Source organism: Micromonospora palythoicola, assembly GCF_036689795.1.
GTDB classification, from domain to species: Bacteria; Actinomycetota; Actinomycetes; order Mycobacteriales; family Micromonosporaceae; genus Micromonospora; species Micromonospora palythoicola.
On record NZ_JBAGKI010000036.1, the window covers coordinates 1 to 54,014 of the forward strand.

Sequence of the window (54,014 nt, forward strand, 5' to 3'; positions counted from 1 at the left end):
GGCCCCGCCTGCTTCCGGCGTCAGTACACCCGGGAGCCGATGAAGTCGTCCCGCCCGTACCCCACGGGCTGGGCGAACGACCGCGACTCGAACGACCACTGCTGCCGGGAACTGCTGGAGCAGGTGGCCAGCCGCAGTCGGGGCGTACCGAACAGCGGGTTGTCGAAGGCCAGACAGAGGTTGGTGGCACCGGCGGCGCGGATCTGGTTGCCGGAGATGGTGAACCGCTGGTTGGTGCCGCCGTGGCAGTCGTAGACGTTAACCGCCGTGCCCGACCGCAGCGAACCACCGGCCACGTCCAGGCAGCGGTCGTGGGAGAGCTCGGAGTGCAGCGACTGCCGGGTCGGGTCGTACCAGAAGCCCTGGTTACGTCCGCCATGGCAGCGGTACGACTGCTGGGCCGTGCCGTTGCGTGAGTCGTACCCCTTGCCGTCCACGCAGGTGCCGGTGGCGGCGTTGCGCAGCTGCCGGAACTCCATCAGGCCGGCATAGAGCTGGCCGTTGCCGGTGCTGGCCGGGTCGACGCAGGTGCCCTGCTGCTGGCCGGAGGCGTAGAACTGGGTGATGCACTGGGCGAACATGCCGTGTCCCCGGTAGTTCGGGTGGAACGACTGGCGGGCCGCGTTCTCGTCCCAGATCCCCACCTCGATGTAGAGCCCGCGTACCGAGGTGTTGTCGGTGCAGACCTCGTGGCCGTGGAAGAGGCGGCTGGCGTCGAGGTAGCGGGTGCCGGTGTTGGCCGCCGCCGCCCGCAGCGCCGATTCGAACAGCGGCACCGCCTTGTTCCGGGCGAACGCGGCGTCGGCGAGGTACAGCAGGCAGCCGCCGGAGTACCAGCCGGGGAAGTTCGGGTTGTCCTCCACGTCCGGACTGGCCGGGCTGGAGTACGACATGAACACCAGCTCGTAGTCGGAGCTGAGGTAGCCGGCGTTCGTCATGGTCCGGCGGATGTCGGTGAGCGCCTCCTCGACGGCCCGGCGGCTGCCGTCGGTGCGTACCGTCCACTGGTCGGTGTAGGTGGGCCAGCACGGGCCCTGGAAGAGGACGCGGCGGATGGCGCAGTCGGTGGCGACCGGGCCGAACTGGATCGTGCCGTCGCCGTTGGCGCCGGCCACCACCCAGATCAACTTGATGTGCGTGTTGCGCGCCTTGATCGCCAGGTGGTCGCCCTGGTTCAGCTCGTTGTGCTGGGTCGGCCCACCGGCGATCAGGTTCCACGGAGTGGCGCCGGAGCAGGCGATGTTGTAGCGCTCGTCGGCGGCGATACCGGTGCGGAAGACCGCCTGGTCGTACGAGCGGTCGCACCAGTTGCCCGGCTGGTGGGTGCCGGGCACGTAGTTGCCGACCCCCTCACCCGAGATCTGGCTGTCACCCATGGTGATCAGTGCGGTGCGGCGCTGGTCGATCGGCCGGATGCCGGGGTCGCCGTAGAGCGCGGTGGCCTCGGCGGCGCGGATGGTTTCGAGGTGGGCGGGGAGCGGCTGGACGGCGGGACGGTCGGCCGCGGCGGCGGGTGAGGCCGTGGCCAGCATCGGCAGGACGAGAGCGGTGGCGAGGACGGCGACCTCGGCAAGGCGCCGTCGAGGTGTCCGTTCACGCCTGGCGTGGGTACCAGACATCGACGCACTCCTTTCGGTCCGATCGCGGGACGTCGATCGGGTTACCGGACGGTAACGCGTGCGATGCAGGTATGTGAATACGTCTCAGAATACTTGCGTGCTGCGGCGAACCGGGCCAATGGTCCTTTACCGGCCCGGACCGCTCGGCGTGCCGCGTCGACCGGTCACCGCTGCTCCGGCAGGGCATAGCCGACGTAGCTGCGGAACTCCAGCCGCCAACCGGCGGGCACCAGGTCGGCGCAGAGTTTCCGGCTGCCGACACAGAGGATCGCGTCGACCGAGGCCGGATCGGCCGGTGGCCGGTCGTCAAGCACCGACTGGAGCGCCAGCAGCTCGGGCGGGGTGCCGTCCGCGTCGCGGAGCAGCAGCCACCAGGGGTACTCCCAGTCGTCGTTGCGCTGGGACAGCCCGATCCGGCGCGCGTCGGCGGCCCGGACCGCGTCGGCCGCCCACCGGTACTCCTCCGCCCACAGCGGACGCCGGACGAACCGGCTCTCCCAGTCGGAGGTGGTGAAGACCGAGCCCGCACCGACCAGCCGGCGCGGAAAGCCGTACGACACCGCCAACACCCCGGCCAGTGCACAGGTGGCCAGCACCGTCACCGCGAGCCCGGCGGCGACGGATCGCCGACCGCCGGTGCCCGCCGGATCACCGCCGCGCACGCCGGACGCGACCCGACCCGAGCGGCGGAAGAGGGCGTCGAGCCAGAGACCGGCCAGCGGCACCGAAGCCGCCAGAGCGTAGAGGATCAGCCGGTTCCCCCACGGCTGCCACTTGATCATCGCGGTGTGCAGGACCACGGCGACGACCACCACCAGGGCGTACCCGCGCAGCGCCCCCGCCGCGCCCGGACTGACCCGGGCCGGCCGGCGCAGCGCCGCCACCGCGCCGATCAGTGCCAGCACACCGGCCAGCGGGAAGGCCACCCGGTCCTCGTCGGGATACCAGGACGCGACCGGGAAGATCTCCCGACCGAACGTGATCGCCCGGTCCTGCGGGTCGACCCCGATCAGTCCCGCCACCCCGATGATCGCCTCGGCGGACACCTCACGCAGCGGAGCCAGCGGAGTGTCCAGCGCGGTGTGTCCGATCCGGAGCGCGTTCACCAGCACCGACGGTGGGTCGTGGCGTTCCATCGGCACCGACTCGCGCAGCCGCTCCGGCCCCAACGGATGGCCGAACTCGACGTACACCCGGCCCAGGAAGGGGCCGACCAGCGCGGCGGCGACCAGCAGGACCAGCACCGAGGCACCGGCGGTACGGGCGATCCCGGCGACCGGGGCCCGGCGGTGCGTGGTCGACCTGTCGAGGTACGCCAGGCGTAGCTGGCCCACTCCCCAGAGCACCAGCAGCGGACCGACCGCGAGCAGCCCGCTGGTCTTGGTGACCGCGGTCAGCCCGGTGGCCGCTCCGAGCGCGAGCAGGTCACCCAGGTGCGCGCGTCGACACAGCCCGTCCAGCGCGAGGGTGCCGGCGCAGAGCACCCAGGCGGCGCAGACCAGGTCGGTCTGGGTGCTGGTCGCCTGCAGGGTGACCATCGGCGTGGTGGCCAGCACGAACACGGTGAGCAACTGCGCCCGCCGGCCGCCACCGAGCTGCGCGGTCACCCGGGCGACCGCGAGCAGGCAGACCAGGCCGGCGGCCCACTGCACCAGGTGATGCAGCGCGTCACCGCCGGTCAGCAGCCGCAGGTGCAGCAGCAGGTACTCGGCGCCCGGCGGAATGGTGACCTGCCGGTGGATCGCGGTCGCCCAGAACGTCAGGTCGCCCTGGGCAACCCACCGTTCCACCTTGGGCAGGTGGTACGTCTGCGAGTCGTAGTTGTTCGGCGCGGCCAGCAGGGCGATCAGCAGTTCGACCAGGACCAGCCCGCCGACCGTACCGGCGAGCAGCCGTTCCCCACGGCTGGTCGTACGCCAGAGATCGCCGGCGGCGCTGCGCCAGCCGCCGGTCGTGGCGGCACCCGGGCTGGTGTCCGGATCGGTCGGCGCCGGACGGTCCGGACCCACGGTGACCGTGCCGACCGTCGCCGTGGCCCCCGACGCCGCGCCGGCACCCGCCGCGCCGGATCGGGCAACGCCCGCCAGCGTCGGTGGCGTGCCACCACCGACGGTCACGGTGCCCCGGGGCCCGGCCGCGTCCCGCTCGCGGCTGCGGTTGTCGACCCGCCGTCGCCACACCGCCGCCACCGCCGCCACGATGAGGAAGCTCAGCCACGTCAGGGCGAAGGCGGGCGCGGTGAGCAGCCGCAACGCACCGAGTACCTCGACGGTCGCCACCGCGAAGGTGCCGACGACAAGGGTCGCCCGGAGCGCCGCGAGCCGTCGGGGAGCCACGACGCCCAGGCGTCGTGGCCGTAGGGCCACGCCGAGTAGACCGAGCGCGGCGACGGGAACCAGGACGAACGGGAAGCCGGCGGCCGACATGGCCGGAAGTAAACACCATCAGCCTGGACGCCCGAGCGTGGATCGCCGTCGGTGGTCGTCGCCACCTGGCTGACCTGCCGGGCTAGGCTATGGCCGACACATTGCCCGCCCTCGTGGAGATTCCCGTGAAGCTGTCGATCCTCATGCCGGTCTACAACGAGGAAGAACGCATAGCGGATGCCCTCAAGCAGGCGCTGGCGGTGGAGTATCCGTGCGAGATCGAGCTGCTGGTGGTCGACGACGGCAGCCGCGACGGCACCGGGGAGATCCTCGGGCGCGCCGACGACGCCCGGCTGCGGGTCATCACCCACCAGCGCAACGCGGGCAAGGGCGCGGCCATCCGCACGGCGGTGGCCAACGCCGACGGCGAGTACATGGTCATCCTCGATGCCGACCTGGAGTACGACCCACAGGACATCCCCAAGCTGCTGGCCCCGGTGCTGGACGGCCGGGCGACGGTGGTCTACGGCAACCGCACCTTCGGCAGCCACAGCGCCTACAGCTTCTGGTACGTGATGGGCAACAAGGGCGTCACCATGGCGGCGAACGTGCTGTTCAACTCCTACATCGGCGACCTGGAGACCTGCTTCAAGCTGATGCCGGTCGCGCTCTACCGCTCGCTGGACGTGCGTTCCCGTGGATTCGGCATGGAGGCCGAGGTGACCGGCAAGCTGCTGCGGCGCCGCATCCGACCGTACGAGGTGCCGATCAGCTACCGGGCCCGGGGACGCGAGGAAGGCAAGAAGATCACCTGGCGGGACGGTGTCGAGGCGCTCTGGATCCTCGGCCGCGAGCGCACCCGTCGCAAGCCCGGCACCACATCCCGCTGAGCGTCCTGCCGACTGCGCGGCGAGGCGGGTGCCGGTCGCAACATGCCGGGCCGTACGTCGTCCGGGTGGACCGCGACACGCCGCGACCGGGCAGTGCTCAGACCAACGCCGGTGACAGGAAATCGGTGATCGAGCGGCGCAGCCCGGCCGCGTCGAGCCCGTGCCACCGGGCGTGATCCGCCGCCGAACCGTAGCGGCGCAACTCCTCGCGCCGAACCCCGAGCGCCGACAGCCGGTGCGGTCGGTCGGCCAGCGCGGCCGAGATCAGCCGGGCCGAGGTGCCCGCCAGGTACGGCTCGACAAGGACCACCGCGCTGTCCGCGAGCGCCCGTAGTCCGGCGGTGTCGAACGGGCGGGGCCGGTGGGTGTACGCCACGGTCACCGGCAGGTCCGCGGTCGCGTCGAGGGCCGCGTCCACCGTGGGACCGACCGCCACCAGCAGCGCCGCCCCCGGCCCGGCGTCCCGGAGCACCCGCAGGTCGCCCGCCTCCGGGTACGCCTGCGCGTTGCTCTGGGTGGAGAGCCGCACGTATGCCGAGCCCTGGCCGCAGACCACGGCGCGCAGCAGCCCGGGTACCTCGTCCCGATGCCCGGGCACGTGCACCGTCCAGTCGTGCAGGGTGTCGATCAGGGCGACGTCCGCCGGGCCGAGATGGGTGCGCCCGGCTGCCGCCCGGTCGTACGACGCCCCGACGCTCACCAGCACCGCGCCGACCCCCTGGTGGTCGAGATCCAGCTTGATCTGCTCGTACGCCCGCTCCACGAGGAACGGTGCGTAGCTGTGCACGATGGGGCGCAGCCCGGTCAGTGCCAGGCCGCCCGCCACTCCCAGCATGAGCTGCTCCCGGATGCCGACGTTCACCACCCGGTCGGGATGCCGGGCGGCGGCCGGAGCGAACGCCGCGGCGGAGATGTCGGCCAGCACGACGACCGTGCGAGGGTCGTCCAGGAACGCGGTCGTGGTGGCCACGAAGGTGTCCCGCACGGTCACTCACCGTCCCCGACGAGCGCGACGACGAGGTGTGGCCGGTGACCGTGGTGTCCGGTCAGTGCCGGGTGGAGGGCGTCCCGGTCCCGTCCGTCCACCGTGGCGGCGGTCCAGCCGTTGGCGGTGAACCGGGTGGCCACTCCGCCCGGCCAGCCGTGGGTGGCGGAGAAGTTGTCGACCACGATCGCGGTCAGGTTGCCCAGCCCGACCGCTCCGGCGTACGCGATCGCCTCGTGATTCGAGCCCTCGTCCAACTCGGCGTCGCCGAGCAGCACGTAGACCCGGGGGGCGAGCCGGCCCTGGGCGCGTAGCCCGAGTGCGGTGCCGACACCCAGCCCCAGACCGTGCCCGAGCGAGCCGGAGCCGATCTCCACGCCGGGGATCAGGGTGCGGTCCGGGTGGTCACCGAGCCGACTCGACGGCCCGCCCTGGTCGTCGAGCCAGTCCGGCGGAATGAAGCCCTTCGCGGCGAGCAGGGCGTAGTAGCCGGCCACCGCGTGGCCCTTGGAGAGCAGGAAGCGGTCACGGTCAGGGTCGTCGACGGTCGCCGGGCTGATCCGTAGCACCCGGTCGTAGAGCACCTGGAGCACGTCGAGGGTCGACAGGACGTTCGCACCGAACTCCCGGCCGGCGCGAACGCGCTCCAGCAGCGGGGCGAACCGGTCGCGTCCGTCGATCGGGGCGGCGGCCTCGGCGACCCGGGCCGTGGTGGCGGATGTGGTCATACGGATAGCCTGCAAGTTGAAGCGGGGTTCAACTCAAGGCGACGTGATGCAGGAAGCATTGACCATCGGCCAACTCTCCGCCCGCAGTGGGGTGGCGCAGTCCGCGCTGCGCTACTACGAGCGGTTGGGGCTCATCCGGGCCGAACGGACCAGCGGCAACCAGCGCCGCTACCACCGTGGCGAGCTGCGCCGGGTGGCGTTCATTCGGATCGCCCAGCAGGTCGGCATCTCGCTCGAGGAGATCCGGGCCGCGCTCGACTCGCTGCCCGCCGGCCGTACCCCCACCGCCGAGGACTGGGCCAAGCTCTCCACCGCCTGGCGGGCCAGGCTCGACGAGAAGATCCGGCTGATGAGCCGGCTCCGCGACGACCTGGACGCCTGCATCGGCTGTGGCTGTCTCTCGCTGCGGCGCTGCACCCTCTACAACCCCGAGGACAACCTGGCCGGCGAGGGCCCCGGGGCCCGCCTCGTGCTACCCGGCTAGTCTCCCGCCCGGCTGCCCGGCTGCCCGGCTGCCCGGCTGCCCGGCTGCCGGCACGTGATCCGGCTCAGCCGACGGTGAGCAGGACCTTGCCGACGTGCTCGTTGGACTCGACGAGCCGATGCGCCTGCGCCGCCTCGGTGATCGGCAGTCGCCGGTCGATCACCGGCCGCACCCGGCCCGCCTCGACCAGCGGCCAGACCTGTTCGCGTACCCCGCGTACGATCGCCGCCTTCTGCTCAAGCGGCCGCGAGCGCAGCGCGGTGGCCGCGACGGTGCCGCGCTTGGCCAACAGCGCACCCAGATCCAACCCACCCTTGCGACCGCCCTGCATGCCGATCACCACCAGCCGTCCGTCGGCGGCCAGGGCGGCGACATTCCGACCCAGGTACGACGCGCCCATGATGTCCAGGACGACATCCGCCCCCCGGCCGTCGGTGACCCGCCGGACCTCCTCGACGAAGTCCTGCTCCCGGTAGTCGACAAGCAGGTCGGCGCCCAGCGCACGCAGCCGCTCGTGCTTGCTGGCCCGCGCGGTCGCCACCACCCTCGCACCGAGCGCGGCACCGAGCTGGATCGCGAACGTGCCGATGCCACTGCCGCCGCCGTGCACCAGCAGCGTCTCGCCGGCGGCCAGACGGGCCACCCGCACCACGTTCGACCAGACCGTGCAGGCCACCTCCGGCAACGAGGCGGCGTCGACCAGGTCGACGCCGGCCGGCACCGGCAGCAGCTGCCCGGCCGGCACCGCCACCCGTTCGGCGTACCCGCCGCCGGCCAGCAGCGCGCAGACCTGATCGCCCACCCGCACGCTGGCCACCCCGGGACCGGTCGCGCTCACCACCCCCGAGCATTCCAGCCCGGGGTACGCGGGCGCGCCCGGCGGGGGCGGGTAGTGCCCCTGCCGCTGCAACAGGTCGGCCCGATTCACCGCGGTCGCCCGTACGTCCACGACCACCTCACCCGGACCCGGCTGCGGGTCCGGCACCTCGCTCCAGGTGAGTACGTCGGGTCCGCCAGGCTCGGCAATGGTGATCGCTCGCATGGGCCCAGTCTTACCCGATCCCGGGCCGGCTCCACGTCGCGCCCCGAGCGACCACGCAACGTCAGTGCTCACGGCGCACCGGGTAGCTCGACCGTTCGCCGGCGTACGCGGCGTGGCAGACTAGGCACGGCCGCGCACCGCGTGGTCCGGGAGGGTTCGCCTAGTGGCCGATGGCGCTGGTCTTGAAAACCGGTAAGGCAGCGATGTCTTCGTGGGTTCGAATCCCACACCCTCCGCACTGAGCACATGTTTCCGTCCTTGCTGTCCCCTTCAGGACAGCCGCAATGGCGGGTGTCTGCGACCATGCGCGCGTGACTATTGGTGCCAACCGGATCCGCGGATACCTCGCAGCCGCAACGTTGGTGCTGTGCAGCCTCGGCGTCACGGTGTGGGTGGCGGTGAAGGGCGGGTCCGCTCAACCACTCGACGGAGTGACGAGCGCCTTCCTCGCGGTACTGTCCGGTCTGTTCCAGATCCTGGGTGCCACCGCTGCGGCCCGAGCGGGGAAGGTCGACCCGGGGCACGCGCGGAGCGCGGTCACCCGGCTGACCCGGATCGGTCTCCGCGCTCAGCAGGCCGAACAGTGGGCGAACATGACCAAGGACTCGGGCAGCACGGTGAAGAGCCGAGAGGCGCTGGGACAGATCGGTCTGCTGCTGTCGTACGTGCAGGAAGACGCGAGCGACATGATCGATGAATGGCGCCACTTCCACCCAGGGGAACTGGGGAAGATCCGCAGCGTGGAACTCGTTTCTCCGGATCGGTCGGCGGAGGTGCGGCGTGGTTGACCGGCTTGAGGGTCGAGTTCGTGAGGTGCTGGGGAATCAGAGCTTCCGGTTGGACATAGGCGCCCGGCACGGGGTCGAGGTGGGTATGCGGTTCGCGATTATCGACAACCGGCAGGTCCACTCCGCACTGCTGAAGATCGTGAGCGTTGAGCCGAGTGAGTCGGTCGGCCGGGCGTTCACCGAGTTCGCGTCCAAGGACGATCTCGCGAGAGCCGTGGGAGCCCCGGGCTGGACCGGCGGTTCGGCCGTGGGAGCCGTCACGGGCTCAGTGATCGGCTCGGTGCTGCTGCCGGGACTGGGTGGGGTGCTGGGTGCGGTCGTCGGCGGTGTCGTGGCGGGAGAGGCCAGGAGGCGACGGTTCTCGTCGTTCGCCCCGGGCGACCCCGTCATCCAGCTCCTCGACGTCGAAGACAGCGAGGACATCCGGACCAAGGGCTGATCTGCGGCTGGTCTCACCGCTCCGGAGGGCGTTTGCGCTGTTCCTCGCGGATCTTCTCGTCGGCGAGCCGGTCCAGTGCCCGGCGGCGTTCGTCGTTGAGGGCCGCCTCGTCACGTCGGCGTACGGCATCGATGACGGCGGTGATGAAGTCACGCCAGACCCCGGCCAAGAGACTCCTTCGCTAGTTGTTGCAGGGTGACAACCGCCGTGAGGCGCTCTCGGTTACGGCGGACTTGAGGCCGGTTCTGTCGAATGTCAGCGCGGCACAGGGTATGAAAGGGGCGCAGAACACCACTTCCACCGGAAGGACCTGTGTCGATGACCCTGGAACGTCCCATCGCTCCGGACCCGTACGAGCTGCTGCCGACCGTCGCCTCCTTCACGCTGACAAGTGACGATGTACAGAACGGTGAGCCGATGGACGCCGCTCACGCGCACGGCAGCACCGGTGGCGACAATGTCTCGCCGCAGCTGGCCTGGTCGGGTTTCCCGGCCGAGACCAAGGGTTTCGTGGTGACCTGTTTCGACCCCGACGCACCGACCGGCAGCGGCTTCTGGCACTGGGTGCTGGTGAACCTGCCGGCCGACGTGACGGAACTGCCACGTGGCGCGGCCGAGAAGGATCTGAAGGGCGCGTTCACCGTACGCAACGACTACGGGGAGCACGGTTTCGGTGGTGCCGCGCCGCCGCCCGGTGACCGTCCGCACCGGTACGTCTTCGCGGTGCACGCCCTCGACGTCGAACGCCTCGACGTCACCCCGGAGGCGACCCCCGCCTACGTCGGCTTCAACCTCGCCTTCCACACCCTGGCCCGGGCCACCATCCGCCCCACCTACCAGATTCCCGGCTGACCCGACCCGTCCTCGCTCGATCATGAGGTTGGCGGCGACTTCGATCTTCGAAAGTGCCGCCGACCTCATGGTCGACGGGATGGGTTCGGTCCCGAGCGGAGGTCAGGAGGGGGTGCGGGCCACGGCGAAGACGGACTGGCCGAAGGGGGGACGGACGAGCTGCTCGGCAGCCTTGGTGGCGGGGAGGACCAGGGTGTCGTAGACCTTCACCATCGGGCCCTCCTTCGGCATCAGGCGGAAGACCTTGGTGGCCATGAAGTAGCCGATCAGGCCGAGCGCGTTCGCGTAGTGGATCTTCTCCACCCGCAGGCCCGCCTCGGTCATCGCGCTGGCCAGGGTCTTCTTCGTGTACCGCCGGACGTGGCCGGTGGCGATGTCCGCCGGGCTCATCGCGAACTGGAACGCGGGCACGATGATGACCACCGCGCCACCGGGCCGGACCAGTTGACCCATGCTGCGCAGCGCGCCGACGTGGTCCTCGATGTGCTCAAGCACGTTGTAGGAGACCGCGGCGCTGTATTCGCCCCGCTCCGCGTTGGGCAGCAGCATCTGGCGAACCTCGATCGAGGGTCGGTCCGCGAGGCGCTCCTTGAGGGCGACAAGCCGGTCCGGGTCGGCCTCGGTGGCGGTGAACCGGGGGAAGCTCTCGCTCCACTCCAGGGCGTAGTCGCCCAGGCCGCTACCGATCTCGATGGGGTGATCGCCCAGGTAGGGCACGGCCAGCTCGACGAACCAGCGCCGGTGGTTGACCGCCGTGGCGAGGCCCTCCAGGACCTCGGACTGCACGCGCTGATCCCCAGTGATTTCTGCCATGCGTCGCTTCCTCACGATACGACTCGACCCGCGTCGGGACCGACTGAGTGAACCATCCGCTCGGACGGCGGGAATATCGGGGCCCGCGATGGCCGATTAACGGTAGGGGTGGCTGCACGATCGGTGGTGGCCAGCGAACCTTGCCGATACTACGCCAGTGCCTTGAAGCCCGCACGCTGGCCACTTAGGCCGACTACGCTGTGAATTGTTATGACTACTCCCGATTCGGCGCGACAGGTGCCGCGGTCCGAGGCGGGAGGGGCGACGCGCCGGCCGGAACGGCCGAGTGGCGGGGCGGGTTCGGGGCGGTGGAGGGACACCGCGGCGGTGGCGAGCTTCGCGGTACTCGGCCTCTGGGTCACCGCACGGATGTGGCTGAATCCGCACGACGGCATTCGCGACAACCCTACCGATATGGCGCAATTCGAGTGGATGTTCGCGCATGGTGCCCGGGTCGTCACGGAATTCGCCTACCCGTTTTCGTCGGACCGGATGAATGTGCCGGAATCGGTCAATCTGATGGCGAATACGTCGGTTCTGTCCGTCTCGTTGCCGATGACGCCGATAACGCTGCTGTTCGGCACCCGGGCCGCGTTCCTGGTATTCCTCACCCTCGGCCTGATCGCCACCGCCACCGCCTGGTACTTCCTGCTCTCCCGCGTGGTGCTGCCCGGCGCCCGCGGGCCGGCCTGGCTGGGTGCGACGTTCTGCGCGTACGCGCCAGCGATGGTCTCGCACGCCAACGCGCATCCGAACATCGTGTCGCAGTACGTGGTACCGCTGATCATCTGGCGGACCCTGCGGCTCGGTGACTCCGGGCGTTGGTTGCGCAACGGCCTGCTGCTGGCCCTGGTGATCGTCTGGCAGGCGTTCCTGAACCTGGAGATCCTGCTGATGACCGCGATCGGTGTCGCCGTGGTGGTCGTCGCGATGGTGATCGGCCGGTCCGAGCTGCGGGTCCGGGTCCGTCCGTTCGCCGCGGGCATCGGGGTGGCCGCCGTCGTCTCCGCCGTGCTGCTGGCCTATCCGCTGTACGTGCAGTTCTTCGGTCCCGGCGCCTACCACGGGCTGTCCTGGGTGATCCGGGGCTACTCCACGGACCTGGCCTCGTTCTTCGCCTACTCCCGCGAGTCACTGGCCGGTGACGCCCGCAGCGCCGCCGGACTGGCCAAGAACCCCACCGAGGAGAACGCCTTCTTCGGTTGGCCGCTGGTGATCCTCGTGACGGCACTCGTGTGGTGGCTGCGGCGCAACGTCGTGGTGCTCGGCCTGGCCGCGCTCGGGCTGCTCTTCGCGGTGCTGTCGCTCGGCCGGGAGATCCGCTTCGACCGGCGCGGAACCGGCGTACCCGGGCCGTGGGCGCTGCTGGAGGAACTGCCGGTGCTGCACTCGGTGGTGCCGACCCGCTGGGCGCTGGCCATCACCCCGATCATCGGACTGATCCTGGCGTACGGTGCGGAGCGCGTCCGCGACCTGGCGTCCCGGTACCCGGACCGTCGGTCGCAGATCCGGCTCGCCACAGTGACCGGGCTGGCGATGGCGTTGGTGCCGGTGCTGCCCACTCCGCTGCCGACAAAACGGCTCGAACCGGTCCCCGCGTTCGTCAGCTCCGGTGCCTGGCGTCCCTACCTGGCCGGCGGGCGCAGCGTGGTGACGTTGCCGTTGCCCGACACCGAGTACGCCGAACCGCTGCGCTGGTCCGCCCGCACCCGGCAGGAGATGCCGATCGCCCGTGGCTACTTCCTCGGCCCGGACACCCGGCCGGGGCGGAACCGGGTCGCCCTGTTCTCCGCGCCCCCGCGCCCTACCAGCAGCTTCTTCGACACCATCCGTCGTTCTGGCGAGGTGCCGCCGATCAGCGAGCGGACGCGTCGGATGGCGGTGGAGGACCTGCGGTACTGGCGGGCCGGGGTGGTGATCCTCGGGTCGCACGAGCACGCCGACGCGCTGCGAACCGGGATGACCGAACTGACCGGAATCGAGCCCGAGCACACCGGCGGCGTCTGGCTCTGGGACGTGCGCCCGCTGACGGAGTGAGCGGCGGGACCAGCTCAGCTGCGGATGCAGCAGCCCTGGCAGACCTTCGGCTGGGGCAGGGTGAACGCCAGGCAGCAGGTGCGGCGCTGCACGATCGGTTCACCGTTCGGCCCGGGCACCAGCTCCACCAGGTCGGCCAGGTCGAGTGCGTCGAGCAGTGTGTCGATCGCCTCGACCGTGGAACCGGGCACGTTGTCAGCGGCACGCAGCAGCCCGTGGGCGATACCGGACGCCACCGAGCCGAGGAGGGTGCGGGCGCCGATCCGCACCCTGCCCTGGATCGCGGAGACCACGGGCGACAGGTGCCCGTCCAGGAGGGTGGCGCGCAGTGCGGTGAGCAGCTCCCGCTCGTCGGCCACCACCCGGACCTGGGGCAGCCCGGCGAGCGCCAGCGGATCGTTCGGCAGTACCGCGACCGGGATCGACTCGCGTAGTCCCACGGTCACCAGGGCGCGCCGGTCGGCGAAGTGGATCAGTGCCTCGGTGTGGTCGAGCAACGGCACCCGGCGGGCGGCTGCCCAACCGAGCACCACCGGCAGCGCGGCCCAGTAGCTGTACGCCTTCCAGGCGAGCGCGGCGGAGGCGTGCGGGGTGCCACCCCAGAGCCGGACGGCCGAGTCGAGCAGTTCCGGCAGTCGGGTACCGGTGAGGGTGGTCGCCGGGGCCCAACCGGCCTCGTCGACGACCAGTAGGCCCGGGGCCAGCCCAGGAAGATCGTCGGTGCCGAACATGGCCCGCAGGGTTCCGGTGACCGGCGCCAGGGGCGTGGTGGCCGGATCCTGGCGGGGCAGCACCGCTGTCACCTGATCCACCCCCCACTCGATCCGAAGCGTCCATGAGCCTACTAAGGCTAGCCTAACCACACTTCTGGGCGCAGGGGAACCCGACGGTGGGATTGGGTGGGCGACCCGGGTCACGGGGGGCCGGTGGGCGCTACGGACGGTGTCGGCGTGGAAACTGCGGGCAGTATCGGTAGGAATCTCACATCAGTCAAGGTTCTTGTCGACTAGGTGCCAGATGAGTGTGCGGCCGGCGACTCAACGTGAAACTTGGTACTCCCGGCCACGAGGAAGCTGATGACGACCTCACCGCTCGATCGGGCTGCCGACTCCTTCGCCGCCGAACTCGCCCGGCACCGGACGGAACGGGGGCTGTCCAAGAAACAGCTCGCCACCCTGATGGGCTTCGACCCCTCGTACGTCAGTCACGTCGAGGGACGCCGGCACCGGCCCACGGAGGACTTCGCCCGGCGTGCCGAGGCCGTCCTGGAGGCCAGCGGCGCGATCTGGCAGCGCTTCCGGGAGTACGACGACCTTCGCCACGCCCGCGGCGAACGCAACCATCGGGAAGCCGGCCTGCCCGGCCAGTGGATGCCGCCCGGCACCGGACTGATCGTCGAACGCGAGACGGCCGTCCTCACCCACACCGAGGACGCCTATCGCTGCGTCATCCGCCGTGAGCTGTACAACGCCGGTGTCGAGCCGGTCACCCGCTACCTGATCCGCGTCGCCGTGGACCGCTACCCGAGCGATCCGGGCCGCTCCAACCGCCACCACCGGGAACACCCGCTCAGCTTCGCCGAACTGCAACTGTCCGCCTGCCGCGAGGAGTTCGGCGAGCGGGAGACCATGCACTGGCGCGCAAAGCACGACCGGGACGCGTTCAAGGAGATCTGGCTGCTCTTCGAGAACGGCGAGCGCCGGTTTCCGCTCTACCCCGGTCGCCGCGCCACCATCGAGTACGCCTACACCGTCGGGCAGGACAAGTGGGGGCCGTGGTTCCAGCGGGCGGTCCGCGTACCGACCCGGCATCTCGCCGTACGCCTGGACCTGCCGGTCGCACTGGATCCTCAGGTCTGGGGCGCGGAAACCTCGCTCTCGGCGGAGGAGGGCCCGCTGCGCACGGCGGTGACCCGTCGCGACGAGGGCGGGCGGGCGATCTTCGACTGGGCGACCGACGAGCCGCCGCTGAACGCCCGGTACCGGTTGCAGTGGCGGTTCCGGGCCCAACCGGAGCCCGAGGCGGACGGCGGGCGCGTCCGACCGTCGGACCGGATGCGCGGGCTCGGCATCGTGCAGCGCGGCGCCGACCTGCTGCGCCAGCCGGCCCGTCCGTTCGACCTGCCGCGCGAGGAACCGGTCGCCCGGGAGATCGTCGACCGGCTGGTCACCGCGCTGGCCCGGCTGGACGAACTGCACCCCTTCACCAAGGGAGTGGGCATCGCCGCCCCGCAGCTCGACCTCGACCGGGCCGCCGCTGTGGTCCGCCCGCCGGACCGCACCGCCGAGCCGGTCGTGCTGCTCAACCCCCGGGTGGTCGACGCGGCACCACACACCGACGAGCAGTACGAGGGGTGCCTCTCCTTCTTCGACCATCGCGGACTGGTGCCCCGACCGCTGCGGCTGGACGTCGAACACGCACAGTTCGACGGCGGTCGGGTCATCACGTCCTTCGAGTTCGGCATGGCCCGGCTGGTCGCGCACGAGATCGACCACCTGGAAGGTCGGCTCTACGTCGACCGGATGGCACCCGGGGTGCCGCTGGTGCCGATCGAGGAGTACCGCGAATCCGGCCACCCGTGGCGCTACTGATCCCGGCGGGACGGCCCCCGCTGACCGGTCTCACGGGGCGCGACCCCGCCCGCCCGGGTGGGAACGACGGCCGGACGGGCGAGGTGGCGCGGGGCGGTGCCGGTCCGCCCGATCGGGGGACCGGGGCGCGTGCCCCAGGGGGCAGGGGCACGCGCCCCGGCTCGGGGGGAGCAAAGTTCTACAGGGTGCCGAACGTGTCGTACCGGGTCCGCTGCGGCGGTACGTCGTCGGCGGCGAGCACCCGGAGCGTGGCACGCACCATCGGCGCCGAACCGGAGACGAAGCAGTCGTGCGTCGTCCACGGCCCGTACCGGGCCACCACGTCGGAGATCTCGCCCTGCTCGCCGTCGAAGTCCGGGTCGTCGCTGCACGCCGGAGTCACCGAGAGCCACGGATGGGCGGCGACCAGATCCCGCAGCCGGTCCAGGCCGTACAGGTCCGACTCGGTCCGGGCACCGTAGAAGACGTGCACCCAGCGAGCCCGGTTGTAACCGGCCAACTCCTCCACCAGCGCCTTGATCGGAGCCAGTCCGACGCCACCGGCGACGCAGAGGATGTCCCGCTCGGACGAGCGGTCGACCGTCATCGAGCCCATCGGCGCGGCCACCCGCAGCAGGTCGCCCGGCCCGGTACGACGGACCAACGCGCCGGAGACCCAACCGGCGGCGTCGGCCGGCGTCCGGACGTGGAACTCCAGCACGTTGTCGTCGTTCGGCGCGTTGGCGATCGAGTACGTCCGCCACACTCGGGGATGGTGGCGCGGCACCTCCACGCTGACGTACTGCCCCGCCTTCCAGGACAGCGGATGCTGTAACGCCCGGCAGGTGAGGACGGCCGTGTCCGGGCCGTGCCGCTCATGGGTCAGCACCTCGGCGTGCCAGAACGGTGGGTCGTCGTCCGCCGCCGCCCCGGCGAGCATCTTCTCGGCGATCGCCGCGTACGCGTCCCGCCACGCCTGGTCGTACTCCAGGTTCCAGCCGTCACCGGCGATGCTGCGCAACGCGTCCAGCAGCGCCACGCCCATCGTGTCGTAGTGGGCCGCCTCGACGTGGTACTTGCGGTGGTCCCGGCCGAGCGCGCGGAGGAACTCGTCGAAGCCCTCCGGGTCGTCCACCGTGTGGATCGCCGCGATGATCGCTTCGAGCAGTCGGTCGCCCTGGCCGGTCATCTGGACCGGGAAGAGCTTGCGCAGCTCCGGGTCGAGGAGGAAGAGCCGGGCGTAGAAGTGACCGCTCAGCCGGACCCGGTCCTCCTCGACCAGGGTCCAGCTCTCCTTCAGCAGCCGCGCGAAGTTGTCCACCTGGGCGCTCCTTCTTCTGACGGCGGATCGGGCCCAGACAGAATCTCCACGGAGCGTGTATGAAGGTCGCACAGAATGTGCGATCGCATCATGAGGGTTGCTCGCCGGAGGGCGGGTGTCACCAGGAGCGTCGGCGGTCGGGCAGAGTGGACCGGTGACCGTTGAGCTCACCCGCCCGGTGTCCCGCCGGCTGCTCGGCACCGAGACGCTGCTGGTACTCGGCCTCTCGCTCGGCCAGTCGGCCGTGTACGCCGCCGTGTCGATCATCGCGAAGTTGACCGCGGAAGGCGGCCTGTCGCGGCAGACCGCCGCGCTGAACACCTCCGCGTCGGCCCGGCCCTACCTCGACCTGGCGTACCAGCTGCTCGGCATCGTCTTCGCGTTGCTGCCGGTACTGCTCGCCGTGCACCTGCTGGCGCGAGACCCCGGCGATCCGGCGCGGACCCTCGGCCTGGACGCCGGACGGCCCGGATCCGACCTGGCCCGGGGCACCGGCCTGGCGGCGCTGATCGGGCTTCCCGGCCTGGCGCTGTTCTGGGCGGCGGCCCAGCTCGGCATCAACGCCACCCTGGTGCCGGCCGCCCTGCCCGACCTGTGGTGGACGGTGCCGGTGCTGATCCTCGCCGCGTTCCAGAACAGCATCCTGGAGGAGGTGATCGTGGTCGGTTACCTGATGACCCGGCTGCGTCAGCTCCAGTGGCGGGTCGGCGCGATCATCGCCACGAGTGCGCTGCTGCGCGCCTCGTACCACCTCTACCAGGGTTTCGGGGCGTTCATCGGCAACGCGGTGATGGGTGTGGTGTTCAGCCTCTTCTACCTGCGTACCCGTCGGGTCATGCCACTGGTCGCGGCCCACGCCCTGCTGGACATCGTCGCCTTCCTCGGCTACGCCCTGCTCCCCCGCGACTGGTTCACCTGGCTCTGACCAGCCGCCCCTTCTGTGGCAGGTGATCAAGAGGTTCGCGCCTGCCCGATCGGCGTGTCATGACGCGAACCTCTTGGTCAACCGCCTCCGTCAGTGACCGGGGCGAGGCCGGCGGGCTGGGCGGTAGTCGGTGGTGGCGCGGTAGTGGGTGGTGGCGCGGGCGGCGAGGCGTTCGGCCACCGACGAGTTGCCGGCCGCCGCGGTCAACGCCGCCGTACCCGGCAGCAGCCGGGACACCAGCCGCAGCGCCAGCCAACCACCCGCCTGCGCGGCCAGCGGGGCCGCCAGTCGCCAGGCCGCCTCGACCGCCCGAAGTCCAAGCTCCTCCTCCGGTCCCTGCGCCGCCCGCGCCGCCGCCACCGCCGACTCCGCGCTCGCCAGGTCGGGGTGCACCTGCGTCAGGGTGAGCAGCTCCGCGGCCCGGTCCGGATGCGCCGGATCATGTCCGTACGCCGCCGCCAGGTGCAGCACCAGGTTCGCCTGCGACCAGAGCACCACCGCCAGTTCGACCACCGGCGCGACGACCCCGGTGAGCGCGGCGGTCGCCCCACCGACCCCGGCCTGCCGGGCGAAGCGGCGGGTGGCCAGCCGCGCCAACCCGTCCGCATCCGCCCCCGGGTACAACTCCCGCAGCCGCCGGGCCCACTCGGCCGCGCCGGGTCCGAGGGCCTCCACCGCGGTCAGCGCCAGCAGCTCCGGAGCGAAGCCCGGGTGGTCGAGCACTCGCGCGACGATCATCCGCAGCTCCGACTCCGGCGTACGCTCCGAAACGCCGCGCCCGGCGACGGCGTCGAGCGGCGCGGCCCCAGCCGCCACGCTGGTGGTCGTGGCGCCGGTGGCTGGTCCGCCGCCGGCAGTCGCGCTGGTGGGCGTGCCGCCGGTGACCGGCGCGTCGGTGGCCGTCTCGCTGATGTGCGTGTCGTCGGTGACCGGTCCGCCGGTGGCCGTCCGGACTGCTTTCTTCGTGGCTTTCCGGGCCGCCTTCACCGGTGCCGTCTCGGTAGCCGTAGCCGCCTCGTCCGGGGCGGCAGCCGCGCCCGCTGTCGTTCGCCGCGTGGCCTTCCTCGCCGCCTTCGCAACGGTCGGCGCCGCGCTTACCGGTTCAGGTGTCTTCTCGTCGCCCGCTCGCGCCCTTCTCCGCGCCGCGGCCTTTCCTGCCGGAACCCCTCCGGCCTCGGTCGCCGCCGAACCCGTCGTCGCACTGCCCGGCTGCCCCGAAGCCGCCTTCCCGGTGTCGACGGGGCCGGTGTCGATGGTCCGGGAAGCCGTGCCGCTGTCGTCGCTCCGCTGGCTGCCCGCCTTCGTGGCCTCGACGGCTCGGGCGTCGACCGACCGGGCTTCGGAGCCGGCAGATCCGGCCTGCGTTGGCAGGGTCCTGTCCGGGGCCGCCTTCCGGCGGGTGGGGGGGACGTCAGCCGGAGCCTTGTCCGCCTTGGCGGGGTCGACACCCGCGGCCGCCGACTGACCGGCCCGACCGCGGCGACGCGCCGCGGGTACCGCCGTCGCATCCCCGCTCTTCCCGGTGACCGGCGAGACCGTACGTTCGCCGGGGTCGACCACCCCGGAGCCGCTGGTGAACGGCGGCACCGGAGCGACCGGAGGCGCGGCGGGGTCCGCCCCGGACCGGGGTGGCAGCGGTTGCTCCGGCACCGGTGGCGGCTGGAAAAGCACGCTCGGTGCCGCCTTCGACCGCCGAGGACGGGACCCGGCAGGATCCTCCTGATCCTCGGGCGGCGGCGGTGCCGGAGGTGCCGGCGGTGGCGTGAAGGTCGCCTTCGGGGAGCGTCGACGGGCTCCCTCAGCAGGCTCACGGCGGTTGTGCTCGCTGGGCGGCTGCTCCTGCATGTCGATGGAGCGTAGTCCTGATCACACCAATGCACAGCGGGAGCGGTCCCCGGACACCTGGGCGCAGTCTGTTCCGGTAGTCGCTTTGCTCCCGGCCGGGCGGGGCCTGTATCCTCGGGCCCGGTGGTCTGCGGGCCACCTGGGAGACTTCGCCTAGTCTGGTCTATGGCGCCGCACTGCTAATGCGGTTGGGGTCTTAAAGCCCCTCCCGGGTTCGAATCCCGGAGTCTCCGCGCGAAAGCCGGTGTGTAGACTGGCCGAGCACCAGCGCCCGTAGCTCAACGGATAGAGCATCTGACTACGGATCAGAAGGTTAGGGGTTCGAGTCCCTTCGGGCGCGCAAGATCACAAGGGGTCTGACCTGCCGAAACGGCAGTCAGGCCCCTTACCTGTTGTGTCCCGTGTGGCCGGTTGGTTGCTCGGATGGTGCTCGTGCGACGAGCATCCCTCGTGTCCCGGTCGGTCCGGCGGCGTCCGGCTGGGCGTCCTTTGCCTCGGCCCGGTTTCTGGCGGACGCCGAGGCTGGACTTGGCGTGACTATTACTCGATTGCCTCGGGCCGTCGCGGTAGCTTCGCTCTGCGTCGAACAGTTATCGTGCCCTTCCTGAGGGTTGTGGAGAGTCGGGACTTTCGTGATCGATCCCCAGCAGGTCGAAGACGCCAGACGTGCGCTCGGTGTGGGGCTCGCGCAGCATCGTAGGTCGCGTGGTTTGACGCAGGCCGATGTTGCCGAGCGGGTCTACAGCACGCGGAGCACCATCGCGGGGGTGGAGCGGGGTCAGCAGGTAGCTGATCGCGTCTTCTGGCGGCGGTGTGATCGGCTGCTGGAGGCTGGCGGCGAGCTCCTCGCCGGCTACGACGGATACCGGGATCTGAAGCAGCGCTTTGATCACGAGAGAATCGAGGCGAGGCAACGGGCGCGCTGGGGTGAAGTTGACGACGGTTCACCGCAGGCGCTGGTAGACGTTCCAGTCGCGGGTGGGCTGCCGTCCAGTGGCACGGTGGCGACGACAGCGCTAGCAGACCCTTCGGGCGGCTCGCCCGCACCTGGCCTGGGAGGTGGATCCGCCTCCGTGAGTGTCGATCCCGCCATGGCGCTGCACTGGGAGGAGATGCTCCGGCTCCTCGCCGCGTCGCACAACGTTTTTGGCTCGCGCCAGGTCTACGGGGCGGTCTGCCGAGAGTTAGCTGTTGTTCGCCGTTATCGACACGAGGCGACGGAGGACCTCAAGCCACGTCTTCTGGCGGTTGAGGCGCGGTGGGCGGAGTTCGCTTCGTGGACCGCCGACAATCTCGGAGATGTCAGCGCAGCCACTCACTGGCTCGCCCACGCGCTCGAACTGGCGTGCAGGGCAGGCGACAAGCGGATCGCCGCCTACGTCTTCATGCGCCAAGCACAGCAAGCTGTCGACCGCATTGACGGAGCCCATGCTGCAGGACTTGCCAGAACCGCTGAAAGCCTTGTTTCGCTCACCGATCGTGACCGCGCCCTGTGTTTGATCCGTCAGGCGCAGGGCCACGCCCTCTGCGGCGACAAGTCCCGATCCCTCACCGCTATCAAGGCCGCGCACAAGCTCATCAACCACGCGACGGGCCTGGCCGCGGATGATGCAGACACCATCGGCCACCATTGCACTCACGCCTACCTGCAAGCTCATGAGGGCTACTGCCTGCTACGCCTTGGCCAGGTAAGGGCAGCGGCGCGTGCCCTTGAAGATGCGCTGGAGGGCTGGCCTGTCAACTACCGACAGGACGAGGCGCTGACGCGAAGCTGGCTCGCCCTGTCCTACGCCGCTGCTAACCGGTTGGCCGAGGCGGGCGCCGAAGGAAGCCGCGCCCTCTCCCTGGCCGCCGCGACCGCTTCGGCGCGGGCGATGCGCGCCCTGGGCCAACTGCATGCGCGACTCGCTGGATCCTCGACATCCACGGACGTCATCGAGTTCCGAAACTCCTTCTCCCTTGTCGCCTCAACGGTCAGACTGTGATCATGGATCTGATCTCCACCGCGACGACCACGGACGAGGCCACCCGAGCTGCGGACGTCGCCGTACTTCCGGTGGGCAGTTTCGAGCAGCACGGTGATCATCTTCCGTTGATCACAGACACGATCGTGGCCTGCGCCGTCGCGAAGGCCGTTGCCACCGAGTACGACCTTTTGCTGCTGCCACCGGTAACCATCAGCTGCTCCCAGGAACACACCGGATGGCCGGGTTCGGTGAGTATCCGCTCGTCCACCCTGACCCTGATCATCACTGACGTCGTCGAGTCGCTGCGCCGGGCGGGCGTCGACCGTCTCGTCCTGGTCAACGGCCACGGGGGAAACTACGTGCTGTCCAACGTCGTGCAGGAAGCAAATGTCGGAGCACGCCGCATGGCCCTGTACCCGCGGCGGCAGGACTGGGAGACCGCCCGCCAGCAGGCAGGGCTGGGCAGTACCGGTCACGACGACATGCACGCCGGTGAGATCGAAACCTCCCTTCTTCTGCACCTCTGCCCCGAACTCGTCCGGCCCGGCTACCAGAGCGCTGACCATCTCGCCGATCGCCCGGACCTTCTGGTGCTAGGGATGCGCGGCTACACCGACAACGGCGTCATCGGCAAGCCCTCGCTCGCCACGGCCGCCAAGGGCAAAGCGGTCCTGGACAGCCTGACCGCCTCGTTCGCGACCAGCCTCGCGGTACTCAACCAGCACACTGAGCTGTTTTCAACCTGACTGGTGAGGCTCTTGGACGATTGGAACGACGAGGGCAGTGTGGTGGGAAGCTGTAGTTGGGAGAGGCGCGGCTCTCAATCGGCCGTACCGATCTGCAGCCAGACACGGATCCGCTCGGTGACCTTGTCGCGCCCTCCGAGGGCGTCGCGGACCTCGGCGGTGAAGGTGGCTCGGCCCTGCGGGGAGGGCAGCCGGTCGGCCGACATGGCGGAGAAGACGCCGCCAACCATGTCGTCGACGGTGAGCGGTGCGTCGTACTGTACCGACGACTCCGCGTATCGGTAGCCGGCGCTGACGAGGGCGTCCTGGTTGCGTCGGCGGCCGGCCTCGTCGGTTTGGCACGTCGCCGTGACGGGGTGCCCGAGCAGCCGTTCCATGCATTTGCGCAGCGTCCCGGACCACTCGGCGTCCTGCGACCACAGCGGTGCGCCGTTCGTGATCACGGCGACGCCGCCGCCCGGACGCAGCAGCGGCCGGATGGCCCGGAACAGCGCGTCGCGGTCCATGAAGTGGATGGCGACAGCGACGGTGAGCGCGCCGATCGTCCGGTCGCCGAGAAGCCGGCCCAGCGCGGGCAGGTCGCTGTCATCGCCGAGCAACCAGGCGGTGTTGGCTCTTGCGGCGTTGAGGGCGGCTTGGCGGGCCAGGGCCAGCATGTCCGGCTCCGGGTCCACGCCGATGACGGACCCGACCCTGGCGGCGAGCGGGAGGGTCAACTGGCCGGTGCCGCAGCCGAGGTCAACCACCGTGTCTGCGGCGGCGAGGCCGAACGCTTCGACGAGGGCGTCGAGCACCTCGGGCGGGTAACCGCGTCGGTGCCTTGCGTAGTACGTCGCCACCTCACCGCTGAAGCTCGCTCTCATCTCGACAGCCTGCCCGCAGCACCGATCGGGAAGCGAGCGATTCTGCTCAGGGCATGGCCACCGTGTTGCTCAGTCATCCGAGCCTGAGGTCTGCTGCTTGCGCAACGCCACAGTGAGGTACTCGGTTGAGGGGAACTGTGGCGATGAAGTCGTTCTCAAGCCGGGCAGCGCTGCTCTTTCACGAGCTGAAGGACGAAGATCGCGGCGAGCAGGGCGGTGGCGCGGCGCGGGCAGCAGTGCAGCTTGGTCAGAAGTTTCCAGGTCTTGACGGTGGCGATGGCGCGTTCGCCGATGGCGCGGATCTGGCATGGGAGCGGTTGACCTCGCGCATGGGTTCGGGCAGGTTTCGGCCATAGAAGGGGATGATGACGGTGCCTCGAGCGCCGCGGTAGCCTTGTCGGCGAAGGCATCACCTCTGCGTCGGTGAGCGCGTCGATGATGCCGTGGTGGCGGGCAGCGGTCAGGTCGTGAATCGAGCCGCGCAATGCGGGTGAGAACCAGGCCAGCCGGCCGGCGGCATTAGCGATGACCTGGGCGTTGACCCCGTGACAGCGGTGTTTCCCTGCGTAGCGGCGCCGATCTTGCTTATAACCGGGGCTTGCGAACCCGATGCCTGGCACCGGAGCAGCCACAGGCGGCCACTCGCCCCGCAGGCGCAAGTTTGCATAAGTCGGCGCGAGCGTCAAGACGATGTGGGCAATCCTTTGTGTCCGCTGGACGACAGGCCAGGGCTCGTTAGGCGGCTGCAGGGCTCCCCAGTGGCCGCTTCGTTACGAGATGATGTACCAATGCCCTCGAACCTTCCTGAGCCGGTCGGCGCACAGAAGAACGTGGTCTACCTACGGGACAGTGGCCACGTAGTGGTGTTGGGCACGGCTGGCAGTGGGAAGACGACCATGGCGGTCACGAGAGCAATGTGGTTGGCCAACCATGCTCCCAAGATCGCGGGGCCTACTCTGTTGGTCACCTTCAACAAGGCTCTTGTGACTTTCTTACGCCGTAACATGGTGTCGCGGACTCCGAACCTTGTGGTAGAGAACTATCACACATTCGCGAAGGGTTACCTGGCCTCGCGTGGGATGATGGGACGGCGGGACATCGTCGACGGTGAGAAATATCAACTTATCGAGAACGCGATCGCCGAAGTTCAACGACGGTACCCGGGAGTTGGCGTGTTGAAGCGCCCGCTTCGCTTCTTCGAGGATGAGTTCCATTGGCTTGCCGGGCACGGAGTGACGGACGAGCAGACCTACATCAACGCAGATCGCATCGGACGCGGTCGTCCGCTCATGCCGGCTGATCGGCCGTACGTTTACGCCGTACGGGAGGCGTACTGGCGCCTACGCCGAGAATTGGGAAAGCGGTACGATTGGGACGACCTTGCTCTCGCTGCTCGAAAGGCATTCGAGGAGGACGAAAGTCCTCGCCGCTATCGGCACGTTGTTGTCGACGAAGGGCAAGATTTTTCTCCCGAGATGATTCGGAGCCTTGCAGCGGCGGTAGGCTCTAACGGAACAGTCACGTTCTTCGGCGACTATGCACAGCAGATGTATGGGCGGCGGCTGTCATGGAAGAGTCTCGGCTTGAATGTCCGAAACGGCGCAGTCCAATTCGAGCAAAACTATCGAAATACTCCGCAGATCGCCAGGCTTGCGGTTGCGCTATCCAACATGCCGTTCTTCCGGGACGACGTTGATCTTGTTGAACCTAAGATAGTAAAGGCAGATGGTCCACTGCCAGTTCTAGTGGAATATCCTGATCGTCCGACCCAGTTCAGGGAGGCGATCGAGCTCGCCAGGCGACTCGGGCGCTCCATGACAGTTGCAGTTCTGTTCCGCAAGAGGGAACATGACGCTGACGTTTCTGCCCAACTACCCTTCGCCACACGCCTTCACAAGAAGCTGACGACTTGGCCCTTGGGACCGAACGTCTTCTACGGCACCTACCACGCGGCAAAAGGCCTCGAGTTCGATGCGGTGATCATCCCCTTCTGCGACCACGACCTGCTGCCCGACCCTGTGGAAGTTGAGGCCCACGGTCCGGGTGAGGCGATGTCTCGCGAGGCGCGGCTGCTATATGTGGCATTGACTAGGGCAAAGGTCCGGTTGCACATCATGTATTCCGGCAAACTGACCTCGCTACTGCCGACGGACCCCAGCCTTTTTCAAAGGACGACACCGAAGTGACTATCGCAGATTTTGCACGTCGGCTTGGGATACGCAGGCTGTGCCACTTCACGCCTGCGCGGAATTTCGCACAGATGCTTGACGCGGGCGTAATCCAGGGAACGGCAGAGTTGGCTGCGCAGGGAGCTACATTCAAGCAAAACGACATGAGTCGGTTTGATGGCGGCCTTTCTCACGTATGCTGCTCAATCGAATATCCCAATACCTGGTATCTTGATCGTATCAGGGTGAATGATCCGCATTTCCTGGACTGGGTGATCTTGACGCTTGATCTTGCGCTGCTTGACCAGGCGGGAGTCCGCTTCTTCCCCTACAACGCTGCCCGAGGCAGGGGAGGTGGACAGAAGGCTGGCGTAGAAGGTTTTGCTTCACTCTTCGCGTCGACCGTGCGTGGCCAGCAGACATGGACTCGTCTGCCGGGTCATCCCGACTGGTGGCCGACAGACGACCAGGCGGAGGTGCAGCTGCCCGGTCCAATCTCGATCACCTCAGTACACTCCGTGATCTACCGAACCGAGCAACAGCATGCGACGGAAGTCGCGCGACATGCCATGTTGCGCCCGCTTTATCCGCTTCCGCCAGCTATCGTTGCACCGACGCTGTTCGATAAATACGCGCTCAGTGCGTCCGTCCGGCGAGGTGAGCGCCCAGCCGAAAGACCGATCCCATGAGTGTCGGTGGTATCTGGCAGAGTGAACGTGTGGAGCACCGTCGGGAGTCGCGACTTGAGGGGCTCCTGCTGGCTGTCGCCGTGGGGGATGCCCTGGGTTGGCCGTTCGAACGACGGGCCCGCCGCTTCGACGACGCCGACGAAGCTCCACTCGGCCCGTTCGTCCGATGGGAGCGAAACGCTGGCAACAGGTTTCGATCGCTGCCGGAAGTGATCGAGCCTGGGGAGTATAGCGATGACACCCAGATGGTCATCGCTGTAGCCCGAGCGCGCACAGCGGCAGGCCGTGACTGGTTGCGCTACTTGCGAACTGTCGAGCTGCCGTTTCTCCTGGCATACGAACGAGGTGCGGGGGCTGCTGTCAAGCGAGCGTGCAGGGCATGGGCGAGTGGCACGCCTCCGTGGGAGACTGGAGCAACACTCGATACGTACTTCAACGCGGGCGCGAACGGAGCGGCCATGCGTGTGGTGCCCCATGTCCTCTGGCACGCGGGTGCCCGGAGCTTCGACGATCTCGCGGATGACGTTGCAGAGGATGCGATCTCGACCCACGGGCATCCGCGGGCACTTATCGGTGCGCTGCTGCACGCATTCGCCCACTGGATAAGTATTTCACAGCCCGCACCAATTCCGTATGGGTGGCTTTTGGGTGAGTTAATTAGCCGACGCATGGAATGGTCGCGGGTTCCTCGCATCTTGGCGCAAAAGCACGAGTGGCTTGCAGCGGCTGAAAAGTCAACAGGCGACTACCCTTCCCTGTGGCGAGCTACCGTTGAGGAAGTGTTAAAGATGCTGGAGGTGGCAAGTGCTGCCGCCGACCCGGCTTCGCTAAAGGCGCCTGCGGATATTATGGCAGAGCTCGGTGTCTCGCGTGGTCGAGAAACAGGATCTGGTACCGTGTGCGCTGTCGGTGCGGCCTATCTGGCGACGTACAACGCCGCCGCCCCGGACGCTGGGTTACAAATGGCTGCTCGGCTGAAGGGCGCCGATACAGACACCCTGGCTTCTATGACGGCTAGTCTTCTGACCGCAGCCGTCGGCGCAGAATGGATAGCACCGTACCGTCGCCAGCTCCAGGACGCCGAGTTGCTGTACCGGCTATCAGTCGAACTCGTTGATGGGGCTCAGCCTCTTCCGATGCCATTGCCAACGCGGCGAGCGATAGGCCAGATGCAAGAGAGGGTCCTCCAATCGGAGATGGACCAAGTGGTGGAAATACCAGGTGGTCGTACTGGTCGGGTGGTGGACGTCGCGACTGTCGAGAGCAACAAGGGTGTTGCCCGGAGACTGAAGGTGAAGACCAAAGACGGGCAGACTTTGTATTTTCTCTCATGGCCGAGGGACGAAGTTCCAAAGTACCGGGCACCAATCGTCGCCCCAGTGAGACAACGTCCTGTATCAGCGATTCATGGTGTTGACATATTCGTCCGAGATCTGCCGCGCGCTCGGCAGGTGCTTGAGGATCTTTTGCATCTCAAGCCGGATGCATCAAACCCGCGTTGGGTGCGTTACGGCACTACCGTTCTGAGAGGAAATCCGGATTTAGGCGATCAAAATCCGACTTTCAATCTCCGGGTAGAGGCTACCGTTACTCAGAACCTCGTCCACGATGCGGAGAAAGTCGGTGTCCAGGTCGAGCAGAACTATGGCCCCCACGGAGGGATTGGCCTACGGATCGAGCCCGGATTCGTTGTTGTAATTAGAAGCGCATAGTGAAATTTGGCCGGCCATCCCTTGAAGGTTGGCGTGAATCATTCATTCTGCAACCTAGAAGATTGGCCTCTGGCCCGAGTGGCGCGCGGATTGGACCGAGTTTCGTCTGTTTCGATGGGCACTAAGCGGCCTTGGCATGATCGAGTGGTCGCTTGACCCTCCACCGGGGATGCCAACCTTGCCCCTCGTTGTACTCCGGCGAGTCCGTCTCATGACCGCTGGGGAAAGGCGCGACCTAAGGTTGCTTGCGGAAGCGTGCGACTACGGCCTGATCAGAGACCTGTACTGGCTGCCAGCGGAGGGTTGCCTGGAAATTGTCGACAGCGCTCCCAGACGGCTGCCGGACAACGCCTAGGTCCAGCACGCAACTCGTGAGTATTCTCGCCGAGGCAGTCGCGGCTGCAATCGGTGCCAGGGCACGGCGGGGACCACCAACCGGGCCTATGATGCCGGCGTTACCAGCGACAGCGACTGGCATGCCGTGAAATGACTGTGCTGACCGGCTGGAACCACGGCAGCGCCACAGCGAGTCGTCGCACCTCACGCGGTAGAAGAGCAAACCCCAGCCTCGCGCTCGAGCCACCATCAGCCCATCTTGGGGTAAATGCGCCAGCGCCCCTCATCCTGGCGATCTTTCCAATCTTCCGGCCAGTGCCTGTGATCTTCAAGTAAGTTACGGGTGAAGTCGGTGACATCCGGCCAACTGCTGACGGGAGGGATAGAGGCTGATTGCACCTCAAGCAGAATGCGGTCGGTGGTCTCGGATGCCTCACTGATCGTTACAAGTCTTGCTGGGCAATAGATCCCAGTCAGCTCTTTAATGGTGGCGATTGTAGCTTCCAGGTCACCGTGTGCCCGATCCAGAATATAGGCGAGAGTGGCGTAGTTGCATATTGGTACGACGCGAAGGCTACCTGCTGTGGGATTATATGTGTCCCACCAGGTCAACACGCCCGCCGTCACTTCGGTTGGCCGTTCCGGCGCGCCTTTGCCGAACACTGACCGCAGCGGCCAGGCCCCAGATCGAAGGGCTTGCGCTGCCTGTTCCGCCTGCTTTAGTGCTCTCGCGTATCCCACACGCTGTTCAACAAAATTCCTCATCTGGAAGCTGGTGCGGAACTTGTCAAACGTTGTCTTCAACTCAAATACAGCCACGTGCGCCGTAGTGGTGTCCAGAAGGACCAAATCGGCGTCGCCGACCCCGTCCGGAGCGGCAACTCGGGCCCGCCACTTGATGCGTTCACCGCAGTTCAGCCTACGCCCTAGCCAGTCTGCTGCGCGAGCGAGTGTCGAGCCGACTGTCTGACTCCAAAGCTGCTCATGACGCCTGATCAAGAGCGTCAGGAAGACTAAGTCCGGGTGCATTCCATGGAACCCGAAGAACCATGGAATATAGTGATCGCCACATCTGAGCAAGGGGGCGGTAGCGCTCCACGAAAGCGCTTCATCGGGGGAAATTGAGTGGCAGGCCACCAGTGCCGCAAAGGCATCCGAGGTCTGTGGTGCCTCACGCTGGCGATAATGGTTCCATATCTCGAATAACTCGTCTTGACTGTACCATGCTGGCGGCAAATCGGCCAGGTCAATTAAGCACGCCTGGAACGTTGGCAGCTCGTCTAGGTCGAAGCCGATTCCGGCCGATAACCTACCCCAAGCGTCAGGGTCGCTTTCGCGGAGCACTGCAAGACTGGCGTGTCGCGATGCTTCAACCAGCCTTCGGCGCGTTTCATCAGTGAAGGGCTCGTCCAGAATCTGGCCGACTTCGTCAGGGAGCATGTAGCGCTCGGCCTGGTTGGCGACGAGGTGCAACGCGGAACGTCGAGCAGGCGGGGTTAGGCCGATCTCGACAATGCCAGAGCCATTGATAAAAAGCTCCCAATGACCCATTTCTAGACTAGCTAGTTGGTGTCGCGCAAGGTATAGCGAGTGATAGGCGCGCAACACCTCTTCTGCTGCGGGATCCGTCGACGCGCCAAAGTGGAAGTAGGGATCGGTGAAGCCTTCGACCCGAGCAAGTGCCGACACGAGACAATACCAGTTCACCTGGTGATCGGCGGAGCTGTAGGCAGGCACATGATCAACAATATGATTGCCGTGCTGACGAGCGGCGTGAACCAGCATCGGGACGAGGTAGCCCGGATCCAGTGACGGCAGGGAAGGGGGGCGGTCGCCGAAAGATGTCACCACACTCCGCAGGCCATCAACAAGCGCCTCCTGCAGTGCTGGCGCCGCACGCCTCATCTACGTTCGACCCCCTCGTCAAGTAGACCGGCTTGGAGAACCTACCGAACAAACCTCAAGCTTGGCTTGCCGGACGGTTTAGTCGGGATCCTGCCAGGACGTCCTGGAACCCCTCGCTGGTGAATCACTGCGATTGGAACCCCGTCGCAACTCGATCTCCCGCCGGGCGTCGAAGACAACGCCGACCATGCGGCCGGGGGTGCGGTCGTGACTGTGCATCCGTCGTGTTCGTTCCCGTGGGCTGGTGGACCGTAGTGGGCCAGGGCCAGGCGGTGGGTTCGGTGAGTCCCCCGGCGGTGGTGATCGCGGTGGCGACGTCCTCGGGTTTCACGTCGACACGATGATCGTCGCGTTCGGGCTCGCCCCCGGAGAAGAGGTCAGGTTCGGGTTCGTCGGCCATAGTTCCCCCGTCCATCGCCGTTGCCCAGCGTGCTCGGCGTGCGGCCTCGGCCTTCTCGGTACGGTGTCTGGTCTCGAGCTGGCGGTAGGCGTCATAGGCGGCGATGAGTTCGCCTTGGGCGTCGAGGAGTGACTCACATTGCCGCCAGAAGACCCGGTCCACCACCTGATGGCCGCGCTCGACCATGGCAACGGTGCTGCGACTGCTGCGGACCTGCCGTGCGAGATCACTCTGAATGAGTTGGCGCGTTTACGCCAGGTGGCGAGCTTGCGGCCGAGTTCCTGCCTTGCTTCCTGGAGCTGCTGGCGGTCGATCATGAGCTGCCTACCCATCTGGAGACTGTCGCCCCGGGCGCGGCGGCAGTGTTCGACGCACGGCAAGCCGACACTAACGAATCGCAGTGGATATCGACTGGCTCGCAAGACGACGCCGCGCGTTGGCCGGGGCAGACACGTCGCCACCAGTCGGCTCGGAGTCTGCTGGCGGTGTCGCTGGAAGCGGCGGTGCCTCGACCTGGAGCGGCCAGTGCTCACCCGGGGGCACCGGAGGGCCGCCGAGGATGGCGTCGGTGGCGGCGTGGGCGAGCGTGGCCTGGGTGGTGGCGGGTATCCCGATCCTGTTCCAGTGGAAGATCACGTGTTCGGCGACGACCGCGCGCACACCGCGGGTGAGCTGTCCCGTCGCGCGTAGGCGGTGCAGGGCCGTGCCGGTGGTCTCGAAGGCGGCCTGCCAGTCGCCGGGTGTGCGGGCGGTGCCGAGGAGCAGGTGACGGACCTTGCCCGTGAACGCCTCCCAGGTGTCGGCGTCGGATGCGGGGCGCTGGTGGGGGTGTGCGGTGCGCCGGTGGGCGAGGCGCGCCCAGACGTCGCCTTGTTCGTTGAGGTCGAGCCCGGCGGCGCGCATGAGTGCGGTGCACAGGACCAGGGAGCGCTCACGCCGGTCGGTGGGGCGGTCGTGGAGGTAGGTGAGCAGGTGGCGGCTGTCGTGGTGGAACAGGGTGTGGGCGGTGTCCATCGCCTGGGTGCCGCCGAAGGTGTGGATTTCGGGTTCGTAGATGTCACCGCTCCACGCGCATCCCTCGGTGAGCAGGTCGATCAGCGGCTGATGGCCGGTGGGCGTGGTAGGTAGGTAGCGGATGCGCCAGGGTCCTTTGCGGATGAACCACCAGGCGGTGATCAGGCCGGCGGTCTCGGCGGCGGGTAGCACGCGGCTGAGGTGCGCTACCGCCTGCTGTTCCCGGTCGTGGCGGCTGCGGCCGGGGTAGCTGATGGTCACGTGCTGCCAGGCGGCGTGCGTCATGACGGGGCCACTTTCAGGTCAGTAGGAGGCAGGCGTCCCACCCAGTAGCGGTGGTCGCGGCGGTGGCGAGGCGGCAGCCGGTGGTGCCGTCGAGAAACCCGGCAGGTTCGTCGGCCACGGGCCCGGCGTCTTGGTGCAGGCATGCCAGGTCCGTGACGGGTATCGGCGTGAGGGCGTCGGCGGCGATGCGTCGGCCCGTGGCCAGCAGGCCGGCGGTGCCGTGGCAGAGGCTGCGATCGGTGAGCCGCCCGACCTGTGCGGGGTCGGTGACGCAGGTGGTGAACGCGGTCTCGGCGATGCGTTGGCGGGTGGTGTCGTGCAGGGCGAGGGCGGCCAGTTGGTGGGCGCGGGCGATGCCGGGGGTGCCGTAGCACCAGGACGGGCGCCCCGGCTGGTGTTGGGCCGGTGCGCCGCGGTGCAGGTCGTCGACGGTGAGGGTTTGCGGCCACCAACTGCCGGTCTCGGTGTGCTGTTGCCAGGTGTCCAGCCACCGGCAGATGCGGGTGATCGCAGTGGTGTGTCCGTCGACGGTGATGCCGTCACCGTGGGTGAGGGCGAGCAGCGCGAGGGGGCCGGTGATGCCGTGGGCGATGCCGTGGTTGGCGTGCCCTCCTGGTGGGGGTGGCTGGTGGCGGTGGGGTCCGTTGGCGCACCACCAGCCGGGCAGGTCACCGACGGGTTCGGTGAGCCGGACCAGATAGTCCAGGACGTGGCGGAGCAGGACGTGGTCGCCGAGGCGGCGCAGGACGACGCCGAGGCCGGTCAGGCCGCGGATGAGGTCGTACTCGGCGTAGTGGGGTTGCTGGCGGGCGTCGATGCGGCGGTGCGCGGCCTGCAGCCGTCGGCGGGTGACGGTGGCGGTGCCCGTGGCGGCGATTGTTCGTGCGCGGGTGAGGCCGGGTTCGTTGCAGGCGGCGAGGACGAAGGCGAGTGCGGGGGCGCCGTAGAAGAGGCTGGCGCCGGCGGCGATGCTGACGCCGTGGGCGGTGGCCTTGCGTAGGGCGGCGTACGCGGCGGCCTGGTTGCCGGTTTCCAGGTGCAGCAGGGCGACGCCGGCGGCGCCGTCGGCGAGGGACTGTCCGGTGGTCATGACGGTGCCGGGCGGGTGCGGGCGATGGTGCGGGCCAGGCGTAGGCAGTGCCGTTCGGAGGTGAGGTCGACGCCGATCATGCGGGCGTGGTGCAGGTGCAGCAGGTCGGCCAGCACCTGGTCGAGGTCGAGACCGTCGGCGGCGGCCAGATCCCGGTAGGCGGCGACTGCTGCTGCCAGGTCGTCGTCGCGGTGCGGGGTGCGGGCGAGGTCGAGCTGGGCGGGGTCGAGGCGTGAGCCGCGGTGGTGGGGGACGTGGTCGGCGAGCCAGCGCAGCCCGTGACCGGTGAACGAGTCGGCGATGGCGATCATGCCGGCGGCAGTTCGGGCCTGACGGTCACCGGTCAGCCGCCGCAGGACAGTGCGGGAGTCGGCGGCGAACACCGCCTCCGCAGCCGTGAGGGTGTGTCCGGTGCCGTGGCGGGTTTCGGGCCGGTAGGTGTGCAGGCTGTAGTCGTGCACCACGCCGTGGTCCTCCAGCCGCTGTACCCACTGGGCGAGGGTCCTGGCGGTGACCGCGAACTGGCCTGCGTCGTTCAGGGGGATGCGCAGGCGCAGGTGAGGTTCCGGGTCGGGGTAGCGCAGGAACCACCAGCCCGCCGGCAGCAGCGGCGAAGTTCGTCGGGCGAGGTCGGTGATGATGTCCTCGACCCGCCCGGACAGGTGGCTCTCCAGCCACGACGACTGTCCCGGCCGATGCCGCACCGAGGCCACCTGTCGGGCAGGTCGGGGCGGAGTGCTGGCCGGTGGGGGGTGGGTGAGGGTGAGGGTGAGTTCGGCAGGCCGGTTGTCGATCCAGCCGGCTGGTCCCGGGGCCTCGGTGACGACCGTGCGGGCCTGCCGCTGTAGGTGTCGGCGCAGCACCGCCAGGTGGGCGTTGTCGTTGAGGTCCAGGCGCAGCTGCCCATCGTCGTCGCCGACCAGGATCTCCTCCGGTAGCCGGCGGCGTTCGCGCCACCGCTGCCAGGCATCACGCCACCGCGGCCACGCCACCCCACGGGGGAGAGCCGACTGGTCGATGATCCAGCGGGCGGGATGCAGGATGCTGCGTCCACGTCGCACGCGGGGCAGGAACGGCAGATCGGCGGCGGAGCCCCAGTCGAATCTGCCGCACGGTGCCGCCCACGCGGTCCCGATCTCGGTCAGGAACCGCACCAGCGGCTGCTGCAGACCCGGAAGCAACACACTGTTGAACAGCAACGGCTCGACCGGCCGCCCGCTGCTCCGCGACACCAGCCACAGCCGCTGTCCGTCCCCGGTCACCGCCAGGTCCGCGACCGTGAACGGCGGGTCAGGGTGGAAGTCGCCCACGGGCAGGACCGGCAACACCCCGGCAGCGCGGGCAACCGCGGCCAGGTGGGCGTCCAGCGGCGGCCCGGACACCTGCACCGCGACCGCGCCGGGCAGGACCGTCGGCAGGTTCCGGTAGACGTCCTGGAAGCAGGCCCGTTCGGTGGGAGTGAGCAGGTGCAGGAAACGGCCGGCGGACACCCCGGCGTGACGGGACCCGCTGAGCACCGTCAACGCGAACCTGCCTCGGTCCAGGTCGTGCCCGGTGGCGGCGGCGAGGGTGAACCGCAGCTCGGTGTGCGGGACCGGCGGCCGATCATCGCCGTCGCGGAGGCGGCCTATCAGGTCGTCGTCGAGGATCACCTCCGCGCCGCCGTCCAGCGCCGACTGCTGGGCCAACTGCCCGAGCAGCCGGTCCCGCCCGGTGACCAGCGCCGGTGCGTACCGGGTGGAGCCGCGGTAGCCGGCGGGAAAGCCCAGCACGGCCAGCACTTCGCGCACCGGCACGGCCGCACCCGGACCCCACCGCTGGAGGAACGCCCGGTGGTACTCCACCCACCCCCGCATCCGCGGCGCGACCGCCATCAGCGTCGCCGCTGCCTGGCCGGCCTCCCGCAGCACCGCTGGCGGCAGGGACACCGACACATCGACACGCAGATCCACCGCGACCTCACCGCCACCGGGGTCGGGTAGCGGGGCGTGGCGGGCCAGGTGGGCGGCGGGGTCGGTGACGGTCATCGCCGGCCGCACCGCCGACAGCAACACCCCAGCACCGACCAGTGAGACCAGCATGCGCTCGGCCGGGCCGATCCTGCCGGACGCGGGCCCGGCGACCTTGGCGGCGAGGTCATCGAACCTGATCGGGGATTCCGCCGCGTGCAGTGCCGCCCGCACCGGCCCGGTCAGGTGGACCTCGACGTCCCACCGGCGGTCGCCGTCAGCACGGGCGCAGGGCAGCACCCACACCTCGCCACGCTGGTAACCCACCGCGTTCGTCACCACCGCCACCCCGCGAAGCACCCTCAGGTCCTGCTCGACCCGTGCGGTGTGCGCGGCGATGAACCGCCCGTCCGGCCGGACAACCCTCCGGTGCGCCTCGCCCCAACGAACCGACGTGCGGGCACCGAAGTCGACCGGGGCAACGCCGGCGAAGGTGCCGAACGGTGTCGCCCGGCCGGTCCACCGCAGCACATACCGCACCACCGACTCGACCAGCCGCCGCAACCGATCAGGATCAGCAGGCTCGCCGGTCACCGCCCGGGTGACCTGCTCGCCCAGGTGCGGCGAGGCGCAGGCGACGGCCTCCGCGAACCCCGGCAGCGCCCACACGCTGGTCAGCCACTGCCGCCACTGCTCCGGCCGCTGCGCGGTCAGGTCGGGCCACGCGGGCAGGGTCAGACCGCTCGGGTAGGCGGCGACTCGGATCAATGCCGCACCAGTCGCAGGAAACATGCTGCACCACCAGAAGGGGAGGGCCCGGTGTCGGCGGACACCGGGCCCCGACAGAGGGTGCGGACAGGGGTTACTTGCTGCCGCCGGAGCAGGCGTTGGAGCCCGTGTTACCGGAGCCGCAGTTGTCGTCGGTGCTGGTGGCGTACCCACCGGCGGCGGGGCCGGCATCCACCAGCGTGATGTCCAGGTCGAACTCGTCGAGGTCCGTGGTCTCCACTCGCTGTGCCTTCCTATGCGGGGGTGAAGGTGAGGACGAGGCGGCTGTGCCGCTTGTCCAGCACCGTCCCGGCCGGCAGGTCGCCGTCGGGAGTCCGTGCGGGCAGGACATGCAGCACCGGAGCCGGTTCGCCGCCGTCCACCCACGCCCGCATGTGCGCCACCATCCGCCCGGCCGCGCCGGCGGCGTCCGGTCCGTGGGCACACGCGCCAAGGTCGAACATGTCATCGGTCCAGCGCAGCGCCGACCGGTAGACGAACGTGCCCTCATGCAGGGCGGCGGGCGTACCGAACCGCCACGCCGGCGCGACGACGCCGGCGTCGACGGCCTCCTGCTGCGCCGCAAGCACCACGAACTGATCCACCTCGGCGGCAAGACGCGCCGCCAGCCACAGGTCCAGATCAGCCAGGACAGTCCGAGGCGGCAGGGCAACCTCCGCCCACGCCTGCTCCCGCGGCCGCGACAACAGCCCACCCACCAGGTTCGGGCTGACCTGCTGACCCTCATCCAGCCGCAGATGCACACCGTCGGCCACGTCGACGTACCGCACGTCGTGGGCTCCGGCGCCTTGCATCGCCACGAACCCGCACAGGCGCTGGCTTCGGCTGACCAGCCGGTCACCGTCACGACGCAGCGCCCACGACCGAGTCATCCCGAACGTCCGCAACGGCACCACCAACACGCCGCCCTCGACCAGCTGGCCAATCCACGCCGAAGGGATGTCCCACGCACCAACGGTCACGATGATCAGGTCGAAGCAGGGACCCGGAACCAGCGGCTGCTCGGCGTCGGCGCACACCACCGTGACGTCGCCGTACCCCGCCGCCGTCAGACACGCCACCGCCCGCTCGGTCACCTCCGGGTCGATGTCCACGGTCGTCACCGACCCCGACTCACCGACCAACTCGCGTAGCAGAGACGCGTTGTAGCCACCCGAACCGATCTCCAACACATGCCGGCCCGCCAACCCGCCATCGAGAGCGTCGGCCGCCTGACCCAGCATCTCCGCGATCAACCACGGCGCCGACACCGAACTGAGGGTCTCCTCACCGCGCCGCTTCGTGACCACCGCGCTGTCGCCGCGGTAGGCCTCCTCGACCGCCACGCCCGGCGTGAACACCTCGCGAGGCACCGTCCGCAGCGCCGCCTCCACCTCGGGCCGCATTACCAGCCCTTTCGCCTCCTGGTCGGCGACCAGTTGGTCGACCATCGCGTTCCGGAGGCCTTCGCTGCTTACCGTGCCGACACCCATGTGCTGCCTCTCTTCCTATCCACCAGGGTCGTCCCATCGAACGACCGCTCTTCCTTCCCGTCCTGCGGCTCGCAGGGTGGCCTCGGAGGTACAGATCCCTATGAGCCGCAAGGGCGCCAGCGTTCGTGGGACCGGGCGCGCCGGCCGGTGAATCACCTGGACCGTCGCGGTAAATCCGTTGCGTCAGGTCGAACGTCGCCCCAGTTCAGCGCGCACCCGGGGTCGGTTGGCCGCCGATCGGGGGAAGCGACGACCAACCGACCAGCACCACCACCGGGGCAACAGGTGCGTAGCCGAGGAGCATGTCGACCAGAGTTGCCACCGCCCGAGGGTCGACCACTCGTTTGCTGGCGGTCCACCGGAAGGCGCAGATTCCTCTTGGCGAATCACGGCCCGGGGCTGCGCGCATCATCAAGGGACCGGGATACGGATCCATGAGGTGAACTCCTTCCGTGGACGATGCCGACGATCGGCCGCTCTAGGTCGCGCTCATCGCATCACCACTCAACGCCTGCACGCCGATGTCGAACACCCTCGACACGAATTCTCGACACCGGGCAGTGCCGGTTGAGAGAGTGCCGGCGACGATGCACAGACAAATACGGCTCGACGCCAACAGTTGCACCGGATCAACCCGCTTGCCGCTGATCGGCTGCCACAATGCCTGCGACGCGCGGCTCGGCGTCCGGTCCCGCCGACGGTGACGTGCTCCCAGAGAAAGCTCTGGTGAGAATGGATCAGTTGGTATTGGTTAGCCGCAAGTACCGGCAGTCCGGCGACTCGACTACCAGATGTGGTGGCAGGCAGCGCTGGAGTCGCCCGCAAGATTGACTATGCCTCGGCCCGCCAAGCATTCAAAACACGAACCGCTGCCGAGGTTTCCGGGTGCTCGTCGCCCTGCACGCGCACCGAGTCGTTGACCACTTTCTCTAGGATGGTGATCGCGTCTTCGGTTCGGCCCGCCCGCCGATAGGAGACGGCGAGGTTGGCGCGGGCGGTGATTGTGTCCGGGTGCTGGTCACCCAGCACGCGCACCGAGTCGTTGACCACTTTCTCTAGGATGGTGATCGCGTCTCCGATTCGGCCCGCCTGCGCGTAGGCGGCGGCGAGGCTGGCGCGTGCGGTGATTGTCGACGGGTGCTGGTCACCCAGCACCCTCTTCCGGTCGTTGACCACTTTCTTCAGGATCGTGATCGCGTCTCCGGTTCGGCGCGCCTGCCAGTAGGAGGCGGCGAGGTTGGCGAGGGCGGTGATTGTGTCCGGGTGCTGGTCACCCAGCATCCGCATCCGGTCGTTGACCACCTTTTCTTCAATGGTGATCGCCTCTTCGGTTCGGCGCGCCTGCCGATAGGAGGCGGCGAGGTTGGCGCGTGCGGCGATTGTGGACGGGTGTTGGTCACCCAGCACGCGCACCGAGTCGTTGACCACTTTCTCTAGGATGGTGATCGCGTCTCCGCTTCGGCCCGCCTGCCAGTAGGCGGCGGCGAGGTTGGCGTGTGCGGTGATTGTGGACGAGTGCCGGTCACCGAGCACTCGCAGCGCGTCGTCGAACATTCGGTGCCAGTAGCCGATGGCGAGGGTATGCAGCCCGGAACGCAGGAGGCTGGTGCCGGCGTGGTACAGCAGCGGATGCCCGTCAGGGTGCCACAGCAGCTCACCGCCGAGGCTGGCCAGGGTGGTGGTGTTGGTACGCAGCGCATCCACGAGGTTGGTGGTGGCGTGGTCGTGCTCAGGCCACAGTTGCAGTAGCGCGTCGGCAGCGGCCCGGATGACGGCGGTCGGGTCGATCGTGCTGGCTTCCCGGGTGGCGCGGGCGGTCAGAGCATGGACCCGCACGGCGCGGGGCCCGTCAGCGGGGGCATGGGTCAGCAGGCCGTAGCGGTGCAGCGTCCGCAGAGCCATGTAGGACTGATCGGCGGTGACGACCCGGTCGGCTTGATCAGACAGGTAACCGGTGACCGCGGAGGTCTTCCACAGTTCGTCGGGGTGACCGTCGGGGTTGAGTACGGCGGCCAACGCCAGGGCGTGCCGGGCCAACCCGGCCGGGTTGGCCCGGTCGGCGGCATCCAAGGCGAGCAGGAGCGTGACCGTCACGGGTCGGCCGTAGTCGTCGGGGTCGCTGTCGGCGGGCATCACCTCGGCCACCCGCGCTGCGGCGGTGTATCGGGCCAGATATTCCACGCACCCAACCGCCTGGTCGATCATGTAGGCGGTAGCGTGGGACAACGCTAGGGGCAGATGCCCGACGGCGGCGGCCAGGTCACCCGCGCCCGAGTCGAGCAGGCCGGGATACCCGGCTTCGGTGAGCCGGTCGGTCAGGTATTCCACAGACTCCGTCGGGCTGTACACGCCGATGTCGATACTCTGCCGGCCGCCGGTGGCCAGGGCGGCGTCGCGGCGTCGGGTCGTCGCGAGCGTCCATCCGGTCGGCCGGTGCGGCGGCCACCAACCGACCAGATGGGCCGGGTCTGTGATGTCGTCCAGGACGATCAGCCAGGTCCGGTCGGTGGTGTGCAGCCATTCGCAGAAGGCGGCGGCGTCGGCGGCCTGGTCCGTGCCGTCGGCGCCTGGGGCACCGACCCGCAGCGCGGCCCGCGCGTAGCCGATGATGATCTGCTCAGGGCTGCCCGCGGGCACCCACGCCACCAGATCCGCGGTCCGCTCTACCTGGGCCTGATGAGCGAACCACGCCGCCAGCTGCGATTTGCCGACCCCACCCTCACCGGCGAGGACCCGGGTACCCGTCCCTGTCGGTCGGGTATCGTGCTGGGTCAACACGACATCAGCACCGTGATCACGTGCTTCCTGGATCCTCGCGCGCACACCCTCGCGGAGCTGGAACGCCGACGCCAACACCGGCGGCTGCCCTACCTGGGCCGGCCACTTCACCGCTACCGGATGATAGTGGCGATGCTCGTGAAACTCGGGCCGGACATCGCCATGGACGATGCCGGTGTTGGCCACACCAGCCCGGTCGGCCCTAGCGGCACCGGAATCGGTGACTGTGGCCGCCGCGGGCGGATCAAGCGGTGAGGTCACGTCCGGGACCGGCGCTGAACACCGGTGTTGGCCACCGAGCCGGGACCGTCTGCAGTCGCCTCCCCTGATCGAGTGACCTGCACCGGACGGTCGTCACCCTCGATCATGTCCGCTCCCGTGTTCGCCTGCCCACCAGCGGTAGCGCGGGCCACGCCCGTGTCCTCTATCCGGTCCGGCTCCACTCTCGACCCATTCCCTGAACCAGGCTCGGGCAGCAGGTATGGCGCGGCCAATGCGACTACCGCCACCACCGCACCGATAGCACTGGCCACCTTGTCCGCCTTATCCAGGCCCGCCGCCACCAGGTACACCACCAGCCCAGCTACGATCGCAGCGAACGCCACGCACCCGGCCCACACCCGCCCTTGGCTCCGACGAGGCACCACGACCTCCAACATCACGTCCAGTGCCGTTGAATGCCTGCCAGTCTACGAACCCCAACCCACCGAGAGTAACGGCACGACAACCCGGCAACGGTGCGACGGACTTCCCGGGCGTCGGGTCACTGGTACCGACGTCAAGGCTCATCGCCCCCCGATTCGAGCGGCCCACCAACCTTCTTCCGGCCTTCTCACCGGTTCGCTGCTCGCTGTAGTTGAGGCGTGACGTGAATGTGATCCTCATGTTTGACTGTCGGGTATGCGACCGGGGCAGGCGCGGCTGGCGATCGATTGTGGAAGCGCCATGACGACTGCGGTCCTGGCCTGGCCGGACGGGTCGTGGTCGCCGCTGCTGTTCGATGGCGAACCCGGGCTGCCCAGCGCCGTGCTCGTCGCCGGCGATGGGTCGGTGGTGACGGGGCAGCGGGCGTGGCAGGCGGCCACCGCTGATCCACAGCGGTTCATACCCCGTCCCCGGCGCCCCGCCGATGAGCAGATGAGCGTGGCCGACGTGCAGGTCGCGCCCGCCGACCTGGTAGCGGCGACACTGCGGCGCGTCGCCGACGAAGCCCACCGGATGGCCGGCGGGCCGGTGGAGGACGTGCGGCTGGTCGTGCCGGCGGGGTGGGGGCCGCGCAGGCGGACATGGCTACGGCAGGCCGCCCACCGCGCCGGCTTGCCGCAACCACGCCTGGTGGAGGCGCCGGTGGCGGTGGCCTCGGATGCCCTCGCCTCGGGTGTGCAGCTGCCGGTGGGGTCGGTGGTGGTGGTGTGTGACCTGGGCGCCGGTGTTGAGGTGAGTGTGCTGCGGCGCGGCCCGGTCGGGTTCGAGGTCCTGTCGACCCTCGCCGATCCCGATGCCGGTGGTGACGCCATCGACGCCGCGTTGACCGCGACCCTGTTCCCCGACGGCGGGGTGCCGGTGGGGGATGGGTGGGCGTTGGCGGCGAGCCTGCGCACGGCGAAACACGCTTTGGTGGGGCATGTGGCGGTGGCGGTGTCGGTGCCCTCGGGATCGGCGGTGGTGCTCAATCATCCGGTGGTGGAGCAGGCTGCCCGCCCGGTCCTGGTGAGGGCGGCGGGTGTGGTGCGTGACGCGGTCGACGCCGCCGAGGTCGACCCGGCCACGATCGCCGCCCTGTGGTGCGTTGGAGGGACGGCGCAGATGCCGCTGGTCGCCGACGTGATGACTGAGGAGACCGGGTTGCGGCCGCTGCTGGTGCCGGATCCGGTGGTGGCGGCGGCCCGCGGCGCGGCCGACGCCGGCGGCCTCACTACAGAGCAGGCGGCGGTGGTGGGGGAGCCGGTGCCGTCGGTGTGGCGGGCGGTGGCGATCGGGGTGCCGGGGTTCGCGTCGCTGGCGCTGGTGTCGCACGCGCTGTTCACGCCGACGTGGCATTCCGGGCTCATGCGGGAGTGGGCGTTCATGAACTGGGGTGAGGTGGCGATGGCCTCGGTGTTCGCCGTGATCGCCTGTCTGGCCGCCGGCACCGTTCTCGGTTCCACGTTGGCCGCCCGCACCGACAGCGGGGTGGCGTTGTCGGCGGGGGCGCAGGTCGCCACCGGCATCCTCACCTCCGCCTGGCTCGGCGCAGCGGTGGTGGGGATGTATGCGGTGGTGGGTTCCCAGTACATCGGCACCGAGTTGGGGGCGTTCCTGCGCTGGACCATGGTGCCGGTGGTGCCGATGCTGGTGGTCGCGATGGTGCTGGCGCTGATCGCGTTCCGTCAGTGGCGCACCCCGCGCGGCGGCTGGTCGGACTTCCTCGCCTTCCCCGTGACGTCGGTGGTGACCGCGACGGTGGGGATGATGCTGGTCCAGTGGTCGCTGCCCGCGACCTATGCACCCGGCATGGAGGTGTGGCTCGGGGTCGGGCAACGGGTGGGCGGGGTGCTGATCGGGGTCGGGGTGATCACCGCGTTGGTGTCCGGGTGGTGGTTGCGGCTGGTGATGGGTGTCCCGTTCGCGATCCTCACCGCCACCCTGGTCGGCCGGTACAACACCGGCACCGTCGCCGGTCTCTACATCGTCGCCGCCACCGTGTGGTGGCTGGGCCGCCTGTGGACCCGCATCCTCTACACCGCCCCCACCCAACCCCGCCGCAGCCTTCCCCTACCCGGCCCACCACACCCGTGACACACCAACCAACGGGGGGTGGGTGATGCGGTGGCCGCAGCGGGTCGCGGCAATGCTGCTGACCACCGTCCTGCTGGCCGGCCCGCCGACCCTGCTCGTGCGGCTGGTGGGCTGGCCGACGACCGACACACCACGGGTGGCGCTGTGGCAGTGGGTCCACGACCCACTGACCGAACAGAACCTGACCCTGATGCTGGTGGTACTGGCCTGGCTGCTGTGGGCCTTCATCGCCTACCTCGTCACCGCCACCACCGCCACCCGACTGTGGGCCGGCGTGCGATGGCTACGCCACCTACCCCTGCCCACCCCCTGGCAGGCCACCGCCACCGGCATCGCCGGCGCCGCCGCCCTCACCATCACCACCCCCACCACCCCCAGCACCGTCGACGAACATGCGGGTACGACGGTCGGCACGATCGATACCCACCCTCACGGCGACGCTGAGCAAGTGGATGCCGCCGAGGGGGTCAGGGTCCCCGGTGGATGGCTGCCCCCGCAGGTAGCCGAGCAGGTCAGTGCCGCGGCGAGCCTGATGTGGCTGCGCCGCCGCCGCGCCTACCGCCCCGCACGTGCCGACCAGAACGGCCCGGACGTCGGCGAGTTGGCACCGCTACCGGCCACCGTGACCGCGGTCCAGGCCGCGATCGCCACCCACGACAAGCCCGCCCCGACGGCGGCCACAGCGGTCGGGATCCTGCCGGAAGGATTTCCGCCCGCGGGCGCGAGCGTCCTCGGCCCGGGTGCCCCAGCCGCCGCTCGCGGCCTGCTGGTGACCGTCCTTCTCGCTCGCCTACGGGACCACACCGCACCGGAGGTGGTGATCACCCGTGACGCGGTGGCCGCCCTGCTCGGTCCGGCGGCCCCGCGGCTACGACCCGGGCCAGGACTGCGGATCGCCGACGACGCCGACCACGCCACAGCACTGCTTACGGCAGCAACCGCGCCAATCCCAACCGGCGAAGCCGTGGGCGGGCGGCCGCGGTCTGTGCTGATGCTCGCCGCCCCACCGAACGGCCGCCTCGCGGACCTCCTCACCGCCGGCCCTGTGACCGTGGTGGTGGTCGCGTCCTGGCCGCACGCACCGGTCTGGCACGTCGATGCCGACGGCCACTCCACCACTGATGCCGACGACGGCCCGGCGGTCGGGCCGCGGGTGTGCGTGCTGGATCCGCTTGCCACCACCGACCTGCTCACCGTCACCGGGCACGCCCAACCCGCACACCGCACCACCCCGACGCAGCCACGAATACCGCGTCAGAGCGGCCCGCAACCCGCCCCCACAGACCCAGGGCCGCGACTGCGGATTCGGGTGCTCGGCGAACCGGTCCTGATTTTCGACGGCGCACCCCTGCCCGTGCGGCGCAGCGCAGCCCTGCACGCCGTCGTCTATCTGGCCGTGCATGCCAGCGGGGTCGCCAGCCAGCAGTTGGCCGAAGCGTTGTGGCCGGGACTGCCCGCGCACCGGCTCACCGCACGCCTCTACACCACCCTCAGTGACCTACGTACCCTGCTGCGCACGGCCACCGGACACACGATCATCGACCGCACCGGCGATCGCTACCGCCTCAACCCGGACCAGGTCGACGTGGACCTGTGGCGCCTGCGTCGCGCTGTCACGCACGCCGCGTCCACCCTCACCGATCACGGCGCCGCCTGGCAGGCGGTCGTGAACGCCTACACTGGCGACCTCGCCACCGGATACGCCTGGCCGTGGCTGGACCCGCACCGCGAGGCCGCCCGCCGCCACGTCCTCGACGCCTACGCGGCCCTGGCCGCCACCGAACCTGACCCGAGACGGGCACTGGCCTGGCTCCAGGGCGGGATCCGCGTCGACCCGTACAACGCGACCCTGCACCAACATGCCATTGCCGTCCTCACCTCCCTGGGCGAGCACGCGGCGGTCGCCGAACTGTCGGACCGGTACACCCGGTGCCTCGCCGCCGCCGGCCTCGACAGCGCCCTGGACGCCGCCAGCGTGCCCGACCCCACCACCTGACCACCCTCCGTGCCACAACGGCGGCCTCGGTCATCCGCCGGTAAGCGGCGTCGAAGTCGTCGACGCGGAAGAAGAACCCGACCCGGCCGGCTACCTGGTTACCGACAGCGGCACGCTGGTGTTCTCCGTCGGCGCGGGCGAGCAGAATTCCGGTCTGGGCACCCGGGGGCCGAAGGATGAGCCACCTCGTGGGTCGTCCGTCATTGGTCAGCGATGGGGAGTCCTCGACGGGGTCGAAGCCGAGTACGTCGGTGAAGAACGCGTCGCCGGGTCGTAGTCGTCGACAATCAGGGCAACCAAGTCGATCTGCACCACGGCAGCGCATGCGGGGTCGTGTCCTGTTCGCCGCTCGCGCGCACCACCCGCGGCACGTCGATGGACTCGATCTTGGTTCGACCGCTTCTAAAGATGATCAGTTGAGGATCTCTTCGGTCAGGCGGTGTCGCGAGCTCTCTCGTCGGCGTGGGGCGAACTGTGTGGTGTTGGTTTGGGCTGCTGGCTAGCAGCGCGGTTTTGAAGGTCGGTCAAGGTCGCGGCTGCCGCGTCGCGGAGTGGGGTAAACCTTTGCGGGTCGGTGGCGGCGAGTTCGTCGAAGTACTGCAGGCCTTCCACAACTGCGTCAAGGAGCTGGTTCGACGTTTCTTCGAGATTGCGCGCTACGTATCCAACGTTCCACAGGGATCTGGCTAGGTTGGGCAGGTGGGCGTCACGGTTGCCGGCGGCCAACTCCCGGTACAGGTCTACGGCTTCCTGGCTGACGGCCAGCGCCTCAGCCCAGCGGCCCACCTTCTCCAACTGCAGCGCGTGGTTCATGATCGACATGGCGAGGTTGGGCAGGTAGGCATCACGGTTGTCGGCAACCAATTCACGGCACAGTTTTACGGCTTCCTGGCTGACGGCTAGCGCCTCAGTTTGCTGTCCTGCCTCCTCCAACCGCAGCGCGTGGTTCATCAACGACATCGCGAATTCCTGCAGGAAGGTGTCACGGTTGCTGGCAGCCAACTCCCGACGTAGGACTACGGCATCCTGGCTGGCTTCCAGCGCCTCGGTATGCCGCCCTACCTCCGCCAACCGCAGCGCGTGGTTGTTCACTGCCGCAGCAAGGTTAGGCAGGTGAGCCTCACGGTCGCTGGCGGCCAACTCCCGGTACAGGTGTACGGCCTCTTGGCTGACGGCCAGCGCCTCAGCCCGCTGTGTCGCCTCCGACAACAGCACGGCGTGGTTGTTCATCGACGCGGCAAGGTAGCGCAGGTGGGCCTTACGGTTGCCGGCGGCCAACTCCCAACGTAGGTCTACGGCTTCCTGGCTGACGGCCAGCGCCTCGGTCCGCCGCCCCACCTGAGCCAGCCGCAGGGCGTGCATGGTCAGTAACGAGGCCCGGTCGTTCGGCGTGGTCGCCTCGGCCGTCTTACGCAGGGCATAGGTGGTCAACGCAAGCGCGAGCCCGCCGAACTCGATTGACGGGTACGGTACCCGGCGCGCTGTCCGCTGGGCCCAGTCAGGGTCGAGTTCAGCTGTGACGAGAAGTTCTGTGACTCTGGGAGAGAGCATTCCAGGGAACTGTAGGCCGACTTGAAGGACCGCCTCAGTCATCACCGGCAGATCCGCCCTAAGCGCTACGTCGATCATCTCTGCAGCATCGCTCTGGTGGCTGCGGGCGCGACTCAACACCGTCAACGCCCGCACCGCCTGACCAAACGCCAACCCGTGCAGGATCCTGCCACGTTCAGCCGGGGTACTTTCCCGCAGGACCGCAACCGCGAGATCCTCGGCGAGCAGGTCGGGCTGCAACGTCCCCAACCCACCACCCGTCCCCGCCTGCGGATACAGACCGTACAACCAGCTCACATACCCATCCACCACCTCCGGTATCGCCCCGCCCAGACCCGGCACTCGACGAACCAAACCTACGGTCTGCTCACGATCGTCCGCGCCCAGCAACGCCGCCACCGCGACCAGCCGCCGCAACACCACATCAGCACCCGGCTCACCCGCGCCCGGTAGGCCATCGCGGCGGGCCCGGTGCCGCCAGTACCGGGCCTCATGACCCAACACCTCAGCCAGCACGTCATAGCGGTCATCCCCACGCGGCCCGCCCAACACCGCCAGCAACGCCAGCGCATGCAACCGCAACACCGGCACATCCGCATCCACTCCGTGTAACGGAACATCGTCCGGAGCACCGCGGCGCAGCCGACCGGCGAACGCCACCACCGCCTCAGCTACAACCTGCCGCGGCGCGTGGCCCTCAATGCGGGCAGGCACCTCAATCACATTTCCCGACACGGTCAACGCATCCACCAGATGCGCCTGCGGCGGATACGCCGCCGACAACGACGACCACCACAGCCCCGCCGACCGCGCCAACAACAACACCCGAACCCCACCAACCCGCTGCGCCGCACACAACAAATGCGCCAACGCCTGCGGATCACGGGTCTCGGCGTAATCCATCGTCAACAGCAACCGGGCCGGTCGCTCGCCGCCCTCCAGCAGCCCGACGACCGCCGCTTCCTTATCGGGCGCGACTGGCCACCACGTCCAGCCGGACGACCGGCCCGCGAAATGCCGTCCCAACCGGGTCTTACCCACCCCACCCGCACCCACCAGCAGCCGCACCACACTCGCCGCTGGATCCGCGCACCACCCGTCCAACGCTGCCAGCAGCGAACCACGGCCAACGAACCCAACCACCGCCGCCTGCGGATGTAGCAACCACACCACCGACTCCGGCAAGTCGGCCACCAACACCTCCGCGACCACCCGATCCCGCCGCTCGCCCCGCTCCCGCTCGGCCCGAACCCACTCCAGGACCGACGGCGCGAAAGCCCCCACCACCACCGCCGCCGTCGCGCCCGCGACCACCGTCCACCGCACCTTGTCATCAGCGACCAACGCCCACACCGACGCCGCTACCACCGCCGCAGGAATCAGCACCACCCACCAGTAGCGCCGGACCCACTTCAACCCAACCCGAAGCACATCCGCACAGTACTGAAAGTGATCAGACCATCACACAGTGGATCATCCGATGCGGCGTCCGCTCATCGGCAGATCCGCACGCCGAGAGGACGGACGAGTCAGCAACATCCCGTAACGCAGCGTTACCGACTTGGGTCGTCGCCAGAGTGGGCAGCGACTCGCCGGGCGCATATCGAACTCGGCGCCGGGGTGTGCACTTCCAACCGTACCTACCTCTGCACTCGGACCTGTACACCGACACCCATTCTCTGCGCCGTCGAGCCCGATACGCCTGCCGGCTAATCGGTGCCACGTCCTGCTGTGTAGCTGCCTGACCTGGGGTTGTGAGGTCGTGTTAGGTGCTGTGAGGTGCTGTAAGCCGTCGAAACGACATCGACGACCCTGCCCTCTTCTACGGTCGGTGACACCACACCAGCCGATTGACATGCATCTAGGGACGGAGGCAGGGCATGGCGAAACGACCGGTCTCGACCGCCACCGTGGTCGCGGTCGTCCTCGCGGCAGCACCACTGGTCCTGGCCTACCGGGCCGGCTGGCTACGCCCGACCACACCGGCACCGGAACAGATGAGGACATGGCTGCAGCAGCCGCTCACCACCGGCTTCCTCACCACCCTGCTGCAGACCTGCGCCTGGCTGCTGTGGACGCTGCTCGCCACCACCGTCGCCCACGGCCTAAACCGGCAGCTGCGGGCACGGATGCGGTGGCGGCTCGCGCTTCGCCTACCCGGGCCGTTGCAGGGTCTCGCGGCGGCGGTGCTGGGCGCCACCGCCGTGACCTCCTCCGCCCTGCCCGCCGCCGCGCACACCGGCCCCACGGCCGACGCGTTCCCCGCGCTACCTCACGGCGACGACACAGCCCGGCCGGTGCTCGGCCCGCACCAACCGACCACGACCGCCGATATCGGCCGAGCCGGCGCTCCCAGCGTGCTCGATGAGGCACGCGACGCCGTAGTCCACCGTCTTCGCGATGGCACTGACACCGGGCCGGAACAGGGACACGGGCCGGAGGCACGGCCGGCGGCCAATCACACCACCAGCGTCTTGTTCGCGCAGCCCGCCACCTGCCGGGTGGAACGCGGCGACACGCTGTCGGACATCGCCGCGCAGTGGCTCGGTGATCCCGGTCGGTGGCCCGAGATTTTCGCTCTCAACCGGGGCAATCATTACCCCGACGTCGGCGGCACGCTCACCAACCCGGACCTGATCTACCCCGGCTGGCTGCTGACACTGCCCGACGACGCCACACCACCGGCCAGCACACCATCCCCCACCCCACCGCCAGCCGACCCCAGTCCGGCAGAGCCCGAACAACCGGCCCCCGCCCAGCCGTCGCCCACCGAGATCCCGTCCGAGACCCCGGCGGCCGAACCGACCCCACCTGGGCAGCAGGACGATGACGACGGCGTGGTGGAACCTTCCGCACCGGCAACCGAATCCGCCGCCCCGACGGAACCCTCTCCGACACCCACAACCTCGACGACCAGCCCCGACAGCGGAGACGAACAGCAGCGTCCCAACCCCCAGGCGGAACCGCCGGGTGTCTCTCTCGGCACGGGAAGCTGGCTCGACCTCGGGCTCGTCACCGCGATCCTCGCGGCCGTTGCACTTGTCTGGGCACACCGCCGTCGCCGCTACACCCCCCAACCCCCCACGCCGCAGCTGCGCCTCAACGACCCGAGCGTCGTACCGCTGCCGAAGCTGGTCGTCCGGATCCGCCGCAGCCTGCGCCCTTCAGCGTCTGACACTCCACTCGACGAACTCGTCGCCGGCCCGGACGCGACCATCGCCCCCGCAGCCGACGACGAACCCGGCGGCGCGCCGACAAGCGATGCGCGGCCGCTCACGCCGGCTCTCGACGGTTCGATGATCGAGGTGTGGCCACCCGCCGGGCTCGGACTGGCCGGTCCCGGCGCCCACGCCGCAGCCCGAGGCTTCCTCGTATCAGCCCTCGCCACAGGCGGGATGAACGACGCCCGCGGGCGCGGCGGCCAGGTCGTCATCCCCTCCAGCACCCTCACCACCCTGTGGGGCACCACCGGTGCCACCCTGCCAGACACGCCGCGGCTGACCGTCACCGACGGACTCACCGACGCTTTGACGCTGCTGGAAGAGCAGACCCTGCACCGCACCCGGTTGTGCTTCGACGCCGAAGTCGACACCATCGCCGGCCTCCACGAGCTGGACCCGCAGACCGAACCCGTGGCACCGATGGTGCTCATCGCCGATGCCACCGCCGCGTATGAGCGCGCCCGTATCGCCGCGCTGCTCACCCAGGGACAGCGGCTCGACATCCACGGCGTCCTGCTCGGCGCCTGGCCCGACGGCGACACTGTCGCCGTCGCCCGCGACGGATCCACCAGCCCCGCCGACGGCACCGCCCACCGGCACGGCCACCACCCCGCCGACGTCGGACGCCTCACCGTCATCGACCCGACCGAAGCCACCGACCTGCTGAGGGTCCTCGCCGAGTCCCACACCGGCCACACCCCGCCATCACCAGCGGACGACGCACCCCCAACTGTCGACATCCCACCCGGCCCGGCAGTCACCGACAACGGCGACGGCACACCCCACGCGGGCGACCTGCAGCCCGGGCCCGCCGAACCGCATCCGCGATCCGCTCCCACCGCAGACGAACCGGCCGTACCACCAGAGGCGACCCAACCACCAATTACCCAAGACCAGGCCGAAGCCGACGATGCCGATGCCGCTCAAGGCGACGACGCCACAGCCACCGGGCGGGTCCATGTCCAGGTCCTCGGCGACGCCCGCATCGTCGACATGTCCACCACACTGCCGCTGCGCGGCAAAGCCCTGGAACTGCTCACCTACCTCGCCGCCCGCGCAGGTGTCGCCAGCCAGGACGCGATCCTCGAAGACCTGCTACCCGACGCCGCGACCAGCAAAGCACCACACCGGCTGCACACCTACGTCTACAACCTGCGCCGCGTCCTCGCCAGCACCGGCGGCCCCGCCACCTACCTGACCCACCCCGGCCGCCGCTACATCCTGCACCGCGACACCCTCGACGTGGACCTGTGGCAGATGAGCGACGCCCTCGACGAGGCCAACCGCGCCACCACCCCCACCGCCCGCATCGCCGCCCTCCGCCGCGCCGTGGCCACCTACCAGGGCCCACTCGCCAACGGCAAAGACTACGAATGGATCGAACCGTACCGAGAAGCCGTGCAACGCCAAGCCGTCGACGCCGCCCTCGCCCTGGCCGACGCCCTCCACGACCAACCCGGCGAAGCGCTCGCCGTGCTCACCACCGCCATCGGCCACCACCCGCACACCGAAGCCCTGTACCAGGCGGCCATGCGCGTCCACGCGGCACTCGGCGACCCCACCGCCATCCGCGACCTGCACCGCCAACTCGCCCGCGCCCTCAACGACATCGACACCACGGTCAGCGACGACACCACCGCCATCGCCCGAACCCTGACAAGCCAACTCGACCGAAACCAACCCGGCGGCGACGACAAGGGCCGCTCATGACCGCCACACCCGCGGCCACGGGCCGCACCAACGGCACCACCTGGCATCCCGCTGCCTCGCCCAGCCGTCTCCCCGCCGAACCCAGCCCGATCCGAACCGGTCAGCCCGTCGGCGAGCAGACCGACATGCAGCTGAACCGGGCCGTCCACCGCGCCGCGCAGATGCGCACGCTCTTCTACGTCGTTGTGCTCCTCGTGGCACTCGCCGGACAGGTCACCGCCGCGACACAGAAACTCGACATCCACCCCCTCATCGCGATCCCCGCCGTCGGCGCCCTGGAACTCGGCGGCATCGTCGTGATGACCAACGCCGACGTGCGACGCCGCCTCGGCGAACGAGCGATCTCCTCCCGCATCCTGTCGGCCGCCGTCGCCGCCGGCGCGGTCGCCTTCAACTGGCTGGCCCACGACAACCACCTCCTCGGCGGCTTCTTCGCCGGCATGTCCGCCCTGGGCTACCTCGTCTGGCTAGTGCACGTCGAGAACGGACGACGAGACCGCCTCCGTGCCACCGGCGCGCTACCCGCCACCGCACCGGCCTACGAACTCCTCGGCCACTGGCTGCGCCACCCCCTCATCACCCACCGGGCCCGCACCATGGCCAAGGCAGACCCCCGGCTCGGCCTGTACGGATCCCTCAGTGCGGCGCGGGAAGCATTGCGTTGCGAACGGCGCCAGGCCGCGATCGCAAGAGTTCTCCACCGCAAGATCAGGTCGGCGGTCGATCCGGCCACGGCCGCGATTGCAGTCCACGTCTACAACCTCGACGAGATCGCCGCCCGCCTGGCAGATGCCGCCGACTACGAGGGCCTCACCGCCCTCATCGCCGTCGATCTCACCCCCTCTAATATCGCCGCTGGGACCGAAACATGCAGGCAGGAGTGCCTCAACCAAGGGTATGTGCAGACTGACGGGTCAGTTGACGGGCCACCTGTCCCGCCCTGCCACGAGCCATTGGGAATTGAGCAGGTCCATTCGATGTCGGGGGCGTCGGTGGAGACGTCCGTCGCCCGACCGCCGGGGTGGGGGCACCAGCGGCTACCAACCGGGCTCGATCGATCTGCTGAGCCATCAGGCGCGCACGTCCCCGAGGGCCCGCGCCCAGAGCAACCGCTGCGGCATGGGCTGGGGTTGAATGGCTCGGCTTCAACCGATCCTGGCGCGCCGCCGCCGACTGCCCGCGCCAACAGCACCGATGTTGCCGACTCGACGCTGGTGCCTGGCACCCGTGAAGAGTCGCCTCGTTCGCCTAATGCAACAGCCGCAGCCGTGGCCTACTTGCTCGGTCGCGATCCGCACATGGGGTACGACGAGATCGCGCGTCGGATCGGACGGACGGAGCGAACCGTACGCCGCAATCTGCCACCGGGCTTCCGCCGGCCAGGCTCGCGAGGTCGAACTTAGGAACATGCTTGATGGCGGCTCGCCGTCCTCGGGTGACAGGCCGATTGTTGACCGCTCGTCCGATTCCTAACCTGCATGCCCGTCCGGTGCGCCGTCGCGCTTCACCTCACCGCAAGTTCTCGTGCTGATAGGCCGAGCCCAAAGTTCGGCCGGACTTTTTTGCCAGGGTGAGTCTGTCCAGCGGCAGGGGGCGCGCGCCTCGACATCGTCGATATTGATCATCCATACCCTCGGTGGGTAACTCTCTATCAGCGTGATCGCCTGGTCGTCCACGCCTACCACGTTGCCCTCTATTGGAGGCGCGGCGGGATCGCGGAGAAAGATAACTGCCCGTGGAAAGGTCGCGAGCAGTCGACCCGCTATGATCCGAGCGGGGTCAAACTCCTTCAAGAAGGACACTTCCCCCCAGGGTGCGGTCGCCATTGCGGTTAGTGGCGCGATGCACGCCAGCGCAACCAGTCCTCCCGCGACCTGCCTGCCGATGCTTCTGGATTCGGTAGAAGCGAGAATGAGGAAGACTGTCCAACTTGTCGCGTTGAACACACCCCACGTTATGGGTACGGAAAGCGCGAAGAAGATGCCGATCAGCGTGCCACCTGCCGCCGGCAGGAAGCCTGACCGACTTGCTTCCCGGAGTCGCCACCGTTCACGACTTCCATTCTGGGGCGATGACAGCACCCGGCGCAGCCCCCAAAAAGTGATAACGGAGGCGGCGAGTGGCATGAAGAGCCTGACGGTACCTAGGAGAATTGTCTCAACGCCGCCGTTTGCGGCAACCAACGCGAAGACTCCCGAGTCCATAATCAGACCGACGATTAGGGCGCATAATAACAACGCCGGGGCGATGCCTAATGTAAGCGCTAACTGTTCCTGGTTGAGAGGCTTTGATTGTTGCCGGTTCGATGCTGTGGAGTTTTGGTCTTCGTCGTCCGCATCGCTATTTGCAGTACCGTTGTGATCAAAAACGTGACGGCTGGTGGTCATCGCCTGTGGCCGGTTTGCTCTCTTCTTGGCGTGTGTCGAGTTGGCGATAATGGCACCGGCCACCGCGCCCGCTATAAAAATCCATGCCGTCTTCGAGTGCCGCCGAGAGTCATGCATCTGCTCATGCTCGCCGCTTAGAGCGTCCAATCGCTACCCCGTCCCAGTTGAGATGACAATCGTGGCAAAACACCTGATGTCGACTCGCGCCTTTCGAAGCGGTCGCGCACGGGGTGCTGCCGCTCGCGGTGTCACGTCCTGATGTCTGGGTCGCCGCGGATCTTCCCGTGTTTTGTGCGGTTAAATTGGTTGTTCTGGAATAAACAGACGCAAAAGGGATGCGGCTTCTTGCTCTGTCGGGTAGGCGCGCGGCGAGGCGCCGCCCGTCGGATGACACTCACATAGACAGGTCGTGGGCGCCCCCCCCCGGGGAGCCAAACGCGGGCGGCGCCCACCCAATCGGGGGTGAGGTGGTTGGGTGGCCGGGGGGGGGGGGCCGGGCGGGGA

At 68.9% G+C, this 54,014-nt stretch carries 39 protein-coding genes, 3 tRNA genes and 2 pseudogenes; 21 read left to right on the top strand and 23 right to left on the bottom strand.

The genetic code is table 11. From position 1 onward, the window contains the following. Nucleotides 1-20: 20 nt before the first annotated feature. Nucleotides 21-1,619: a ricin-type beta-trefoil lectin domain protein gene (locus tag V5O40_RS17075; protein ID WP_332906372.1), complete on the bottom strand. Its 1,599-nt coding sequence runs from the start codon at nt 1,617-1,619 to the stop codon at nt 21-23. Nucleotides 1,620-1,783: 164 nt separating this feature from the next. Beyond that, nucleotides 1,784-4,045, bottom strand: a complete 2,262-nt coding sequence (locus V5O40_RS17080) for a hypothetical protein (protein ID WP_332906373.1) — start codon at nt 4,043-4,045, stop codon at nt 1,784-1,786. Between the two features lie 125 nt (nt 4,046-4,170). On the opposite strand from V5O40_RS17080, the gene V5O40_RS17085 reads away from it, so the two are divergent. Continuing rightward, the gene (locus tag V5O40_RS17085) at nt 4,171-4,875 is read left to right on the top strand and encodes a glycosyltransferase family 2 protein (protein ID WP_332906374.1); all 705 of its coding nucleotides are present in this window, start codon (nt 4,171-4,173) and stop codon (nt 4,873-4,875) included. A 97-nt stretch (nt 4,876-4,972) separates the two neighbouring features. Here the strand turns inward: V5O40_RS17085 and V5O40_RS17090 are convergent, their stop codons facing one another. Further along, on the bottom strand, nt 4,973-5,860 hold the full coding sequence (locus tag V5O40_RS17090; RefSeq protein ID WP_332906407.1) for a transketolase family protein: 888 nt from the start codon (nt 5,858-5,860) through the stop codon (nt 4,973-4,975). A gap of 2 nt (nt 5,861-5,862) precedes the next feature. After that, a complete protein-coding gene (locus V5O40_RS17095) occupies nt 5,863-6,588 on the bottom strand; it encodes a transketolase (protein WP_332906375.1) in 726 nt (241 codons plus the stop codon). A 46-nt stretch (nt 6,589-6,634) separates the two neighbouring features. On the opposite strand from V5O40_RS17095, the gene soxR reads away from it, so the two are divergent. Next, nucleotides 6,635-7,072: a redox-sensitive transcriptional activator SoxR gene (gene soxR / locus V5O40_RS17100; RefSeq protein ID WP_332906376.1), complete on the top strand. Its 438-nt coding sequence runs from the start codon at nt 6,635-6,637 to the stop codon at nt 7,070-7,072. A gap of 64 nt (nt 7,073-7,136) precedes the next feature. Here the strand turns inward: soxR and V5O40_RS17105 are convergent, their stop codons facing one another. Beyond that, nucleotides 7,137-8,114: an NAD(P)H-quinone oxidoreductase gene (locus V5O40_RS17105; RefSeq protein ID WP_332906377.1), complete on the bottom strand. Its 978-nt coding sequence runs from the start codon at nt 8,112-8,114 to the stop codon at nt 7,137-7,139. Between the two features lie 149 nt (nt 8,115-8,263). Here V5O40_RS17105 and V5O40_RS17110 point away from each other — a divergent pair. The 3 genes from V5O40_RS17110 to V5O40_RS17120 all read left to right on the top strand — a co-directional run bounded on the left by V5O40_RS17110 (nt 8,264) and on the right by V5O40_RS17120 (nt 9,341). Then, nucleotides 8,264-8,350, top strand: a tRNA-Ser gene (locus V5O40_RS17110). A 48-nt stretch (nt 8,351-8,398) separates the two neighbouring features. Continuing rightward, on the top strand, nt 8,399-8,902 hold the full coding sequence (locus V5O40_RS17115; RefSeq protein WP_332906378.1) for a hypothetical protein: 504 nt from the start codon (nt 8,399-8,401) through the stop codon (nt 8,900-8,902). An 85-nt stretch (nt 8,903-8,987) separates the two neighbouring features. Continuing rightward, nucleotides 8,988-9,341 (top strand): hypothetical protein, encoded by a 354-nt coding sequence (locus V5O40_RS17120; RefSeq protein WP_332906379.1) that lies wholly within the window; start codon nt 8,988-8,990, stop codon nt 9,339-9,341. A 13-nt stretch (nt 9,342-9,354) separates the two neighbouring features. On the opposite strand, the gene V5O40_RS17125 is transcribed toward V5O40_RS17120, so the two are convergent. After that, nucleotides 9,355-9,510, bottom strand: coding sequence for a hypothetical protein (locus V5O40_RS17125; protein ID WP_332906380.1), 156 nt, complete (start codon nt 9,508-9,510; stop codon nt 9,355-9,357). A gap of 149 nt (nt 9,511-9,659) precedes the next feature. Here V5O40_RS17125 and V5O40_RS17130 point away from each other — a divergent pair, with 149 nt between their 5' ends. Further along, nucleotides 9,660-10,193: a YbhB/YbcL family Raf kinase inhibitor-like protein gene (locus tag V5O40_RS17130; protein WP_164448869.1), complete on the top strand. Its 534-nt coding sequence runs from the start codon at nt 9,660-9,662 to the stop codon at nt 10,191-10,193. Between the two features lie 102 nt (nt 10,194-10,295). Here V5O40_RS17130 and V5O40_RS17135 read toward each other — a convergent pair whose 3' ends face one another. Further along, nucleotides 10,296-11,006 carry a class I SAM-dependent methyltransferase gene (locus V5O40_RS17135; RefSeq protein ID WP_332906381.1) on the bottom strand — a complete coding sequence of 237 codons (711 nt, stop codon included), beginning with the start codon at nt 11,004-11,006 and terminating at the stop codon, nt 10,296-10,298. A 210-nt stretch (nt 11,007-11,216) separates the two neighbouring features. Here V5O40_RS17135 and V5O40_RS17140 point away from each other — a divergent pair, with 210 nt between their 5' ends. After that, nucleotides 11,217-13,043: a hypothetical protein gene (locus V5O40_RS17140; protein WP_332906382.1), complete on the top strand. Its 1,827-nt coding sequence runs from the start codon at nt 11,217-11,219 to the stop codon at nt 13,041-13,043. Nucleotides 13,044-13,057: 14 nt separating this feature from the next. On the opposite strand, the gene V5O40_RS17145 is transcribed toward V5O40_RS17140, so the two are convergent. Next, nucleotides 13,058-13,774 (bottom strand): hypothetical protein, encoded by a 717-nt coding sequence (locus V5O40_RS17145; RefSeq protein ID WP_332906408.1) that lies wholly within the window; start codon nt 13,772-13,774, stop codon nt 13,058-13,060. Between the two features lie 345 nt (nt 13,775-14,119). On the opposite strand from V5O40_RS17145, the gene V5O40_RS17150 reads away from it, so the two are divergent. Beyond that, complete coding sequence (locus V5O40_RS17150) at nt 14,120-15,634, top strand: peptide deformylase (protein ID WP_332906383.1); 1,515 nt, start codon at nt 14,120-14,122, stop codon at nt 15,632-15,634. 178 nt (nt 15,635-15,812) lie between these two features. Here the strand turns inward: V5O40_RS17150 and V5O40_RS17155 are convergent, their stop codons facing one another. After that, nucleotides 15,813-16,934: a globin domain-containing protein gene (locus V5O40_RS17155; protein WP_332906384.1), complete on the bottom strand. Its 1,122-nt coding sequence runs from the start codon at nt 16,932-16,934 to the stop codon at nt 15,813-15,815. Between the two features lie 154 nt (nt 16,935-17,088). Between V5O40_RS17155 and V5O40_RS17160 the strand changes: the two genes are divergently transcribed. Next, nucleotides 17,089-17,859 (top strand): CPBP family intramembrane glutamic endopeptidase, encoded by a 771-nt coding sequence (locus tag V5O40_RS17160; RefSeq protein ID WP_332906385.1) that lies wholly within the window; start codon nt 17,089-17,091, stop codon nt 17,857-17,859. A 90-nt stretch (nt 17,860-17,949) separates the two neighbouring features. On the opposite strand, the gene V5O40_RS17165 is transcribed toward V5O40_RS17160, so the two are convergent. Then, nucleotides 17,950-18,597 carry a hypothetical protein gene (locus V5O40_RS17165; protein WP_332906386.1) on the bottom strand — a complete coding sequence of 216 codons (648 nt, stop codon included), beginning with the start codon at nt 18,595-18,597 and terminating at the stop codon, nt 17,950-17,952. A gap of 88 nt (nt 18,598-18,685) precedes the next feature. Here V5O40_RS17165 and V5O40_RS17170 point away from each other — a divergent pair, with 88 nt between their 5' ends. From V5O40_RS17170 to V5O40_RS17190, 5 genes are all read left to right on the top strand, one after another. Beyond that, nucleotides 18,686-19,324 carry a hypothetical protein gene (locus V5O40_RS17170; protein ID WP_332906387.1) on the top strand — a complete coding sequence of 213 codons (639 nt, stop codon included), beginning with the start codon at nt 18,686-18,688 and terminating at the stop codon, nt 19,322-19,324. Between the two features lie 522 nt (nt 19,325-19,846). Beyond that, nucleotides 19,847-19,937, top strand: a tRNA-Ser gene (locus V5O40_RS17175). Between the two features lie 34 nt (nt 19,938-19,971). Next, a tRNA-Arg gene (locus V5O40_RS17180) sits at nt 19,972-20,044 on the top strand. A 292-nt stretch (nt 20,045-20,336) separates the two neighbouring features. Further along, complete coding sequence (locus V5O40_RS17185) at nt 20,337-21,689, top strand: helix-turn-helix domain-containing protein (RefSeq protein ID WP_332906388.1); 1,353 nt, start codon at nt 20,337-20,339, stop codon at nt 21,687-21,689. A gap of 2 nt (nt 21,690-21,691) precedes the next feature. Further along, nucleotides 21,692-22,417 carry a creatininase family protein gene (locus V5O40_RS17190; protein WP_332906389.1) on the top strand — a complete coding sequence of 242 codons (726 nt, stop codon included), beginning with the start codon at nt 21,692-21,694 and terminating at the stop codon, nt 22,415-22,417. 74 nt (nt 22,418-22,491) lie between these two features. Here the strand turns inward: V5O40_RS17190 and V5O40_RS17195 are convergent, their stop codons facing one another. Together V5O40_RS17195 and V5O40_RS17200 are read right to left on the bottom strand one after the other, a co-directional pair. Further along, nucleotides 22,492-23,280, bottom strand: a complete 789-nt coding sequence (locus tag V5O40_RS17195; protein ID WP_332906390.1) for a class I SAM-dependent methyltransferase — start codon at nt 23,278-23,280, stop codon at nt 22,492-22,494. A 155-nt stretch (nt 23,281-23,435) separates the two neighbouring features. Next, a pseudogene (locus V5O40_RS17200) lies at nt 23,436-23,858 on the bottom strand (transposase family protein); the annotation flags it as partial. A gap of 210 nt (nt 23,859-24,068) precedes the next feature. On the opposite strand from V5O40_RS17200, the gene V5O40_RS17205 reads away from it, so the two are divergent. From V5O40_RS17205 to V5O40_RS17215, 3 genes are read left to right on the top strand one after another with little or no spacing between them, the layout of a single operon-like run. Next, nucleotides 24,069-25,466: a 3'-5' exonuclease gene (locus V5O40_RS17205; protein ID WP_332906391.1), complete on the top strand. Its 1,398-nt coding sequence runs from the start codon at nt 24,069-24,071 to the stop codon at nt 25,464-25,466. Then, nucleotides 25,463-26,137, top strand: a complete 675-nt coding sequence (locus V5O40_RS17210) for a DarT ssDNA thymidine ADP-ribosyltransferase family protein (RefSeq protein ID WP_332906392.1) — start codon at nt 25,463-25,465, stop codon at nt 26,135-26,137. Before V5O40_RS17205 ends, V5O40_RS17210 begins: the two co-directional genes overlap by 4 nt. Further along, on the top strand, nt 26,134-27,849 hold the full coding sequence (locus V5O40_RS17215; RefSeq protein WP_332906393.1) for an ADP-ribosylglycohydrolase family protein: 1,716 nt from the start codon (nt 26,134-26,136) through the stop codon (nt 27,847-27,849). The genes V5O40_RS17210 and V5O40_RS17215 overlap by 4 nt, the downstream gene beginning before the upstream one ends. A gap of 585 nt (nt 27,850-28,434) precedes the next feature. Here the strand turns inward: V5O40_RS17215 and V5O40_RS17220 are convergent. From V5O40_RS17220 to V5O40_RS17255, 8 genes are all read right to left on the bottom strand, one after another. Next, nucleotides 28,435-30,090, bottom strand: a complete 1,656-nt coding sequence (locus V5O40_RS17220) for a hypothetical protein (protein WP_332906394.1) — start codon at nt 30,088-30,090, stop codon at nt 28,435-28,437. Between the two features lie 124 nt (nt 30,091-30,214). Then, nucleotides 30,215-30,676, bottom strand: coding sequence for a hypothetical protein (locus tag V5O40_RS17225; RefSeq protein WP_332906395.1), 462 nt, complete (start codon nt 30,674-30,676; stop codon nt 30,215-30,217). 201 nt (nt 30,677-30,877) lie between these two features. Beyond that, entirely contained in the window at nt 30,878-31,789 is a 912-nt protein-coding gene (locus V5O40_RS17230; RefSeq protein ID WP_332906396.1) for a thiopeptide-type bacteriocin biosynthesis protein, read from the bottom strand. A 13-nt stretch (nt 31,790-31,802) separates the two neighbouring features. Next, the gene (locus V5O40_RS17235) at nt 31,803-32,879 is read right to left on the bottom strand and encodes a lanthionine synthetase C family protein (RefSeq protein WP_332906397.1); all 1,077 of its coding nucleotides are present in this window, start codon (nt 32,877-32,879) and stop codon (nt 31,803-31,805) included. After that, the gene (locus V5O40_RS17240; protein ID WP_332906398.1) at nt 32,876-35,620 is read right to left on the bottom strand and encodes a lantibiotic dehydratase; all 2,745 of its coding nucleotides are present in this window, start codon (nt 35,618-35,620) and stop codon (nt 32,876-32,878) included. The genes V5O40_RS17235 and V5O40_RS17240 overlap by 4 nt, the downstream gene beginning before the upstream one ends. A gap of 70 nt (nt 35,621-35,690) precedes the next feature. Continuing rightward, on the bottom strand, nt 35,691-35,837 hold the full coding sequence (locus V5O40_RS17245; protein ID WP_281582658.1) for an FxLD family lanthipeptide: 147 nt from the start codon (nt 35,835-35,837) through the stop codon (nt 35,691-35,693). A 13-nt stretch (nt 35,838-35,850) separates the two neighbouring features. Then, the gene (gene fxlM / locus V5O40_RS17250; RefSeq protein WP_332906399.1) at nt 35,851-37,047 is read right to left on the bottom strand and encodes a methyltransferase, FxLD system; all 1,197 of its coding nucleotides are present in this window, start codon (nt 37,045-37,047) and stop codon (nt 35,851-35,853) included. An 873-nt stretch (nt 37,048-37,920) separates the two neighbouring features. After that, nucleotides 37,921-40,053 (bottom strand): tetratricopeptide repeat protein, encoded by a 2,133-nt coding sequence (locus tag V5O40_RS17255; protein WP_332906400.1) that lies wholly within the window; start codon nt 40,051-40,053, stop codon nt 37,921-37,923. Nucleotides 40,054-40,812: 759 nt separating this feature from the next. Here V5O40_RS17255 and V5O40_RS17260 point away from each other — a divergent pair. Both V5O40_RS17260 and V5O40_RS17265 read left to right on the top strand, forming a co-directional pair. After that, the gene (locus tag V5O40_RS17260) at nt 40,813-42,645 is read left to right on the top strand and encodes an Hsp70 family protein (RefSeq protein ID WP_332906401.1); all 1,833 of its coding nucleotides are present in this window, start codon (nt 40,813-40,815) and stop codon (nt 42,643-42,645) included. Nucleotides 42,646-42,670: 25 nt separating this feature from the next. Further along, nucleotides 42,671-44,641, top strand: coding sequence for an AfsR/SARP family transcriptional regulator (locus V5O40_RS17265; protein WP_332906402.1), 1,971 nt, complete (start codon nt 42,671-42,673; stop codon nt 44,639-44,641). 16 nt (nt 44,642-44,657) lie between these two features. Here V5O40_RS17265 and V5O40_RS17270 read toward each other — a convergent pair. Both V5O40_RS17270 and V5O40_RS17275 read right to left on the bottom strand, forming a co-directional pair. Then, a pseudogene (locus tag V5O40_RS17270) lies at nt 44,658-44,956 on the bottom strand (VOC family protein); the annotation flags it as partial. Between the two features lie 117 nt (nt 44,957-45,073). Next, on the bottom strand, nt 45,074-47,578 hold the full coding sequence (locus V5O40_RS17275) for a hypothetical protein (RefSeq protein ID WP_332906403.1): 2,505 nt from the start codon (nt 47,576-47,578) through the stop codon (nt 45,074-45,076). Nucleotides 47,579-48,072: 494 nt separating this feature from the next. Between V5O40_RS17275 and V5O40_RS17280 the strand changes: the two genes are divergently transcribed. Next, nucleotides 48,073-51,123 carry a BTAD domain-containing putative transcriptional regulator gene (locus V5O40_RS17280; RefSeq protein ID WP_332906404.1) on the top strand — a complete coding sequence of 1,017 codons (3,051 nt, stop codon included), beginning with the start codon at nt 48,073-48,075 and terminating at the stop codon, nt 51,121-51,123. Next, nucleotides 51,120-52,526 (top strand): hypothetical protein, encoded by a 1,407-nt coding sequence (locus V5O40_RS17285; protein ID WP_332906405.1) that lies wholly within the window; start codon nt 51,120-51,122, stop codon nt 52,524-52,526. Before V5O40_RS17280 ends, V5O40_RS17285 begins: the two co-directional genes overlap by 4 nt. Before the next feature lie 66 nt (nt 52,527-52,592). On the opposite strand, the gene V5O40_RS17290 is transcribed toward V5O40_RS17285, so the two are convergent. After that, nucleotides 52,593-53,627 carry a hypothetical protein gene (locus V5O40_RS17290; protein WP_332906406.1) on the bottom strand — a complete coding sequence of 345 codons (1,035 nt, stop codon included), beginning with the start codon at nt 53,625-53,627 and terminating at the stop codon, nt 52,593-52,595. Nucleotides 53,628-54,014: the final 387 nt, after the last annotated feature.

Coding starts and splice junctions, on each gene's coding strand:
- V5O40_RS17075 (WP_332906372.1), bottom strand. CDS start 1,619: ATGTCTGGTACCCACGCCAGGCGTGAACGGACACCTCGACGGCGCCTT.
- V5O40_RS17080 (WP_332906373.1), bottom strand. CDS start 4,045: ATGTCGGCCGCCGGCTTCCCGTTCGTCCTGGTTCCCGTCGCCGCGCTC.
- V5O40_RS17095 (WP_332906375.1), bottom strand. CDS start 6,588: ATGACCACATCCGCCACCACGGCCCGGGTCGCCGAGGCCGCCGCCCCG.
- soxR (WP_332906376.1), top strand. CDS start 6,635: ATGCAGGAAGCATTGACCATCGGCCAACTCTCCGCCCGCAGTGGGGTG.
- V5O40_RS17105 (WP_332906377.1), bottom strand. CDS start 8,114: ATGCGAGCGATCACCATTGCCGAGCCTGGCGGACCCGACGTACTCACC.
- V5O40_RS17115 (WP_332906378.1), top strand. CDS start 8,399: ATGGCGGGTGTCTGCGACCATGCGCGCGTGACTATTGGTGCCAACCGG.
- V5O40_RS17120 (WP_332906379.1), top strand. CDS start 8,988: ATGCGGTTCGCGATTATCGACAACCGGCAGGTCCACTCCGCACTGCTG.
- V5O40_RS17130 (WP_164448869.1), top strand. CDS start 9,660: ATGACCCTGGAACGTCCCATCGCTCCGGACCCGTACGAGCTGCTGCCG.
- V5O40_RS17135 (WP_332906381.1), bottom strand. CDS start 11,006: ATGGCAGAAATCACTGGGGATCAGCGCGTGCAGTCCGAGGTCCTGGAG.
- V5O40_RS17140 (WP_332906382.1), top strand. CDS start 11,217: ATGACTACTCCCGATTCGGCGCGACAGGTGCCGCGGTCCGAGGCGGGA.
- V5O40_RS17145 (WP_332906408.1), bottom strand. CDS start 13,774: ATGTTCGGCACCGACGATCTTCCTGGGCTGGCCCCGGGCCTACTGGTC.
- V5O40_RS17150 (WP_332906383.1), top strand. CDS start 14,120: ATGACGACCTCACCGCTCGATCGGGCTGCCGACTCCTTCGCCGCCGAA.
- V5O40_RS17165 (WP_332906386.1), bottom strand. CDS start 18,597: ATGATCGTCGCGCGAGTGCTCGACCACCCGGGCTTCGCTCCGGAGCTG.
- V5O40_RS17190 (WP_332906389.1), top strand. CDS start 21,692: ATGGATCTGATCTCCACCGCGACGACCACGGACGAGGCCACCCGAGCT.
- V5O40_RS17195 (WP_332906390.1), bottom strand. CDS start 23,280: ATGAGAGCGAGCTTCAGCGGTGAGGTGGCGACGTACTACGCAAGGCAC.
- V5O40_RS17205 (WP_332906391.1), top strand. CDS start 24,069: ATGCCCTCGAACCTTCCTGAGCCGGTCGGCGCACAGAAGAACGTGGTC.
- V5O40_RS17215 (WP_332906393.1), top strand. CDS start 26,134: ATGAGTGTCGGTGGTATCTGGCAGAGTGAACGTGTGGAGCACCGTCGG.
- V5O40_RS17220 (WP_332906394.1), bottom strand. CDS start 30,090: ATGAGGCGTGCGGCGCCAGCACTGCAGGAGGCGCTTGTTGATGGCCTG.
- V5O40_RS17225 (WP_332906395.1), bottom strand. CDS start 30,676: ATGGTCGAGCGCGGCCATCAGGTGGTGGACCGGGTCTTCTGGCGGCAA.
- V5O40_RS17230 (WP_332906396.1), bottom strand. CDS start 31,789: ATGACGCACGCCGCCTGGCAGCACGTGACCATCAGCTACCCCGGCCGC.
- V5O40_RS17235 (WP_332906397.1), bottom strand. CDS start 32,879: ATGACCACCGGACAGTCCCTCGCCGACGGCGCCGCCGGCGTCGCCCTG.
- V5O40_RS17240 (WP_332906398.1), bottom strand. CDS start 35,620: ATGTTTCCTGCGACTGGTGCGGCATTGATCCGAGTCGCCGCCTACCCG.
- fxlM (WP_332906399.1), bottom strand. CDS start 37,047: ATGGTCGACCAACTGGTCGCCGACCAGGAGGCGAAAGGGCTGGTAATG.
- V5O40_RS17260 (WP_332906401.1), top strand. CDS start 40,813: ATGACGACTGCGGTCCTGGCCTGGCCGGACGGGTCGTGGTCGCCGCTG.
- V5O40_RS17265 (WP_332906402.1), top strand. CDS start 42,671: ATGCGGTGGCCGCAGCGGGTCGCGGCAATGCTGCTGACCACCGTCCTG.
- V5O40_RS17280 (WP_332906404.1), top strand. CDS start 48,073: ATGGCGAAACGACCGGTCTCGACCGCCACCGTGGTCGCGGTCGTCCTC.
- V5O40_RS17285 (WP_332906405.1), top strand. CDS start 51,120: ATGACCGCCACACCCGCGGCCACGGGCCGCACCAACGGCACCACCTGG.
- V5O40_RS17290 (WP_332906406.1), bottom strand. CDS start 53,627: ATGCATGACTCTCGGCGGCACTCGAAGACGGCATGGATTTTTATAGCG.